We start from the raw sequence: 52,741 nt of genomic DNA on the forward strand, positions 1-52,741 counted from the left end.
ACTCGGTATTGAAAAGCCTTTGTCCAATACTTGTCGAACGGCTTCTTGCTTAAATTCATCGGGGTATTTTTTATTCATAACACTTTTTACCTTACTTCGCTTTCTAAGTAAAAAATGTCTACAAATTTAGGGGAAGATCAGTGCTTCATTATTAGGAGTAGGTGACCAAACGTTCAGATATTGGCGAGAAAATTTATTTCCATTTAAAAACAAAAAGCGATTTACATCGCCAGAATTATTCACATTCCGGCTTTTTCTTTTCTTTATCAGGAGGAAAGGCGTTACAGTCTGCAACCTTAAGAAATTACAAATCAAAAATATGTTTTTACATATTGCGAATAACACTTGTGCCGAATTACAACAGCAAATAATTTATATTGACTTTACAGACAACACTTTCTCGTTCCAATATACCCCGGACCCTAAAGTTGATATCTACTCATTAGACATCTACTACTTACACCTCAGACACGTGGTTGAGGAGCATTTCTTGTCATATGAATGTTATGGTACAAAGCGAAAACAATGAACTGTTTTTTTTCGGTTGGCATTTGTGGTAACTACAATTTAGGTGGTAAATCATTAAAATTTATTATCGTAAGCGTTATCTGTCTTGCTATGGTAATAGACTCTGAGGTTCACATTCTAGGATGGTTGCTAATTGATATAGTATATCTACAGTAATATTCGCCTCACCCCGCTCGATTCTTCCCATATAACTTCTATCAATCTTAGCGTTTAGGGCCAATTTCTCCTGTGATAGACCTTTTAATCTTCTTGCTTGTCTTATTTTTTGACCGATCCTAGCCGATAGATTTTTCATTTTGGCTCATAATTTATAAAACCAACAATATCCCTAGTTGCGGCACAACTATCCACGGACTATAATCCGCATTTAGAAATATCCTTTTGATTATCTCATTAGGGAAAATAAAAGGAATCTGCATGCCAAAGAAAGTTTATGAACCGAATTTGAAAATCATCTCCGCTCTTGCTGAACAAAGCGGTAAAACTTTCACTGTTGTTAAGGTCAGAGATATATTGAGAAAAGATTCGGATGCAAACATATGTCCCAATGATCTCAGAAGGTGGGTAAATGGCCAATTTCAAACTTTGCTAAAACACGGTTATATCAGAAGGTCGCAATCAACAACTAAACCAATACAATATTTAAATACTGAAAAAATAGAGACATTTGAAAGCCAAAAAAAACAAATCAAAGAAGAGGGACCTAAAGAATATTATGGCTCATCTACTTTGAATATTCTGGCAGAAAGAATGAAGTTGTGTAAATTAGAAATGCTGTCTTATCACGGTGAAACTAAAGAGTATGAAGAGTTAAGTTTGCAGTTTCCTAAACTCAGAGAAAAACTGCAGACAAAGTTTAATATTGCACATGAAAATTATGTTGAGTTAAAAGGGCGTGTAAAGGCGCTTGAAGCATTGTTGGAGGATTTAGTCGAATGACTTTAAGGGTTTGGCAACAACGATGTTTAGAGGAAGTTTTTGTAAAGTTTAGTTCCGGTCAGCGACACTTTTTGTGCTTAGCGACGCCAGGCGCCGGTAAAACACGAATGGCTGCTGAAGTTGCCAAGAATCTTTTAGAACAAAACAAGGTAGATTTTGTTTTCTGCTTTTCGCCGTCAATAAGCACAGCCAAAGGCATGAGAGATACTCTAGAAGCCACCCTAGGTATTTCTATGTCTGGCTTAATTGGGTCTAAAGGAGTTTGTGTGACGTATCAATCCCTTAATCATAAAGATGAATATTTTTGGGATATGTTTCGGCAGCATAAGGTATTCGCAATTTTTGATGAGATCCATCATTGTGGTGGAAATGAAATTGAAAATGCCAACGTATGGGCAATGCACATTTTGAGAAATATACATTCTAATGCTTCCTACACATTGGCTCTGACTGGCACACCATGGCGCTCTGATAGTCGCCCAGTAACATTGTCGAGATATGACCAAGTTGAAGGTAATTTATATTGTGATTTTGAATATGGACTAGCTGAAGCAATAAAAGACGGTGTATGTAGAATTCCAAAAATAACTGCAGTGGACAATAATAATATAAGTGTTGCGAAGAGCATCGGCAATAAAACTAAATACACTAGCATAAAAGATATGTTGGAAAATGGTTCAGTTTCTTACCAATCTATCGTAGAAAATGAAACAGTAATTGACTTCTGTATATCGGAAGCAAATAAACAACTAACAAAAGTTAGAAAGTACAATCCCTCAGCCGCAGGACTTGTTGTTGCGTCATCTGTGGCGCACGCAGAACTAATAGCCGAAAAGCTTAAATGCATTTCTGAAAACTCAGTCAGCATCGTTTCTTATAAAAATCCTTTTAGTGAAGAGCTGATTAATACATTTCAGCGTAGTCAAGAAAAATGGTTAGTATCTGTCGGGATGGTTAGTGAAGGCACCGATATACCGCGTTTGCAAGTTTGCTGTCACCTAACTAGGATCAAAACTGAGCTTCACTTCAGACAAATACTAGGAAGAATAATACGAATGACTCAAAATGATCTGACACACGAAGCCTATCTCTATTCTCCAGCACAACCGCAGTTAATCGAGTATGCACAACGACTTCACCGTGATATTCCTGAAGAAGTAAGACCAATCAAAACACTGGTTTCGACAGATAGCGTCAAATTGACGAAAAAAATAGAAGGTACTTTAGATGAAAAAAATATAAAGACAACTGAGAGTAATGGAAATACTGTAATAAAAGCGCCTTCGAATGTTACTTCACCCAATAGATTACAAACATCATTGTTAGACAATTATATCAATGGACTACTTTTTGAAGGTAAATTTTCCTCTAGATATATCGAGGCTTGCTTTTTATCAAAGGAGTCATCAATTAAACAGCACTAATTTTGTTTAGCATTCTTTTGCAAGCTGAATGTCAATTAAACCGGAGCAAGACTAGTTCTTGTGGATTTTGAAAATGTGATGGTAAATGTTATTTCGTTTTCTGAAGACGTTGCCAAAATATCACCACCATTAATTCTAATTACTGATTTAGCAATTGTTAATCCAAGTCCGGCTCCCTGCCCATCTCTTTTGCGAGAGGGGTCAGCTCTGTAAAATCGGTCAAATAACCTAGCTAAATGTTTTTTAGAAATCGTTTCACCTTGGTTAATAACCGATATCGATACCCGTTCTGAGGTTTCTTTGGTTTCAATTACAATGTCGTTATCAACTGGCGAATATCTGACTGCATTGGATATTAGGTTACTTAACGCTTGTCGAAGCATAGTTCTATCACAATTAACTGTAACGGTTGGGCCAGCTAACTGTAAGCTTATATTTTTTTCATCAGCAAGGAGTTCGAAGTATTCTAGCAAGTCTTTAATTTCACTATTAACATCAATGTTTTCTTTGTTTGGTTTTATTAAGCCATGCTCAGTTTGCGCAAGTAGTAACATGTCGCTGACCATTTTCGTCATACGGTCGAATTCTTCAAGATTAGAGTAGAGCATTTCTGTATATTGTTCGTTACTTCTAGGTCTGCTTAACATCACCTGAGTTTGTGTGGTCAAATTAGTAATGGGCGTGCGCAGTTCATGGGCTATGTCGGCTGAGAAAAAAGATAAGCGAACAAAACCATCTTCGAGTTTTTGCAGCATAACATTGAACGAATCAACTAAAGTGAGTAGCTCCATTGGCACCTCTTCTGAACTGATCCTTGCGTCTAGATGGTCAGCTGATATTGTTTCTATTTTTCGGCTTAGTTTTCGCAGTGGAGAATGGCCTCTATATATGGCGAACCTAGCGGCTAAAATAGTGATCACGGCAGCACACAAGGTAATTAACCACAGCGTTTTCTTAAATTCATCCATATACGTCATATGGAATTCCATGTTAGACGCAACTATTACACTGAAATTGGTTTCGACATTATCTATTAAAATGGTTGCATTTAGTTTTGTCGCTCGGAACATATGCTGAGAATCTTTAAATAGCAGCAGATGCTCTGGTTTAACAGATGTATATGTCCGCGCATATTCTGGGTAGAAGCTAAAATCGACTTCTTTGCTGGTATAAAGTACGTCTCCCATTGCGCTCTCCACATGATAATAAACTCCATGATGCCCTGATACTGCATCTTCAAGTGTGTCTGCTGGAGATGTTTTTTGTAAGCCTGACTCCGCGAGTTGCTTATTAACAGCAACAAATACTTCGTTAAGTTCTCCAGCATCTTGTTCAGTAAAATGTTGCTCTATTGAACGCACCACAATCTCATGCATAATTGTTAAGCATACCACCACCGCAAAACCGACTAGTATCGTAGAGCGAAATGCAAGTGAGTTTGGGACGCGAAACACCTTATTCATTATCAGCCGCTGAAATTTTGTAGCCCATACCACGGATGGTTTGGATAAGTTTCACTGGAAAGTCATCATCGATTTTGGCGCGCAACCGGCGAATAGCAACATCAATAACATTGGTATCACTATCGAAATTGATATCCCATACTTGTGAAGCAATGAGAGAACGGGGTAATACTTCACCTTGTCGTCTAACCATAAGCTCTAACAATGTAAACTCTTTAGTGGTTAGGTTGATGGTTTTGCCCGCCCTTGTGGCAATACGAGAGGGAATATCTAGCTGTAAGTCGGCAATTGCGAGTATATTTGTGGGGGCTGCTATCGTGCGCCTTACTAAAGAGCGCACTCTTGCAAGGAGTTCAGCAAACGCAAAGGGTTTGACCAAATAGTCGTCCGCGCCTAATTCTAATCCCTTTACTTTATCCTTAACACTGTCTCTTGCGGTTAAAAACAGTACTGGCGTATGGTTACCGGCCTCCCTCAATGAACTCATTATCTTCCAACCATCTATATCAGGTAACATCACGTCCAGTATCACGAGTTCAAAGTTTCCCGTCATTGCTTTGTGATGACCATCAAGTCCATTTCTGACTAACTCAACAACAAACCCCGCCTCTGACAAGCCTTGTTTAATATAGTCGCCGGTTTTCACTTCGTCTTCTACCACTAGTATTTTCATGCTTGCTCCATTTGTATCCGCTATTTCTGTGCAACTCTTTGGAAAATATCGAGCGAATGCACAACTGACCGTAAACATCGGCTCATGCCGATAGTATAAAGGACTAATTTGTTGAATAAACATCAGATGACAGAAATGTAATCTATGTGTAATCGTCTTGTCAGGTTGAGTTGATATTATCTTGCAGTCGTTTGAATAACACGCTTTTTATTTGAAAAGTCGTCGTTTGTATTATGTGTCCTTACGCTATATTGAAGGTGTAGATTGCTTACTCGTTTCGTTCACATCAGTGTTGTTATCATATTGCTACTATCGCAAGGGGTAGAGGCGTTCGCTGTGTCTTCTGAAATGCCATGTATGCAGGAACATAATATGATGTCTGAAATGTCTATGAGTGGTTCTCATTTTGACAACATGGCAGTGGATGAAAATAGTGAAGACTGCTGTCCAAAGGACTGTTGTTGCCCGATGGGCTTACTCATCGTCGCCGTGCTAGTAGACAGCAGATTAAACGGTTTGCCTGACTATACCGCGATACCGTTTAAATCAATTGAGCCCTCAATTAAAAAAGCGTTTCTCCATCCGATACAGCGCCCTCCAAAAACTCCTCTCTACATATCATAACTTGCAGTCGCGACAAATATCGCGAGCTGCATTCGCTTATCGTTAAGATAAATAACCAAATCCAAATTATTAAACAAACTTTTTCTTTTTTTGAGAGGAAAGATATATGAAATTTTCAATACTATTGCCCGTAAAGGCATCATTAATCGCTGCTGTTCTTCTAACAACGGCCTGTTCAGATGCCGCTAACAACAAGGCGACTGAACAAGGTGAATACATTTCCAAACCTGCCGCCATCGAGCTAACGGTTTACAAAAGCAGAACCTGTAACTGCTGCCAAAAATGGATTAATCATGCCGAAGACCATGGCTTTGATGTGAGTGCAAGAAACATTACGTTTATGTCGGACATAAAAGAGGACAGAGGGATAGCCCCAAATTATCGGTCTTGTCATACGGCAGAGTCAAATGATGGTTATGTGTTTGAAGGGCATGTACCGGCAAAGTACATCAAACAGTTCTTAGCCGACGTGCCAAAAGATAGCATAGGACTATCTGTCCCCGCCATGCCAGTCGGAACGCCAGGGATGGAGGTTGACGACCGCTTTATGCCATACCAAATATTGCTATTAAAAGAAGACGGAAGCTCATCGGTATATGCAGAAATTGCCAGTTATGAGGAGCAATTTTAATGAAATATCGTATCGCTTTTTTATCAACATTAATCATGCTGATGCTAAGTCATAACGTCTTTGCAAATAAAGCTGACATTCTAACACTAGAGGAAGCAATTACAGCAGCAATTAAGCAAGATCCATGGTTGAAGGGAAGTCAATATCGAGAAGACGCGTTACTCTCGAATAGTGTGTCTGCCTCTTCGGTTCCTGATCCTGTGGTATCGATTGGACTGGCGAACCTGCCAACAGATGGTTTTGCTTTTGATCAAGAACCAATGACACAACTGAAAGCAGGCGTATCGCAGATGTTTCCCCGCGGTGATAGTTTGGATATTAAGCGCAAACAACTTGAAGAACTCGCGAAGCAACACCCAATCATGCGCAAAGATCGAATCGCGAAAACAACATTGGCGGTTTCTCTTAAGTGGCTTGAGATTTATCGGGCTCAACAGACAATATCACTCATTGAACAAGACCGTGCTTTATTTGAACAGCTCGGCGACGTCGCCCAAGCGAGTTACTCGTCAGCGGTCGGCAAAGTAAGGCAACAAGATATCGTTCGCGCTCAGCTCGAGCTAACAAGGCTTGATGACCGACTGACTAAATTGCATTCCCAAAAAGAGCAAGCACTTGCTGAATTGCTTGAATGGTTATCAGATGATACGGCTTGGACATCTAATCAAATGCGATATAGGCAAATGGTTTCTCTACCTGCTGCAACGCCATCAATTAAACCTTTGTATGTAGATGCTGAACAAGCGCTAAACAGTCACGATGCGCAAAGCTTAGCCAATTTATTGGTGGCGCACCCTTATGTTTTGGCGATTGAGCAAAAAATAAGAGCCAGTAAAACAGGTATTGATTTAGCAAAGCAGCAATACAAGCCACAATGGGGTGTAAACGCAAGTTATGCATATAGAGCCGACGATCAGTTAGAACGTAGCCGAGCTGATTTTATCTCGGTGGGTATCTCATTTGACGTGCCCTTATTTACCAGCAACAAACAAGATCAGGACGTCTCCGCAGCGATTAGTCAAACTGAGGCGATAAAGACAGAAAAGAGATTAGCCATTAGATCGCTGCTATCTCAACTGCAATCTGCATATGCTGCTCACTTAAGGCTTTTGCAGCGCGAAACACTTTATCAAACGGATATTTTGGTTCAAATGAGCGAGCAAGCTGAGGCTTCTTTAACGGCATATACTAATGATGATGGTGATTTTGCTGAAGTAGTAAGAGCAAGAATAGCCGATCTGAATGCCAGAATTGACGCATTGAACATTGATATTGACTTACTCAAGTCGCGATCACAACTCAACTATTTTTTTAGCGATGGTCAAGACGTTACTCATCGCATTGGAGACAACTCATGAAAAATACAAGTACACTGGCCATTGGACTCATCGCTGGAGCGGTGCTAACTGCATTGACTTATACGTTTATCTTGCCCCATTCAGGCGATAGCGCAGCAAATGCCGACAATGCCGATAGCAACGCCCCCTTATATTGGGTCGCCCCTATGGATCCGAACTATAGAAGAGACGCACCCGGTAAATCACCAATGGGAATGGATCTTGTGCCGGTATATGATGATGGGGGCATGGATGAGAGTCCTGGCACCGTCACAATACATCCAAATGTAGAAAATAACCTAGGTGTGCGAACGGCATCTGTGCAAAGAAAAAGCTTACATGTGCCAATTAGAACGGTAGGTTATGTGCAATACAATGAAGACACGCTTGTGCATATTCACCCACGTGTTGAAGGTTGGATAGACGAATTATATGTCAAAGCAGCTGGCGAATACGTTAAAAAAGGTGAGCCTTTATACGCACTCTATTCACCTGAGTTAGTGAATGCGCAGGAGGAATTTCTGCTTGCTCGAAACCGCAATAACGTCAATCTACTGCAGGCAGCTACCTCTCGGCTTGAAGCGCTTCAAATGCCAGCTCAAGCGGTTAACCAACTCAAGCAAACCGGTAAAGTTCAACAAACCATCACGTTTACCGCCCCTCAAACAGGCTTTGTCGATAATCTGAATATCAGACAAGGCTTTTATGTTAAACCTGGTGTGACGATATTATCTATTGGCGCGTTAGATGAAGTATGGGTGGATGCCGAGGTATTTGAACGTCAGTCGAACCAGATAGAGAAAGGCTTAGCGGTCACCATGACGCTTGAGTATTTGCCAGAAAAAGTGTGGCAGGGTGAAGTTGATTATGTTTACCCAACATTAGACAAAGACACAAGAACGCTTAAAGCGAGATTACGTTTTGACAATCCCGAGTATTTCTTGAAACCCAATATGTTTGCACAAGTCACCATCCATTCCGATCTGGATGATGAAAACCTTTTGGTTCCCACTGAAGCGGTTATTCGCACTGGAAAGCAAGACAGAGTGGTAATTGCTTTAGGTGAGGGGCGCTTTAAATCTATCGAAGTCAAGGTTGGTAATATCGTCAATGAATACACGGAGATTTTAAGCGGTCTGAGAGACGATGATGTTGTCGTCACTTCTGCTCAATTCTTATTAGATTCTGAAAGCAGCATTTCTTCTGATTTTAAACGAATGGAAGAGGCCGAATCCATGCCATCTAAGGTATGGACTACCGCAACTGTCAACAGTGTGATGGCAGAGCATAATATGGTGAATCTTGATCATGCGGCAATTGACGAATGGGATTGGCCTGAAATGACAATGGATTTTTTTGTTGACCAAGATTTGGACATTACCAAGTTAATGCCTGGCATGTCATTGCATTTACAAATTACAAAGACAGATTCAGGTGATTACTTAATTACACAAATCCATATTGTGGATGAAGACGGCAACATGATGCACATGGAAGGTATGGACGATATGGATGATATGGATGATACAGAGTCTATGGAAAATATGGAGAGTATGGATCATTCTGGTCACTCGATGGGCACAGACAATGCAGATAAAGAGATGGATCATTCAGGTCACGGAGGACAGTACTAATGATTGCAGCCATTATTAGGTGGTCTGTCACCAATCGATTTTTTGTATTGCTTATCACCATAATCATTGTTGGTGGAGGCTTGGTCGCTGTAAAAAACACACCAGTAGATGCACTACCTGATTTGTCAGATGTGCAAGTGATTATTAAAACAAGTTACCCTGGGCAGGCACCTCAAGTTGTTGAGGATCAAGTAACTTATCCTCTTACTACCGCGATGCTATCGGTGCCTGGTGCCAGAACCGTGAGAGGTTACTCATTTTTTGGTGACTCTTATGTCTACATCATTTTTGATGACGATACGGATTTGTATTGGGCGAGAAGCCGCGTACTCGAATACTTATCCCAAGTTGCTCCCAATTTACCTGAAAATGCTAGGCCTCAACTAGGACCAGACGCAACGGGTGTGGGTTGGGTGTATCTTTATGCCTTAGTCGATAGAACGGGCCAACACGATATTAGTCAGTTGCGCAGTTTACAAGACTGGTTTTTAAAATTCGAGTTACAGACAGTTTCTGGCGTATCAGAAGTATCTTCGATAGGCGGGATGGTTAAGCAGTATCAGGTCAGAGTGGATCCTGAGAAGCTAAGAGCCTATGGCATACCCCTTTCTCATATTCAGATGGCCATTAAGCGCGGTAATCAAGAGGTTGGCGCATCGGTTATTGAGATGGCTGAAGCAGAATATATGGTTCGTGCTACCGGGTACATCGAAAATAAACGAGACATAGAGCTTATTCCCTTGGGCGTAAACAACAATGGCACGCCATTGTTGGTCAAAGATATTGCTGACGTGCAATTAGGACCACAAATGCGCCGTGGCATTGCTGAGTTAAATGGAGAAGGTGAAACTGTTGGTGGAATAGTTGTGATGCGTTATGGCGAAAATGCGCAAAAAACCATTGACGGGGTAAAAGCTAAGCTTGAGGAACTGAAAAAAGGTTTGCCAGACGGTGTTGAAGTGGTGACAGTTTATGATAGGTCTGCATTGATTGAACGCGCAGTCAATAATCTTGGTTTCAAGCTATTGGAAGAGTTTGCTGTGGTTGCCGTCGTATGTATCGCCTTCTTATTTCATGTTCGTTCATCGCTAGTAGCAATTGTGAGTCTACCGGTTGGTATTCTCGTGGCGTTCATCGTCATGTATTTTCAAGGGATCAATGCCAACATCATGTCGCTAGGGGGGATTGCCATTGCTATTGGCGCGATGATTGACGGTGCCATAGTTATGATTGAGAACATGCACAAACACATGGAGCGAACGCCACTTACTAAAGAAAACCGATGGCAAATTGTCGTTGACTCGGCTGTGGAGGTTGGCCCGGCGTTATTTTTTAGCCTTCTTATTATTACAGTCAGCTTTGTCCCAGTGTTTACGCTAGAAGCGCAAGAAGGGCGGATGTTTTCCCCTTTAGCGTATACAAAAACCTATGCAATGGCGGCCTCCGCTGCACTTGCCATAACATTAGTACCCGTATTAATGGGGTATTTTATAAGAGGAAAAGTACTACCTGAGCATAAGAACCCTGTCAACAAGGGCTTGTCTTGGCTGTACATTCCATCGTTAAAAACCGTGCTGCGTTTTCCAAAGCTGACGCTTGTTGGCGCATTGGTTGTGCTAGTCATTGGTTTTTGGCCGGTCAATAAAATTGGCAGCGAATTTATTCCGCCGCTTGACGAAGGTGATTTAATGTATATGCCCACCACATATGCTGGCATATCCATCGGTAAAGCAAGGGAGTTGCTACAACAAACTAATAAGCTTATTTATACCGTGCCCGAGGTAGAAACGGTGTTCGGTAAAGTGGGACGTGCGGAAACTGCCACCGATCCCGCGCCCTTGACGATGATAGAAACGTTCATACAATTAAAGCCCCACGATGAATGGCGTGAGGGGCTAACTACTGAAGATTTGATAAAAGAGCTTGATAACCTGATTGACTTCCCAGGGCTCACAAATGCTTGGGTCATGCCCATTAAAACCAGGATTGATATGTTGGCTACCGGGATCAAAACACCGGTAGGTATCAAGATAGGAGGACCAGAGCTTGGCGAAATACAGAGCATTGGCCAACAAATCGAAACAATTCTTGCACAAGTAGATGGGACGGCCTCTGTTTATTCGGAACGAGTGGCAGGCGGGCGCTATGTAAAGGTTGACATACAGCGCGATAAAGCTGCGCGCTATGGCCTTAACATTGCTGATATTCAGTCAGTTGTATCCAGTGCCATTGGCGGTATGAATGTCACGCAAAGTGTTGAAGGGCTTGAGAGATATCCGGTCAACGTGCGCTATCCTCAATCATATCGCTCATCCCCACAAGCACTATCTTTATTGCCGATTGTAACACCGCAAGGAAAGCGTATTGCGCTTGCAGATGTAGCAGATGTGTACATAGAGGATGGCCCTCCCGGCATAAAAAGTGAAAATGCACGCCTAAATGGCTGGGTGTTTGTGGATATTGATGGCGTGGATATTGGCAGTTATGTGGTGTCAGCTCAGCAAGCCGTGAGTGAGCAGTTAGTATTGCCTGCTGGTTACTCCATAACTTGGTCTGGTCAATATGAGTATATGCAACGTGCCAAAGAAAAACTCACCTACGTTGTGCCACTGACGCTGGCCATTATTATCATTCTGTTGTACCTCAACTTTAGAAACATTACTGAAGTGGCCATTATCATGGGCACTTTGCCTTTGGCGATGGTTGGTAGCATTTGGTTAATGTATCTAGAGGGGTTCAACTTTTCGGTAGCCGTAGGGGTCGGTTTTATAGCACTCGCTGGCGTTGCAGTTGAAATAGGTGTGATCATGTTGGTCTACCTGAACCAGGAATACAACGCGCTAATTACGCGCTGCAAAGAACAAAATGTAATACCGAGCGATGCACAGTTAACAGAAGCTATATTGCACGGCGCAGGACTGCGCGTTAGGCCTGTCATGATGACGGCTTTAGCCATCATTCTTGGTTTGCTACCTATTTTATATGGAACAGGAACAGGGGCAGAGGTCATGAGTCGAATTGCCGCGCCAATGGTAGGCGGAATGATGAGTGCAGTGCTACTCACGCTACTTGTTTTACCCGCCATTTATCTGTTGTGGAAAAAAAGGCAAATACACCAATTAGCTAAAAACATTTAACCCGTAACTTTACAAAAGAGAGATTAATACATGAAAAAATTTATCGCAACGCTTCTTATCACAATGAGCAGTCTGTCAGTATTAGCGCACACTGGCATCACGTCCTCAGTGCCCAAAGACAATGCCATGTTAATGAAAAGCCCAGAGACCATTGCTGTCACATTTGGTGACGAAGTTCGTTTGGTTAACTTGTCTATATTGGACAGCAAAAATGAAAAGGTTGAATTTGAATTCGCCCCCTCAATGGAAGCGAGCAAAACATACAGCTATGACTTGCCCCAACTAATGCCTAGCACTTACAAAGCGTCATGGACAATTATGGGAGTAGACGGTCATAAGATGAAAGGAGACTTTTCATTTATGGTCCATGCTGCTGGCAACATGAAAGAGATGAAACATAAAAAGATGGATCACAACGACCATAACAATCATTAAAAAGGAATTCCTATGACATCAGGAATTTGGATAGGACTGCTAGTACTCAACAAGTTTCTGGTGTACTTGGGGATAAGCGCGGCATTTAGCATTATTTGCGTGTATCTCTATATCCCGGCGGCTTCGCTTGAGAGTGTTGACAAAGCTGCAATGCGTTGGCGACAGGCTATATGCAAAGTCGCAATGGTATTGGTCATTATTGGTTTCATCGCTAATGTTGTCGATTTTTTTGTACAAACAGGCAACCTTGCAGAAAATGGTGTAAAAGGCATGTTCGACCCCATCATGCTCAACATGATGTGGGCTAGCTCTGTTGGTACATTGACGATGACTAGAGGAATCGCGTTCGGTCTATCTTTTGCACTTTTGACTCTGATATTAATTCGTCCATTGTTTCTGACGAGCAAGTTAAACCAATGGATATTTGGCACACTAACATTGCTCGTCATTATTGGCTTGAGCACCTCATTTACGTTATCTGGACACACTAATGCACTCATATTTGGCAGCGTCTCGCTTATCACTCTGCATGTAGCTATGTCGTTTGCATGGTTAGGTGCGCTAATACCATTAGTGCGCGCGACTTACATATTTGAGGGGGAAGCATTGCATGTTGTCATGGAACGTTTTGGTCGATTTGCAGTTTGGGGCGTCGCTATTTTAGTGGCTGCCGCTGTATCTATGCTCATTCAGTTTGTACCTACATTAGAAAGCCTGTATTCAAGCCGCTACGGACAAGTTTTTATACTCAAAATAGCCTTGGTCATATTGCTCCTCATGTTTGCCGTGGCTCATAAGTTCGTATTGGTGCCACGCATATTGAGTCGAGAAGATGGCGCCGTCGCATTGCGGCTTTCCATCATGATTGAAACGTTTGTGGGTTTTTTAATTTTACTCGTTACTAGCGTGGTCACAACAGCGATGGGACCGCCAATGCTAGCGAGTTAACTTGTTTAATTAAACAATATCTATCGAAGAGGAAACAAAAATGAAAAACACAATTCATAAGGGCCTTTTGGCATTTGTCGCAATTGTTGCGTTGAGTCCGTTCGCTTTTTCGCATGACGGTGATACTCATAATGAAGCTAAAGCATCTATGTTTACTGGGACTGAAACAACAGCTGCAAAAACTGTACTTGCCTTTCACAAAGCACTTGAAACCGGTGATGTTGAGACTGCTCGAAACCTGCTCGTTTATAACGTGCTGATTTTTGAAGGGCAAGGTGTTGAACGAAGCGCGAAAGAATATGCAAGCCATCATATGTTGTCAGACATTAAATACTTACAAGCCATGCAAATTGACCTAATTGAACACCATGTCCATGAGTACGATGGCATAGCAACCTCTTTTTCAAGAAGCCATTTGACTGGCACATTTAAGGGAAAAAGCATTGATAGAACAAGTAATGAAACTATCACGCTTATTAAACGAGATAGTCAATGGAAAATTTCACACATTCATTGGTCAAATTAAGCGTGCATTACACTCCCTTTTTAACGCAATTAAATTTATATAGCATTGTTTCTATTACATAATTGTAATCAAACGGTAATGCAATAGCCGTTTTTTATTGATGTAGATCATGTTGAGATATCAGCTAAAAAGTAAGCTTACTATATGGGTTGTGAGCCTGTTCACAATTCAATCGCAATGTTAGTTGTCAGTATATTAACAAGGAAAAAACTATGAGAAATTTCACTAAGTTACTCACGGTATTAACCGTATCTTTATTTTTGCTAGGCGGGTGTGCTAGCCAGTTGTATCACGATTACATCATGAGTGGACAAGTCGTCACAGCCAAAGGAAGGGAACTTGTTGTGTGTGTCGCAGATACTAACAATTTGAAACAAAACAAAGTGTATGACGTGTATCGAGCTGTATACGATGACAATGTGATCACCGAAGGTGAGTCAGGCTACTCCAGAGAATACGTGGGTAAAGTGCGTTTGGGGAATACTAAGGATGAACACTTTGCTAACGCAACGATTGTGAGCGGTCAAGTCATGCCAAATGACATTGTAGAGTTCAACGCTAAATAAGTGCGTAGAGGCAATATATCTAATGGAAAACGGCATGCTCTTAAACAGTGTTGCGATTATATCGACGTTGATTGTTGGTTGGGGCTTATTTAACAACCGCGTCAGGTTGTCGCCACAGTGGCGAGCAACTGTGACACCTCTTGCCTCCATCATTGGCAGTGGCTTTTTAATTGTTGCACCGCTGCTTCATTCTGTTATGGGGAAGTGGGCATTACTGGGGATCGTGTTGTTATCTGCTCTTGCATATTGTTTAGGTGGTGTCATTCGGTTTAACATCGCTCACGCTGAGCCGCATTTGGAAGACTATCCTAATGGAGGCATTGCTAAATTAGAATATATTGGACAGTGGTTTTTAGGGGCGGCGTATGCTATTTCAGTCGCCTTTTATATTAGTCTATTCGCATCATTTGTGTTTGAAAGAATAAGCGTTACTGATGATACCGTGATAAAGGTAGCCACCAGTCTAGCCTTACTATTTATAATGTTTATTGCGTGGCTAAGAGGAGCTAAAGGGCTTGAAGTAATAGAGCTCTATGCGGTCACAATCAAGTTAGCGATTATAGTGGGAGTACTTGTTGCATTGCTGACATTTGACATGTCAAGTGGCGCGACATGGTTTCAGCATGAAGCGCTCAATGCTATCGGTCCTGTTGAAACCTTAAGTATCTTGGCGGGTATGTTGATGGTCACTCAAGGTTTTGAAACGGCAAGATTTATGGGCGCTGAATATTCGGCTTACCAGCGCATAATGGCAGTAAAATATGCTCAAGGCATTGCGACCGTCATTTACCTAGTGTTTATTGGATTAACTTGCCCCTTATTCAATGTATATCCCATCGTTGAATTAAGTGAAACAACCATTAGTCAGACGCTTGGCCAAGCGATATGGATCCTACCGTTTTTACTTCTTATTGCAGCAACCACCAGTCAAATTAGTGCCGCTTTAGCAGACACAATTGGCGGCGGTGGCTTACTCAGAGAGTTGATAAAAGCTCGTCTTTCAACAAACGTCTATTACATGTTAATCATTGGCATCGCTATTGTACTTGTTTGGACCAGCAATGTGTTTGAGATCATAAACTTAGCAAGCAAAGGCTTTGCGCTCTATTATTTATCGCAAACGGTGCTTGCGACCTGTCTGTTGTCAGGACGAAAGCATAAAACACGGCGTGATTGGTTAACGTTAGCGGGGACAATTATATTGTCTGCGCTATTGGTGTTGGTCATTGTTTGGTCTATGCCGGCACCTCATAGCTAAAATATCACTTGACCTGTGAGCTACTCACAGGTCTATGCTTTTTTAGCGAGTGAGGAACAGGTTTATTGTCAACCGGAGTATTTGAATAATGAGTATGCAAGTAAAGCAATTAGCAGACGCATTTGGGATTAACAAGGATACGATTAGGTATTACACCCGAATAAATTTGTTACGACCATCTAGGTCAAATGAAAATGGCTACAGGTTTTATCCTCTAGAGCAACAAAATCGTCTTAGATTCATATTGAGTGCTCGCGATTTAGGTTTTTCTATCGAGGATATCAAACAGATATTTTCCGAATCCGATAAAGGCAAAACGCCGTGCCCAACAGTCAGGGTGTTGATTGAGAAAAGACTGGCCGAAACTGAACAACGGTTTATTGAAATGGCTAAGTTACGAGACAAAATGCGCAACGCTGTAGATACATGGGATCAAAAACCAGACAAAGAGCCATGTGATAACGTGATTTGCCATTTAATTGAAGATGTCGATTTATCAAATATTGAAAACAAACAGGCACAATAATGACTTTTATTAATGGGGAAACGCTATGAGTGATGAACAAACGAATAAAGACAACGAAGTCACGAAGTCGTGTTGTCATAAGCGAAATGATGCGTCCAAAGAACCTCAAGCAGATAGCAATACACGGTCGTCAAGCAACATCGATAGTGCTCAAGAAGCAACCACATATCATTTAATGATTGAAGGAGCGAGTTGCGCGAGTTGTGTCAGTAAAATTGAAAAGGCGCTGCGCGCGGTTTATGGCGTGACAAAAGCAGAAATGAATTTTGCACAACGAACAGTGAGTGTTACGGGTAAGGTGAAGGACGCAGCGCTTGTTACGGCGATTGAAATAGCTGGTTATCAAGCAAAAGTAGATACCAGCGACTCAGAACAAGAAGCCCTTGATGAAAAAGACAAGGCTGATTGGGCTTATTACAAAAAGCTCATGCGAGATATGACAATCGCGCTTTTATTAGGTGTACCGCTCATGATTTATGGGCTAGTGATAGGGGAAATGACGGTCAACACAACTAGTGAACGCCTAGTCTGGTTTGGCATTGGACTGGCAACGTTAGCCGTCATGTATTTTTCTGGCAAGCATTTTTATGTGGGGGCCTACAACTCGCTAAAAAATCATTCAGCGAATATGGATACTCTCATCGCTTTAGGCACCGGCACGGCATGGCTATATTCCATGGTCGTGGTGGCCGTTCCAGAATTATTACCAACAATGGCGCGTCACGTTTATTTTGAAGCAACAGCAATGATAATAGGATTAATCAACCTTGGTTTAGCATTAGAAATTAAAGCGAGGGGCAAAACATCTGAAGCAATTAAACGGTTGATTGGTCTTCAAGCAAAAACGGCACGTGCGATTCGAGGGGGCAATGATGTCGATATACCGATTGAAGATGTGATGCTACAAGATTTAATTCGGGTTCGACCCGGTGAAAAAATTTCTGTCGACGGTGAAGTGGTGGAAGGTCACACCGCAATAGATGAGTCAATGTTAACTGGTGAGCCTATGCCAGTAGAAAAACAAGAAGGCGATAAGGTTGTTGCGGGTACCATTAATAAATCAGGTTCAATCGTATTTAAAGCCAATCGTGTTGGCAAAGACACTGCCTTAGCGCAAATTATCAAAATGGTAAAAAAAGCACAAAACTCTAAACCACCGATAGGTCGTTTAGCGGATGCTATTTCTGCCTATTTTGTTCCCGTTATTATGATTATTGCAGTGCTTAGTGCGCTAGCGTGGCTGAATTTCGGTCCATCACCTGCTTTGGTTTTTGCCATCGTATCGGCGACTACGGTATTGATAATCGCCTGTCCTTGTGCACTGGGTCTAGCAACGCCAATGTCGGTAATGGTAGGCGTGGGAAAAGCTGCCGAAGCCGGTGTATTAATTAGAAATGGTGAGGCGCTGCAAACAGCTTCGAAGATCACGACGATGATTTTAGATAAAACGGGCACCATCACAGAGGGAGAACCAAAGGTCACCGACGTGTTACTAACAAAAAATTACTCACGTAAAGAAGTCTTGATGCTAGCTGCAAGTATTGAGGCGGGCTCTGAACACCCTTTGGCGATGGCAATTGTCGACAGTGCCAAGGCACAAGGAATTGATGCCAAGAAAGTAGATGGCTTTCATTCAATTCCTGGTAAAGGTGTGCAGGCTTCATATGAAGGGAAAGCCCTATTATTTGGCAATGAAAAGCTCATGAAAGATAAAGGTGTTGTTATTGAGCAATATATAGAAAAAGCGCAAGAGTTTGCGCAAGAAGCCAAAACACCAATGTACTTTGCCATAAACAATACCTTGGCCGCGATCATATCGGTTGCAGATCCAATAAAGAGCGATTCCATTACCGCGATTGCGCGACTAAAGAAAAATGGCATTCGGATTATCATGCTCACCGGAGATAATCGTTTGACCGCGTCAGCGATAGCAAAAAAGGTCGGTATCAAGGAATTCGTGGCTGAAGTTATGCCAGAAGATAAAGCGAATAAAGTCGCAGAGCTGCAGGAAGAGGGTGAAATTGTGGGCATGACTGGCGACGGAATTAATGATGCGCCTGCCTTAGCCCACGCCAATGTCGGTTTTGCTATTGGTACTGGCACCGATGTGGCAATAGAAAGTGCCGACATAACGCTCATGCGCGGCTCACTGCATGGCTTAGCAGATGCTATCGCGGTAAGCAAAGCCACGCTAGCAAATATAAAACAGAACCTATTCGGGGCTTTCATCTACAACGTCGCAGGTGTGCCAATTGCCGCAGGCGTGTTGTTCCCATTCTTTGGTGTGTTATTGAATCCCGTTTTTGCAGGTGCGGCTATGGCCTTTTCATCACTGACCGTTGTTACCAATGCAAACCGTCTACGCCTATTTAAAGCTAAAAATCATTAGAAGGAGAAAATTATGTTGTGGGTAAATATTGCAGGTATGGGAGTTATCGCCCTGATCATATGGTGGTTTTGGCTTTACAAATCATCATCAGTCGAAATGAGTGATGGAGTGATAGAAGTATTGGTGAAGGATGGGGCGTATCAACCGGCTGTTATTAAGTTACCCGCCAATCAAGCATCAATGATTACATTTTTTAGAACTGATTCTTCACCATGCTCTGAATCATTGCATATACCTGATTTGGGGGTTGCCGCAACACTGAGGTTGAATAAAAAAGTAGATATATCACTCCCAGCGATGCAACCAGGTCGACATGCTTTTCATTGTCAGATGAAAATGTATACGGGTGAACTGATCGTAGAGTGAGGTTTTGATGCTATATCGGCCCAATAAACAAATAGATTACAGAGCGCATAAGTAATAAATGAAACTTAAAGGAGACATTTTATGGACGGCGTTTTTTCATTCGTAATATTCGCGGGGCTTTTTTATCTCATGATGAGGTATGGTTGCGGCGCGCATATGGCCCACGGTCACCACAAAGAACAAACACCTGAACAACCTGAAGCCATCATTGATCCTGTGTGCAACAAGATAGTGGAAATAGATAAAGGTTACGGGAAACTGCACGACGGTGAGTTATATCGCTTTTGTTCAAAAGAATGTCTAGATAAGTTTGATGTAGACCCAGTTAAATACTTGACGAAAACGGACGCCACTGGAGCGCGAAAATGACCCACAAACTATCATTAAGTGCATTTGGGCACGCAACTAGCTTATTCATAAGTATCAGCTTCACACTATGTGTTGTATTCGACCTTATTTTTCCAGAGCACGCTATGTATGAAGTGTGGTTAAAGTTATTACCGGGGTTTGAATGGATAAGTTGGCAGAGTTTTTTCTTGGGACTCCTTGAAAGCTATATGTATGGCTGGTTTATCGCGCTAATTTGGGTACCACTTTATAATTTTTTTGGAAGCAAAGCGAAATAGCATCTTTTCGTGACTTGGTTGTTTACTATATAGAGACGAGTTTATGAACGAACCGGTAGCACACTCAGGTGTATGGCTCCTAGCGCTTATTATGATAGTAGTGGCGTCTTGGTATCTTTATAAATATATGGCTCCTTCATCGTGGCACGAGTGGGCTGGTGCGGGAGTTGTGCAAGCGTTTATCATCGCCTTGTATGCGGAAATGTATGGCTTTCCTTTGACAATATATCTATTGGCACGCTTTGGAGGCCTCGACAGAGCCGAGCTTAATGCAAATTTATGGTCGTCTCTTTTGGGGATAGGAGAGACGGGCATGATGATAGCAATGGTCTTGGGATACATTTTATTATTTTTGGGTATAGGACTTTTCTTTCAAGGTTGGCGACAAGTTTATAAAGCGCGACAAGAGAACAGATTAGTGACAGATGGCTTATATGCATTAGCGAGGCATCCTCAATACACCGGTTTGTTTATTGCGCTATTTGGCGAGGGGATTGTGCATTGGCCCACTGTATTTTCAGTCGGTCTTTTTCCAGTGATTATCTTTATTTACTATCGTTTGTCTTTACGTGAAGAAAAAAAAGTGATTGCTGAATTTGAGGAGGAATATTGGGCCTACAAAGCACGAGTGCCAATGTTTATTCCGCGCATAGCGCAGTGGAAGTCTTTTGTTAAGCAAGCCAAAATGTAGCCGTTTATTTTTAGTTTCCTCAAAAAAGAAGAAATTATCCTATTTTAGGATGACTTAGAGCAAAGAGTAGGGTGGCTTTGGTGAACTTAGCCTTAGCCATCTATACTGGACGCTAACATGACGTGTATTTGATGGTGAGATTAGCTTATTTACAAGTAATCAGTTTGATACAAACTAATGAGTTTAATTTAACAGTAATATTTTTTAACATAAAAATACCTTTGGAGGTTTTAATTATGAGTAATTTAGAACACAGAGTAGGCGTAAGCGAAGCTAACTTAGTGCTTCGTCACTTAAAGTTAACGAATACTGATGATGCTAAAATAGTAGACATCATCAGTGACATCGATGCGACGTTTGGTGTTGACGCAGTCAGTTTCGAATCGAAAAAGCAAACACTACACGTTGGTTACGATGCTACTCATTGCGAGCTAGACGGGATAGAAAATATTATTAAAGCCCATGGCGCAGATATATCGCATGATTGGTGGTCAAACTTTAAGGAAGGGTACTACCAATTTGTGGATGAAAACATCCGTGACAATGCAAAACACAAACCTTGGAGTTGTCACAAACTGCCGCCAGGGAGCCGGAAGTAAAGATAAACTTGTTCGTTTATCGATTTTTGAACGTTCAGAGGCCTTTCGCATTATTGAAAAAAAGAGGTAGTGGTGCTGTTAGCTTTTCAAAGTACTGGGGATATATGTGCTTGAAGTGATCCAACAAAACGAAGATTCGGGTCATAGCGTTTCTTCATTGCTATCAATTTTTCGGTGTGCTGACCAAAATATTCGATTACGGCAGACTCTTCCCCCATATTATAGTTTTGGTACGCGTAACCATTAAAGAAGGGGGTGAGTCGCTTGTAGGTATCTTTAACCCAGGCAGCTACAAGTTCCTTACCTTGATTTTGCTTAGTAAGTCCGGTAATGCTACAGATGAAGGACGCATTTCTGTGAATAAATGCTGTTTCATTAGCACCTTTGTCCTGTATTGCGCCGCAAAGAGGGTCTAGCATTATCCCACCAGAATCATCAGGACATTCCTTATAACACGCTAGTAGTATGTCTATAAACTTATCCGTTAATTCACCCTGAATAATTCCATGTTGCCAATATAAACCCAAGCCACTTTCGTAGTTGTTTGATTGACATTCGATATACTGTTTCCGCTCAATTGATACTGTCGCACCTTCCCGCCATGAAGATACTGTCTTTAAACGATGTGACCTTGATTCACTAAACCCCATGATAGAAATATTAGCTTTGTGAGGCACAGAGTGGGCAATATAGGCATATAAAAACTGTGACTTTGGTCCCTCTAAAACTGCGTGACTATAGGCTTTTAAGATATTTTTGGCCTCACTAATTGGCCACTCTATGGTTCCTCCTTCAACAAACTCAGGAGCAGGGTGCAGTGCAAATTCTATACTGACTACGACACCAAATTGACCGCCGCCACAGCCACGCAGTGCCCAATAAAGGTCTGGATGTTGATGAGGCGTCACTTTTAATAACTTTCCATCAGCCATGATGACATCGAATCGTGTGACATTGTCGCAACTTAGTCCGTGTTTGCGCGAGAGGAAGCCAATTCCGCCGCCTAGTGTTGCACCAATAACACCTACATCAGGGCAAGTACCTAGCGGTACTACTTTGTTTATGCGAGATAAAAAGTGGTCTAAATGTTTATTCTTAACACCCGCACCAACACTCACATGCCCCCCATCGGCGCTGAGTGATATTTCTTGGAAGTTTGCCATATCAAGAACGACGCCACCACCAACTATAGAGGCTCCTTTAATTCCGTGTCCGCCACCCTTTATTGATATCAGCAAAGAGAGTTTATTAGCAAATTTGATCACTTCTATAATGTCATGTATCGACTGCGGTGTAGCAATCATCATAGGGTATTTAGAAACAGCCTTATTGAAAACTCGCCTGCGTTTCTCATATTCCGCACTGCCGAAGGTATTGACTTCGCCTCTCATTTTTCGTTGCAAAAACAGAGTCCTGTCAGCTTGCACGATAGGCGGCTCTCTAGTTTTACTCATATGAGTGAAATGGCTTAGTTCATTGATGTCTTTTAACAAATTCCATGATCTTGTTCCAAATGATGTTCGGCTGACAGACATTAACAATTCTTTTAAATATTTAGCCACGAGTGCAGTTGGGATAAGCTTATTTTGATCGTGCATTTCGCGCAAAAAATCCGATAAAGGTAACACATCACTTGACGCTTGGCGTATTTCAGCCTGCATTGGGGTATCTACGTTTCCAGGAGCAACGCTTGTAAATACTGCGATATCTGCAGTGATTTCTTGCCGAAAGCAGTCTGTTAGGGTATTGATGGCAGCTTTACTAATGCAATATGCGGACGCCCCGGTCACTGGAGCGATAGGGTGGTCGCTTGTCAAAAAAAGTACTCGGCTATGCTTAAATTTTTTAAGACACAATTGAGTAATTAGCAAGGGCATTTCAAGGTTGACCTTATGATTATTACGCCAATCATCTAAATTTAATGAGGACAGTTTACCAATGGGTGAAACTACTCCCGCACAATGCACCAAATAATCGATTTGCTGATAGTTTCCAAGAAAACGCTTAATAGAAGCAAATGCTGCATTGTGATTAAAGTCGACTTGTCTAATGAGCAACCTGTCTTTATACCTGTTTTTAAGGGGTAGTAGATTGTCTTTGTTTCTGCAAAATGCGATGACCAATAATTGTGAGTATTCAAATAGCAATTCATTAGTTAACGCCAAACCAATTCCAGACCCTGCACCAGTGATCACTGCGATTTTTTTCATTATTTTGCCCTGACTACCTATTTTCTACACGAAATATATCAGCTCATTTCTTCGTCAAAGAAAAAAAGATATTTGCTAGATTTAGGGTAAAAAGCATAAGTAAACTTAATGTTGATTGAAATAAGTAACTGGTTTAATTACGAAAATGTAATCGAACTGTAATCTAATCGTTGTGAATGCTTGATCTAAATCAACTATATTTAATGCGCAATAAATAAGATGACCGCTATGTAAAAGCAAAATGAAATTAGTGTTTTGATGTGAAGGCGAATTTACTATTTTGTTTTTTATAACTTTCACTAACATTAGAAAACGCCTAGAACCAAGTTCTTGACGAATTTTCGCTAACATAAGGTAATTAGCTATGCGAACCAAAGAAAAAATAAGACTCGCAACGGCTCTTTTTGGTGCTCTTACTGTGCAGTCTTCTCTTTATGCAAATGAATCCAATGATCGTTTTGTCCTTGTTGGTTACGGCGATGTAAAGTACGAAAACACCGATGTCGCAAATACAAGTGCTTTCTCTGCACGTTTTGTTCCGATATTTTTATTTAGTTTAAATGACAAGATGCACGTGGAAGCTGAACTTGAAGTTGGCTTAAATGAAGATGGGGAAACAGAAACTGAGCTTGAATATGCAGATATCCATTACTTCTTAAACGACAACACGACCATTACAGCAGGCAAATTTTTACTGCCGTTTGGACAATTTAGTGCCAACTGGCATCCCAGTTGGATCAATCGCAGCATCTGGACGCCTGGCATATATGGTGCCCACGGCTCTAGCCAAGCAATGGATCCCATGTTGCCTATTTTAAGTGATGTCGGTGTGGCAGCACAGCAAGTTTACCAAGTAGGATCCGCAAAGGTGTTTTTCGATGTCTTTATGACAAATGGACCTCGTTCAGAAGCAGAACATGACGAAGAAGAAGTAGTGGAAGACGACCATAATATTGCGTTTGCTCGCTTGTTTTCGCCTACGACCACACTCGATCCAGATGTGGATGAGGATGAACATGGCGAAGCCTTCCCTGAAGTCGAGTTTGAGGCGACGAGTTCAGACAACAATAGTAATAAGGCGTTTGGCGGCCGAATCGCCGTAGCTTTTCTCCCGTCAATTGAAATAGGCACGTCTTACTATCAGGGCGCTTATGATGAAGGTGGACAGCTGGATATTAGGGCTAATGGTATCGACATCAATTTGATCAGTACACACGCAATTTTGCGAGGCGAGTACATTCGCACTGAAACCGACGCGTTTGTAGAGCGAGATCATGAGGATGTAATTGATTCGTTTTCTCGCAATGGTTGGTTTTTACAAGGAACATTTTTTGTAGGCCATCTATTCGAAGAGCTAGGGAGTACCGAAATTGTTATTGAACATGCGCAAACCAAAAAAGTAGAAGAAGCCGAGCGATGGATGGTCGGTATTAATTACTGGTTGGATCCGCGTTCAGTCATCAAAGTGGGTTACGAAGATACAGACGTTGCTGATGGCCCTGACGACAAACGTTTCGCCGTGCAATTTAGTTATGGCTTCTAGGAGGACTAATTATGAAACATCAATCTACCATTAACATATTTGTGTTGTTTACTTCTTTATTCGCATCGCTTCACGTGCACAGTAGTGAACCACTGTCAGGCGCCGAATTGATAAATAATAATTGTGCGCGATGCCATAACAGCCGTCCAATACAAGAGTTTTCCATGAGTGAATGGAAAGTCATTATGCCTCATATGCGAGAAAAGGCCCACTTAACCGGAACAGAAGTCCAAGCCATTCTCAAATTTATGGAAATTGCTTCCACACCTGTGCAAGCACCGAAAGTTCTTGAGAGTGTCAATAATACCGTTGAGCCTAGAGAAGTTCTGACTCGCTATGGTTGCCAAGGGTGTCATCAGGTGCAAGGCACAGGAGGCACCCTTGGCCCGTCACTCGATAATATTATCAGCGAAAAAGGAATAGCATTTTTTGAGCGTAAAGTTAAAGAGCCTCAATTTAATAACTCTGCTTCAGCGATGCCGAAAATGCCCATAACCGATGAAGAAATCGCAGCATTGGTAGTGTTTTTGTCGCCTCAATAACGTATCGCCGTCAAAAAAATACAGATTCAGTATAAGCAAAATTCATTATTAAACATAAGCTGCTCAATTGAGTATCACTAAAGGAAATAAAATCATGAAAACAATAACTTCATTATTATTCGCCAGCGTTTTAGTCATTTCACCTATTTCTGCTGTCTATGCACACCAAAACGCGGACAAGCATGAAATGCCGATGATGAAAGACCAAATGATGAAAAAAATGCAAAGTCATATGGAAGATATGCGAGCAATGTTAGCCGCGGTTAAAAAAGAAACAGATCCTAACAAACGAGAAGCAATGTTGCATGAGCATGCTAAAAAAATGGAAGGCATGATGGGCATGATGAAATCGGGTGACAGCAAGGGTATGAACAACATGAAAGGCATGAAACATAAACATGATGATATGTCGGCTGAGGATAAAATGGCGATGATGGAAAAGCGCATGAGTATGATGATGGACATGATGGAGCAGATGATGGGGCACGCAGCGGAAAAAAGTAAACCAAAGCATCAGCATAAAAAAAATTAGTCGTTTTATAGCAGGATAGGTGCAACGCGCCTATCCAAAACACCATCATCGTTGGATAATATTATGAATAGATTCATTAAGTTTTTTGCAATTGCTGTCTTAGCAATAGGCTTAGTTAGTGGTTGTACTAGTCAGGTTTACCATGACTATGTAATGAGCGGCCAAGTAGTCTCTGTTTCCGACCGACAAGCAGTTATTTGTGTGTCTGATACAGATGGATTGAAAGAGCATCAAGTCTTTAACGTGTTTCGAACAGTGTATGACCCGGCCGCGATAGCGGAAGGTGAAAGTGCATATTCTCGGGAATATATTGGAAAAATAAGACTGGGAAAATCTAAGAATCAACATTTTGCTGAAGCAACTGTGTTAGATGGTGAGATTGTTCGTTATGACATGGTTGAATTTGATCGTGATTTTTAATCCTCACGTCATTCTTTGGCTGTCACACGCTGAGCTTAGAATAAATTCTAAGGAATACAAGTGGGGTGCTAAACTCGCAACGATTGCATTTAGCGCCTTCTTTGCCTTATCTTGCTCGGCTGCGACTCAAGTCACGGAGTCGATGGAAGAAGCTGGAAAACCTGAGCAAGCATTGCATAAACAAATAGAACAAACAGCTCCTAAGTCAACCAGCGACGACTTTGCAGATATTCAAAAAGCCTTGCGAGCATTAGACAATTCTCTCGCGCCCACAACACAAAAAAACATAAGCAGGGAGGCATACAGTCAGCCATCTTCAACTTCTGGTGAACCTAGTAATACAATTAAAACAGCAATGGGCATGGGAAAAAATAGCATGACAATGATGTCTAAATCCAATCAGTCTTGCATGGGAATGATGTGCAAAATGAAGATGAAAAATAGCTCAATGATGGGTGTGCATCAAAAAATACCACCAGTGGTAACGGATACAAATACGTTAATTACATTACCTGGCAAAAGCGACGCATTACATTTGTATCATCTTGGAGAAGACTCGTTTTTTATGAACTTCAAAGACGCTCTGTTTCTATCAGATGAGCAATTAAATCAATTAGTAAATATTCAGGACAAATGGCAAACCTTTCAAGTAAGCCAGACTGAAAAGCGAAGCAGATTAGAGTCAAGCTTATGGACGCTTACCTCCAAAGGATTACCGAATTTTAGTAATATTAAAAGTACAATCTCTGCAATTGAAATTATAAACAGTGAGCTTCGTATCCAATTCATCGTGTTGGTCGGTGAGGCTGTGTCAGTTTTAACACCGTCGCAACTATCTCAAATTGAAGCCCTTTGGCACAAACAAAAAGGGCTTTCGCAATGAGATTTTCGTTGTTGCCTATATTTACCCTGAAATGTCGGTTTGTACTTTTAATCATGTTTACCTTGACGGTAATAGGTTTTTCTTCTCAGCCAATGGCGCTTCAACAAGCTGAGAACGAAGAACATGCTGGACATCATCCAAGCAAAGATGAAAAACCAACTAATGAGATCCCAAGCATTCAGCCAGGTATTGACGCTTCCAGTATGATGGGTCCTGGTATGGGCAAAGGAATGGACAAAATGATGGAGAAAATGGGAGCGCCCAAACCCAAAGATCTCTATCCCTCTTTAATGAGAATGCAGTCAGCTACGCCTGAGCAAACGATACTTCTCTTGAGTAAAGCGACTGAGCGAATGCGATTAGGCAACGAACAACTTTCTAATGGGTTTATGTGGTTGGCAGAGGCCTCACAGGCAGAAGATTATGCCCAAATGCAAATCGCGCTTGAAACGGTAAAAGAGGGAATTTCCCATTTTGATAGTGGTCTTGCGACTAAACGTGCGCTGCTAGATGGACAGGAGCCAAGACGCGTAGCCTTAACGTGGTTCAAAACTCAGATGGATATACTGCCCAGCATACCTGAAGACAAACAGACTATTATTTTGGGAATGACGCCCTTTCACACTTCTATTATGGTGATTTTATTGCTCTTTGCTGTTGTCATGATATACGTATATGGATTTAAAATGCGTAGAGCATCCGCGTTGCTTGCGCAACTCAAAAATAATGAAAACAATACTAAGGCTTCAGGCACAAGTCAAAAAAACAACACTGGCTTACCCACAAATACTGATACGCCAATAGTTGATGTAGAAACAGCGACACCCGTCCCAACTAATAATGGTGTAAACAGTGACTTATCAGCCTCAATACCTGTAAATTCTGCTGACTCAGGGATGCGACGAAATGTGTTTAGCGGTGAGATGAAAGTCACAGCGATATTCATTGAAACCCATGATGTTAAAACATTTCGCTTTGCTCATCCGAACAATGACCTCATTCCTTTCAGTTACGAGCCGGGTCAATTTGTCACTTTTTCGCTGCAAATTGATGGCGTCGATAAGTTAGTTAAACGTTCTTATACAATAGCTTCATCACCCACACAAACACATTATTTTGAAGTCACCATAAAACGTGAAGAGCATGGTGTGGTATCTCGTTTTTTGCATGACAATGTAAAAGTGGGGGATTCGCTTAAGGTCAAAGCGCCAGGTGGAAAATTCTTTTTTAATGGGAAAGGCGAAAACAGTGTCATGCTCATATCAGGCGGTGTCGGGATCACCCCTATGATGAGCGCAGTAAGATATTTAACCACGACTTGTTGGGACGGTGATATATATTTTCTGTTTTGCACACGTACTACAAAGGACTTTATTTTTGAACAGGAGTTAAGGTATTTACAGGCTCGTTATTCAAATTTGAAAGTACTTGTGAGTATGACGCAGGCAAAGGGGACATCATGGATGGGTCCACAGGGGCGTTTGACCTCTGGATTAATTCAAGATTTTGTGCCTGAAATTGAAGCAAAAACTGCCCATATCTGCGGACCGCCAGCCATGATGGAGGCCATGAAGGGGATCCTTTCTGGTTTGGGCGTGCCTGAGAGCCAAATAAAAACGGAGGCTTTTGGGCCTGCAACTCCTAAAAGTCTTAATAAACCTAACGTTACTCAGCCTGTGCTAGAAAAAGTGAGTAAAAAGCAAATCACCTTTAGTCTTTCTGGTAAACAAGCTCCGGTTAATGCAGATGAAACAATCTTAGATGTTGCTGATTCACTCGATATTGATATTGATAACTCTTGCCGTGCCGGCTCATGTGGAAGCTGCAAAGTAAAGCTCACCAAAGGAGCCGTAGAAATGGACGTTGATGACGGGTTAGAGCCGCAAGATAAAAAAGAAGGATATATACTAGCATGTCAGGCTATCCCAACGTCAGATGTTGAGGTAGAAGCTTAAATGAATACACATGAGCGAAATTTAGTCGGTAGCTTAGTCGCACTCATGATTTTACTTTGGCTAGGCTTTTTGTGGCATCGCTCTTCACAGTTTCCGGGTAGTCTAAGCGGTTTTGTTGTCGGAGCACTAGCCAGCATATTGATGCTGATCCCACTTGTATATATGTTCATAAAGCGAACAAAGTCCCTAAAAAAGAGCATCACAAAATTCATTCCTATGGCAACTCTGCTCAAAATCCATATTTACGCGGGTGTGCTAGGACCAATATTGGCGTTGATACATAGCGCGCACAGATTTGCTAGTCCCGTCGGTATAATACTTGTGTTGTTTATGATGGTAGTGGTTCTGAGCGGTTTTGTAGGCCGATATGTACTTGGTTTAATATCAACGAAAATGAAAGAAAAAAAGCGTCAATTAAACGAGTTTCAACACGCATTAAATGACTCAAAAAACAACTTGAGAGATGGCGTTAGTAATGCTCAGTATGAAGCGTTTACTAAACGCACTTCAGATATCCTTCCGTCCTTTAGTCTAAGCTTGCTCGGCGCTAGACAAGGTAAATCATTGCTAAAAGAAAAAGAGTTGCTGAAGATAGTGGATGCCATCTCAGACATCGAATATAGCATTATGATCCATAACACAGCAAAAACTTGGTTTTCTCGCTGGTTGAAGTTTCACATCTTTATTTCAATGACGCTATATTGTGTTCTGTTTATACATATAGCAAGTGAGGTTTATTTCGGGCTTAGGTGGCTATAATGAAATGGTTTGTCGGTGTATTAGCAATCATAGTCTTAGCGTTTGGCCTGAGTCATTTTTGGCACGAGCCTGAAGATTTATCCAAATTAGATTGGGAGCAGGCAATAAGCCCTGGCTCACTTAGTCAATCTCATTCCTTTATTGATAACGATTGTTTAAGTTGTCATACCCCAATTAAAGGGGTAGAGAGAGATAAATGTGTTGCTTGTCATGCGAATGATACGCATATTGTTGCGCGTCAACCAACCGCCTTCCATGCTGATATACAGGAGTGCACCAGTTGCCATATTGAGCATGAAGGTCTTAATGCCAATATTTCTAAGATGGATCATGGTGCGTTGGTTGATATTGGCTTTGACATGCTTCCAAATCTTGATATGCCTTTTGACGAGGACGCCACAACCATTGAACTTGTTACTTATTTGCTCGCGAATAAACAAAGACCTGAACCGCTCTTTGTTCACCCTGAAGTAACCAACAAAGAGGCTTTACTCAATTGTTCACAATGTCACAGCAATGACGATAAACATTTTGGTTTGTTTGGAAACGACTGTGTGCAATGTCATAGCACAAATACATGGTCATTACCTAAATATACGCATCCTTCTAGTCAGTCACGTGATTGCAACCAATGCCATGAAGCACCGCCGAGCCATTACATGCAACATTTTAAAATGATTTCAGCAAAAGTAGCCGGCGAGCCTAAAGCAAAAGTAGAGGCATGTTACGCTTGTCATCAATCGACGTCTTGGAATGATATTAAACGTGCTGGGTGGTATAAGCATCATTAGCGTATCCCTGAGCTCGCCCATGGTCTATATTACAATGCGGAAAAGTAATTCTACATGCTTGTAAAAAGGTCACTTAGAAAGGCCATTATTCACCATTTTGGTGTAATTTTTGCAGCTAAAAATATACGAGCTTATTCTTAAAACTATCAACATCGATAGAAACAATTAAGGAAATGCAATATGGCAAACTTAGATACCTCATCAAATTTCAATATCTTGAACCAACAAAGTAAAAATCGTAAACGATTCAACTTAAAGACGTCAACCCACCCGACCCAGTTCAATCATCTTTCGATGAAGTGATGGAAGCTCAGCAAGAACGAGAAAGAATGATTAACGTTGCGCAAGGAGAATATATTACGGCAATGCTGAGAGCCCGCAATACAAGTCATTCGGCTCACGAAAAAACGGCTCAAAGAAGCCCACTACAATTTAATATTTAAGGTGAAATAATATTTATGGTCAACCAAAAGTGAAAGTTCAAATTGGTGCAGTTAGTGTAATGTTATCTTGGGCAAGTTGTTATCCATTAATTTTTTAACATTAGACTATGCACCGGTTATGCTTACCGCTTTTTATCGTTCTATCATAGCGGGCTTATTTCTGGTATTAATTGCCTTTTTTTTTAAAAGACCACTCCCTAAAAACAGGCGACAATGGCTTTTTATTACTGCTATATGTATTTCGGCTACCAATATAGGCTTTTGGGGTATGTTCTAAGCTGCTAGCTTAATTTATCCTGGTTTGGCTACCGTGCTGACTAACACGCAACCTTTGATTGCAGGAATTCTTGGTTGGTTCATTCTAAAAGAGCATATGGACAAAAGCGTCGCCTTAGCTATGGCAATTGGCTTTGCGGGGATTGCGATGATCGGCAGTGAGTCCCTATGGAGTGATAATGGACAGCCTGTTTATGATGTTATTTATATTTTGATAGCAGCGAGTGGTATCGCAGTAAGTAACATATTACTTAAATTAATCGCAAATAAAGTGGATATTTATTATGCCATGGGCTTTCAACTGTTGATTGGTGCCATACCTTTAGGAATTTTTAGTTTTTATCAGGCATACATGACCAATACAAGGGTGATTGACCCGATAGTCGAATCGATAGTGTATCACAGTATTGTCACTTTGCTTGCGATACCCGGCACAGCGCTTCCATTTCTCATCTGGTTTTGGCTAATGGACAAAGCACCTTTGTATCATCTTAATATGTATAGTTTTTTAACGCCGGTATTTGGGCTGTATCTGGGGTGGTTTTATTTTGATGAGACCTTAACTTTTTGGCAATGGACAGGTATTGTCATTATCGCTTTGTCTGTTGGCTATATTTCGTTTAATTCAAACACTAAGCGTGCACTAAATTGACACTTGCATTATTACCCGTCGCGATATGGCCCTATAGATTCCGTAAAAGATTTGGTAGCACAGCAGTCCAATTGGAATGCTCGACATGCTCAAGACATCGAGCCATCATCCACGGCTTTGGGGTAATTCAGCTTGTCAAAAAGCAATCAATCGTACAATAGGCTCATGGCAAGAATGTCAGTAAATTTCATTATTCCCCGTAATCGCTCATGCTAATAATGACGGCAATGTAATGAAAATGTAATCCACATGCAATGAACTCAGGGATAAAACCACTTATTTTACGCTCTCATTGTAAATCTAGCTTCACTATCAAATTTAAGGAATTAACCTTGGAAATTGCGAATAATATTTCAAAAAGCATCGACATAAAGACTGAATCGACTAAAAAAATAGACCCAAAAGCAGAAGACGGTGAGAACTGCGGCAAACAGCAGTTTGAAGAGGTTTTAAGCAAACTACAAGACATCAAAACCGATAAGACTTGATGTAAGCAAGAAGAAAAACCTTTGTGGTTAGTTTTGTTAACAGCACAAAATATCACTCGCGATCCGTAAGTAAAAATGACGTTGTTTTCAATATTTAGTTTTTAAGCAAAACATTGTTCGTTAGCACAGAGCTATTCTGTCGCAGTCGCTAGGGAAGTTACATGCTAATAGTCAGTGAGCCCAAAGATTTTATTTTATATCGATACGGCTTTACACCCAGATTTAATAACGACTTTCATCGTGTTTATTTTGATTGGCGGGAAGCATCATGAAAATTGTGTATTTTGGGAATAACTTGTTCTCGTCATGCTTAAAATATTTACTTGATGAAGGCCATCAAATACTGCGTGTTTATAAGAACCAACCTGAACATGGTGCTTCAACCATAACAAGCTTATGTTCTCATCATCAAATTCCCTTGGCTGAGGCTAAACCTACTCTAGATGACTTGAACAAGCTTATTTTACTTGGGGCCGAGATGTTCATTGTTGCAGAATATTTGCACATATTGCCATCTACTGACGTTAAATATGCAATCAATCTTCATCCTACCTTGCTGCCAAAAGGAAGAGGACCAACGCCTCTGCCTTACTTAATAAACCACCCAACAATATCGGGGCTCACGCTTCATAAGATATCGGATGTTGTTGATGCCGGCGACATCATAATGCAATTGAAGGTGCCAGTATCGACTGACGAATCTATAACGACCTTGATGGTTAAAATGCACATCGAGTCGCTAAACCTAATTAAAACGTTTTTCACTAATGTTGATAAATATTACGATTCAGCTACGCCTCAAGTCGATCATTCTTACTGGCCGCGCAGTGATATATTTGAAAGAGCGGTAGATTGGAATTTACCTACCAGTCGCATCAAATTATTGTCTCGTCGCTTTGGTTTTTTTGGGGTAGTCGTAAAACTAGACAATGTCTTATTTAATGTAAGTCATATTGAGGCTGAAGAATATGATCATTCTTATTTACCAGGAAACGTCATTTTGGAAGATATAAGCTTATTAGTCGTAAGCTGTTTAGATGGTATTGTGTGTTTGCATAAAGCATCAATATCTGAATTGAAATAGTGGTTTCAATGTTGTTTATTATAAGTTTATGAACCGGCAATTTAGGCGCCCCTCTTGACGCTTACAAGCGTAAAATGCTGACTGTAAAGCAGGCAAGGCTGCGAAACGATCTAATGTTGAACATTGTTCGTGTTGAGTCAGCGTTTCTGCATTGAGAACCCTCGTCCATTTTTAAAATGATTTATATCAGACCAATTGTGGTCTATTAGTCAGAGAAATCGTCACCTTTAAAAAATAAAAGTTGTATCCATGGATTAAAATTATTGTGGGAGGGTAAAAAATAGCGACAGATCTTGACTTGCGCCATCTAATGAATGGTTTTGACAATTAACCGTAAAGGTTTTTTTTGGGCATAGCCGAGTTAAAAATCCGTTCTTACATGACAAAACTTAACCGCACCTTGTTTTTTAGTTTTCAAGGTGTCGAACTGTATTTTTGTTCCTCCCAGTGCTTGGCGCGTTTCAAAGCACACCCTCATCTATCTATTGATGTCCACAACACGAGTTTTTGCATTAATAAGAATTTCATTATCAGAAATTATTGAGATTATGACAGGGCCCACTGGTATGCCAAAAATATTTGGAGAGTTTGAGCGACCTAACAATTGCCAAGCACCCTAATGCTTGGATACTACTACGCTAGTGATCCGCACTTTTAGTTCGGAATATTCACAATCTTTAACTTACTGAGGTTTGAACTGCATCACCTAAGACAATTAGAATACTAAAAAATGTAACTGCCTTTACGAGTTTGGTCATCAACAAGGACTTCATCTTTGTAAAATCAACCTAAACGGATTCGATGCACTTAAGAAAAAGACAACAAGTGAATATCATACCGTTTTAAGATAAACGCCAGCACGTAAAGACAAAAAATCGACACTATTGAGCCAGCAAAAAGCGCCATCCAAAAACCTACTCGGTCTATCAAGAGAGGAAAAATCAAAAACAAAGGGAGCGAAGGTAGCACATACCAAAATGTGTATCGCATGTGACTAGCAATCTTTGCATTGGGTTGATTTTCTAAATAGAGCCAAATTATTGCTAAGATCGTGACAGTTGGCAATGCGACAAACAATGCACCTAGTTTATCATTGCGCTTAGCGACTTCAGATACCGCTACAATTATTCCCGCTGTAACAAGATACTTTGTAATCAACCAACCCATATATTGACCTTTGAGATTAAAACCGATTGCCTATCGGTTTTTGTTCTGGCAGTATATACGCTTCATGAAAAATAGGAAAGGCACTTTATGTTCCTCGGTGAATTGGAAAAACAGGTGTTGCAATATTTGTGGACATCGCCTGGTGTTGACGTTAAACGCGTGCATGCTGAACTATCAAAAAAACGTGATAGTTCTCTTAATACAGTGCAGAGCGCGTTGGAGCGCCTGTTTAAAAAGGGACTATTGAGGCGCGAAAAGCAAGGGCACGCCTACTTGTATTTTGCACAGATTGAAAGAGGTGATTTAATTGCTAAGTTGATTGATAGTGTCGCCAGTGATTTTGTCAGTAAGGGTGAAAGCAGCATGGTCGCAGCTTTTTCATCCGTATCCAGTGAAATGGACGAAGCACAATTGGACCAATTAGAGAAATTAATCGAGCTTCAACGAAAGCAATTAAAAAAAGGAATAACCAGTGCTGATAAGTGATGCTGCGGTCATCATGAACCTTATTACGATTGCATTGCTTGGATTTTTGGTGAGTGCACTTTTGTTGTCTGTAGTGTGGCAAATAGTAGGCAAATCTGTTGATGCTTACTCCGTTCAATCACAAAAAATGTTAATTTTGATATGGGTGTCAGGCCCATGGATTTTGGGTTTAATGACGATGCTTTTTTTTAGTCCACTTTTCGAGAACACAGCTATTTATAGGTGGGTTGATAGCGTAGCTCATTGGCATCACTTGTACGTTTTTCAGTTAGACAGTTGGCATGGAATCACCATTATTCTGTTTTCGTTGTTCAGCCTGGCACTAATAGTGATTAGAGGAGCAGGGCTATATAGACAAGGTAATGCGCTGTTAACGTTGAACCATTTTTCAAACAATGTGCATGGCTCAAAGAGCTATCCAGGCGTCCAAATCATTGATAGCAATATCCCTACTGCGTTTACATCAGGCTTCTTCAGCCCCCTTTGCTATGTATCAAAAGGGCTGATAGACAATCTTACCGAAAACGAATTTAATATTGTTGTTAAGCATGAACTTGCCCACGCCCGCAATAAAGATCCGTTGTCAAAACTCTTGATTGCTTTTCTTTCAGCCTATTACCCAAAGAAATTGGCACAACGTTTTAATGCAAAGTATGCTCTGATAACTGAATTTATTGCAGACCAATCAACTGCAACGGTGCACGAAGCCGAGGATGTAGCAGCAACATTGGTAAAGGTTGCTCGGATACAGAAAACTTTTCCACAACGTCAATCAAACACTACTCTTAGTTATTTCGGATCACATGATATAACTCACCGAGTACAGCAGCTATTAACACCCACAAAAAAATCGATGCCCGTCATAGTGCCCATCGCATTTATGTCGGTAATGCTATGTTTGACCATCTTCGCTGTGGATGCAACTCACCATTTAGTTGAATCTATCTTTACTCATTCATAAGGACTCCCCATGCAACGCTCGCTCACTATTTTCACGACATTAAAACCGATTGTAGGTCGGTTTTTGAATCTGGATGTTAGGTCGTTTGGACTATGTATTATTGCTGGACTAACCATGTTCCCACTTTTCGTTAATGCACAAGAGGTACAAGCAAAAGAAGCGTTGAATTTGTCTCAAGCGATCAGCTTTGCTTTAGCAGAGCACCCTGAAATGAGTGTGTTTGGACATCAGCGCAAGGCGCTTGATGCAAAAGTAAAACAGGCAGCTGTGTTACCAAGGCCTACAATCGACTTTACCATTGAGGATGCAATGGGTACAGGTACTCACAGTAATTTTGGTGCAGCACAAAGTACCTTGAGTATTGCATGGGTGCTTGAACAACGTGCAATTGAGAAACGTGTAGATGCGGCAACGAATGCCGTTACGCAAATCGATTTTGACATTGAGATAAAGGCACTTGATATCTCTGCATATACGGCAAAGCTGTTTATTGAATCCTTGATATTAGAGCAGCGCTTACAACTTGCGGAACTGGCAGAACAACAGGCTGATAGTGCGTTATCTGCGATAAGACGTAGGGTTGAAGCAGGAAAAAGCTTATCGATTGAACAATTGCAATCAAAAGCAGAGTTAGTGCGTCGAAGTCTGGAGGTAGAAGACTTGGAGCATGAGCTTGAGGCGAGTCGTTATCAGTTGGTGGCGCAGTGGGGCGGTGAGGTTAGTGATTATGTGCCTCAAGGTGAATTGCTTAATATCCCTGTCGTCAAAGATTTACCCTCGCAATTAGCAAAACTACAAGCTCATCCTGCACTTTTAGCGTTTGCTAACAAGCGACGTATTGCCCAATCACAGATTGAGCTAGCACGCATTGAAGCGCGCCCCAAGTGGCAAGTGTCAGCAGGCATAAGACGCTACGAAGCTACCGATGATTTCGGATTAGTCGCAGGTATATCTATTCCGTTTGGCAATGACTCACGAAGCTTAGGCGAAGTACAAGTTATTCAAGCTCAGCAAGCCGAATATCAAAGCCAAGCTGATGTTTTGGCCAGAAAGCTCAACACGCAGCTGTTTGTGTTGCTGCAAAACATGAAACACAGCAAGCATGTTATTGATACGCTCACCGAGCAAGTGATCCCATTGCTCGAAAAAGCAACTGAGGAGGCCAGTAAGGCATACGATATTGGTCGCCTCGGTTATTTAGAGTGGACGTCAATTCGACAAGAGTTACTCAGTACACAAGCACAGTTACTGGATGCCTATCAGGCGATACATCTTCAACATATCGAAATTCAGCGCCTTACCGGCACAAGCCTTTCTAATTAAGTGAGAAACGAATGAATAACCGACTCTTTATTTTTTTATTTTTATGTCAGCTTGGAGCAGCAAGTGCATTAGTGCCTAGCAGCGCTCTAGCTGAATCTACTGAAACAACTGTAGAGGTCGAGCCTGAGAAAGGCCCACATCGCGGAAGAATGCTGCGAGATGGCGACTTTGCCGTTGAACTTTCCATCTTTGAAACAGGCGTTCCACCAGAGTTTAGGCTATGGGTAACTAATGAAGAAAAACCCGTGCCTCCTGAGCAAGTGGAATTAAACATCAAATTAATTCGCTTAGGAGAGCAAATAGACGACATTAACTTTAAAGCGGAAGGTGACTATTTGCGCGGAGATACCGTTATTTATGAACCTCATTCTTTTGTGGTTTCTGTGGCCGCTCGTTATCGGGGAAAAACCTATACGTGGGAATATGACAATTTTGAAGGCCGCACGTTGATTGAAGAAAAAGTAGCAGAAGCGATGGAGATTGATACGGAATTTGTCGGTGCAGCAACATTACATAAAACCATCAAAGTGTATGGCAAGCTTGTATTACCAGCTAATGCTAAGCGTCAAATCCAAGCGCGTTTTGAAGGGGAAATCAAACAAGTGCATGTTGCTCTTGGAGATGTTGTCAAAAAGGGACAATTGTTAATTACTATCGAAAGTAACGAGAGCTTACAATCTAATCAAATTAAAGCGCCAATCGCAGGGGTAATAACCGAGCAAAAAGCGAATACCGGCGAACAGTCGGGTCAGCGAGTGCTGCTTGAAATCACTCAGTCTAATAAATTGCTTGCAGAGCTTGCTGTATTTCCAATGGATGTGGCTTCCATAAGACAATCACCACCCGTTACAGTTATGGTTAATGGTCACAATGCGACAATTGACACTGCTATCAGTGGTAATCGTCTAGGAATGAGAGATGATCAAGCTCGCCTATTTCTTGCAGACGTAGACAACTCTAGCGGGCAATTAACAGAAGGTATGTTCATTTCCGCGCTAATAGAAATCGAAACTTTTGAGGTTCCCTTAGCCGTTAAGCGAGTTGGCCTTCAGACTTTCAGAGACTTTACGGTAGTTTACGCCAAAGTAGGGGAGCAATACGAAGTCAGAATGTTGGAGCTAGGTCGTGAGGCTGGTGAATGGGTTGAGGTACTTAGCGGCATTGATGCCGGCACTGAATACGTCACCAACAATAGTTACATCATCAAAGCCGATATTGAAAAATCCGGCGCATCACACGACCACTAGGAGCGCCATATGTTAGATTTTATACTACGCTTTTCCATTAAGCGCAGCATGCTTGTTATGGTGCTGGTACTGGCAGTGTCAGCCCTTGGCTTATGGAATTTCACCAAATTACCGATTGATGCTGTTCCTGACATTACCAACGTGCAGGTAATGATCAATACTGATGCGCCAGGCTATACGCCGCTGGAAGTTGAGCAGCGTATTTCATATCCGCTGGAAACCGCACTAGCAGGCTTGCCAAATTTAGAAGGCACTCGGTCAGTTTCTCGATACGGATTATCACAAGTAGTGGCCGTATTCAGTGACAGCACGGATGTGTACTTTGCGCGTCAACTGGTAAATGAAAGACTCTCTGGTGCCAAATCAGAGCTACCCGTTGGCCTTGAGCCACAATTGGGTCCTATTGCCACCGGACTTGGCGAAATATTTATGTTTACTGTTGATGCTAAGCCTGGTGCGACAGATAAAGATGGAAACTTGATAACGCCCATGGAGCTGCGCTCAGTACACGATTGGGTTATTCGCCCTCAGTTAATGCGTGTGCCGGGGGTGGTTGAGGTCAACCCGATTGGTGGTTTTGAGCGGGAGTTGGTTGTCGCCTTCGAGCCTGATAAACTGCTGACATACGGCGTTACGCAAGCTGATTTAGTTAACGCTATTGAAAACAATAATATAAACCAAGGCGCCGGCTTTATCGAAAAAAACGGTGCACAATGGTTGATTCGGATCCCAGGACAAATTGAAAACCTTGAAGCGCTTGCTAATACCGTAGTGAAAACTACAGACGGTGCGAGTGTGCGCATCAGTGATGTTGCAAGCGTGGTTGAAGGTCATGGACTTCGCACAGGTGCGGCAACGCAAGATGGCCGCGAAGTAGTGATGAGCACGGTGTTTATGTTGATTGGCGAGAACAGCCGAACAGTCGCATTTGCGGTTGGTGAGAAGCTCAAAGAAATCAATATGTCACTCCCAGAAGGTATCGTAGCCACGGCTGTTTACGATCGGACAAAGCTTGTTGACCAAACGCTTAACACCGTTAAGACCAACTTAGTCGAGGGTGCTTTGCTTGTCATCGTCATTTTGTTTTTATTGCTAGGAAACTTTAGAGCTGCGCTTTTAACTGCCTTGGTGATCCCCTTTGCTATGTTAATGACCATCACCGGCATGGTACAAACTAAGGTTAGTGCAAATTTAATGAGTTTAGGCGCACTCGATTTTGGTCTGCTTGTGGATGGCGCAATCATTATTGTTGAGAACTGCTTGCGTAGGTTAAGTCAAGCCAGTCCAAGTGGTCAACAATTAGCTTTAAAGCACCGATTGGAAATTGTCTTTACTGCAACGAAAGAAGTAATACGCCCTGCATTATTTGGCGTTTTTATTATCACCGCTGTATATCTACCTATTTTCGCGCTTGAAGGTGTGGAAGGTAAGATGTTTCACCCAATGGCACTGACTGTCGTTATCGCGTTGTTATGTGCCATGGTGTTATCCATTACATTTGTACCTGCTGCAACTGCTTTGTTGTTTAAAAAACCGGTCAAAGAAAGACGTAATTTCATCATGATGGGAGCTACTTTTCTTTACCGGCCTTCTCTTCAGTGGGTTATGAAGGCGAGATGGTTTGTTGTGCTTTTTGCCGTCGCGCTAGTGAGCATAATGGGTTACCAAGCCACCAAACTAGGCAGTGAATTTGTGCCCAATTTGGATGAAGGGGATATTGCAATGCACGCACTTCGCATTCCCGGTACATCTTTAAGCCAAGCAGTTGCCCTGCAAGAAAGTTTAGAAGCGCGCATTATGGAAATGCCTGAAGTTGAAAGAGTGTTCGCAAAAATAGGTACCGCCGATGTTGCTACAGACGCCGTTCCGCCCAGTGTTGCCGATAATTTCATTATTATGAAACCACGCGAGCAGTGGCCAAATCCAAAGAAAACAAAAGCGCAAATTGTTGAAGATCTGGCAGCATTGGTGGAACCCATTCCAGGTAATCGCTATGAATTCTTACAACCCATACAAATGCGCTTTAATGAGTTGTTGTCGGGGGTGAGAGCAGAATTAGCAATCAAAGTGTTCGGTGATGATTTTGAGATATTGGATTCGGTAGGCAATGATATCCAAAGTGCTATTGGCAGCGTAGAGGGTATTGCCGATATTCAGATGGAGCAAACTACAGGATTGCCTATGCTTACTATTGTTCCAAAGCTGGAAAAATTGGCACAATACGGTATTTCAAAAGCGTTGATTCAAGAACAGTTAGCAACGTCATTGGGCGGACGAGTAGCGGGTAAATTTTACGAAGGCGATGCTAGAGCAGATATTGTGGTCCGTTTGCAAGAGACTATGCGCAGCGACGTTGATGCCCTGTATCGCTTACCTATTCACTTACCCGATGGGCATTACGTACCTTTACAAGAATTAGCAAATATTGAAATGGTGTTAGGTGCAAATCAGGTTAACAGGGAGAATGGTAAACGCCGTGTTGTAGTAACAGCAAACGTTCGCGGTAGAGACCTAGGCAGTTTTGTTGCAGATATAAAAACGCAAATTCAGAGTAATGTAGACATTCCAGCAGGCTATTGGCTTGAGTATGGTGGCACGTATCAAAAATTACAATCGGCCTCACAGCGTCTATCTATAGTGGTTCCGGTTACATTAGTATTGATCCTTGGCTTACTAATATTGGCGCTGGGCTCATTTAAAGATGCCATGATCATATTCACAGGCGTACCTCTTGCACTGACCGGCGGTATAGCGGCGTTAATGCTTAGAGATATTCCATTCTCAATATCAGCCGCAGTCGGTTTTATTGCACTGTCAGGGATAGCGATACTCAATGGCTTGGTCATGGTTTCGTTTATTCGCGATCTGAGAAAACAAAATATGTCCTTAGAGCAGGCGATATTTGATGGTGCAATCACGCGTTTACGACCAGTTATTACGACTGCGCTCGTTGCGTCATTAGGATTTGTGCCCATGGCGCTAAATACGGGAATGGGCTCAGAAGTTCAGCGTCCATTAGCCTCGGTTGTTATCGGAGGCATCATATCCTCAACGCTATTGACATTATTTGTCATTCCCGCCCTTTATCGAATATTACATAAAGACAACATACCAACCGAGGAAAAGGAGCCATCTCATGCGAACTAGTATCAGGTATATCTTCGCGCTGTTTTTAGGGCTGCTGTTGTTGAGTATGTCACTAGGCGCTTTAGCGCATGGCGTTGATGACGATACCCGTTTGTTCTTGGAACAAAATACCGGGACGCAATTTTTCCCGTTTATTTATATCGGTGCCAAACACATGTTCACGGGCTATGACCACATATTATTTTTAGTCGGCGTCATATTTTTCCTATACCGAAGCCGCGATGTACTGCTGTATGTCAGTATGTTTACGATAGGCCACAGCATTACCTTACTTTGGGGAGTGCTGGGTGATATACAAGTTAATCCCTATTTAATCGATGCCATTATTGGATTCTCGGTGGTGTACAAAGGCTTCGATAATTTGGGTGGGTTTAAACGTTTATTTGGCAAGCAGCCGAGCACTAAATTGGCGGTGCTTATATTTGGCTTGTTCCATGGCTTTGGTTTAGCAACCAAATTGCAAGAATTTGAACTGCCTTCTGAGGGCCTAGTTGCCAATATGATTGCCTTTAATATTGGTGTCGAATTAGGACAATTCATGGCATTGGCTTTCATTGTTATCGCAATTAACTTCTGGCGAAAGCTCCCTTCATTCGAGCGCTTTTCAACGGTTACAAACACGATGTTAATGAGCGCTGGATTGATGCTGATGGGGCTTCAATTAACCGGTTATTATTTATACTAATTTGAACGAGAGATTGAAATGACACAACATGTAGTAAGTACAAAAACATTAGTAAAGTCGACTATTTTCGCCACCATCATCGCAGCTGTGGTGTTTGTGTGTTTTATTCTGCCAGCAGAATACAACATCGATCCGACACATATCGGTCATAGACTAGGTTTAACCGCTCTAGCGCATCATGACGATGAATTAACAGACACAGGATCAAGCTCTGTCGCTACTGAACAGGGGCAGGAGGTGATTGAAGTAATCGTCCCTGCTGGGAAAGGCATTGAATACAAATTCCAGATGAGCCGGTACGATAAAATGACCTATGAATGGCTAACGGATGGCGAGCCACTCTATTTTGATTTGCACGGAGAGCCAGAAGGAGATACCACAGGTTATTTTGAAAGCTATGCAATAGCCACGTTAGCTGAAATGAAAGGCAGTTTTACGGCTCCTTTTGATGGCTCACATGGTTGGTATTGGAAGAATACGAGCGACCAGCCCGTTGCTATCCAATTAATTGCTGAAGGGCAATACACCGTTATTGGATTAAAACAGTAGATAATATATAGGACCGCAACATGAAAATTATTCTTCGTACATTAGCGCTTATTATATTTTTTGGACAAAGCGCAGCATTCGCTCACGAAGGGCACAATGACATTACACCGGAAACTGCGATAAATATTGCCATGAAGTCCGTGCAACAACTCACCTTTAAGGATTTTGGATATGAGGTAGGAAAGCTCGACAAAAGTTGGAAATCCTTATCAAAAGACGATGTTAAAATCAGCGACGTGTTGGACACAGGTTTTATTATCAGTGCTACTAATTCAACCACACAAAAAGTCATTTATTTTGAAATTGCGAAGAACGGCAAAGTTCTAGGAGTCAACGATGGCAATTAATGCATAAGCGCAATTGAGTAACTAACGATAAAGCAGTCGTTTAAACCTAGTTCAGACATGATCTGGCTAGTACCGAATCTACTTATGATTGGCGCAAGTGCTTAAGTCTTGTCTTTAGTAATCTAGGATTATTAAGTAACAAGAGTGGGCATCGACGTTATAAAGCGATGCCCTTTTATTTTTCAACTACTTTCTTTTTTCAACGATGATAAGTTGTGCAACCACTCTCGAATTTTCAGGTATTGATTCAAATGTAACGCTGAAAATAGCTTTGTTCGAATGTCTAGTTTTATGATGTCTACCGTTCTCAACTCTTCTTTTATATGCCGTATCCTTTTGATATAGCACCTCCCCATTATTCGCTATGACAGAAATCCTGACATTCCCATTCAGCTTTTTTGTGTGGGTGAGTGATTGTATTTCACCCCATACGTGCCAGATTTCTGCACGTTGATAAACATTCACATAGCGAATTGTTATTGTTTCATTTGGTAAGTTTACTATTTCAGTTTGTCTGGGGGAAGGGGAGGTGCTGCACGCCAAAACAGGCATCGTTAGGACTATTAAGAGTGCCCATCTTGTCAATGTATATGATTTTTTCATAATTTACTTTCCTTTCAAAAGATGAAGTAATTATTATTAAAAAGCCTCGCGCCTTGTCGACCCGAGGCTTCCTGACTACTTCATTTTTTTAGCATGCGCCATTCGGTACAGCACCGGTAGCACGATAAGGGTGAGTAAAGTCGATGAGACAATCCCGCCAATAACGACAGTAGCGAGCGGTCTTTGCACTTCAGCACCCGTTCCGACATTCAGCGCCATAGGAATAAAGCCTAAGCTAGCGACAAGCGCCGTCATCAACACAGGGCGAAGCCTAGTAATTGCTCCTTCTACAATCGATACAATTAAATCACCGTTCTCCTCTAATTGTTGCTTGATGAACGATAACATTACCAATCCATTGAGTACCGCAATTCCAGACAACGCGATAAAGCCCACGCCAGCGGATATGGAAAGCGGCATATCCCGAAACCACAGCGCAAACACCCCGCCTGTCAGCGCCAGTGGCACACCTGTGAATATAATTAATGCATCGCGAAACGAGCCAAATACCACGACCAACAATACCAAGATTACAAACAAGGTGGCGGGCACCACCAATGATAAGCGTTGACTGGCACTTTCTAATTGCTCAAAAGTGCCGCCGTAGTCCAACCAATAACCTGCCGGTAAATCTACTTGCTGCGCTATTTGCAGCTTGGCGTCATTCACGAAACTACCGAGGTCACGCTCTCGCACGTTCGCTGTCACCACCACTCTGCGTTTTCCATTCTCACGACTAATTTGATTGGGAACAGAAGAAAAGCCTAAGTCAGCGACTTCAGACAAAGGCACAAAGTCCCCATCCGGTGTTGCAATTGGGATATTACCAATTGCATCTAAGTTACTCCGCGTGGCTTCATCAAAGCGCACCAGAAGCTCAAATCGTCGGTCACCCTCAAAGATTAGTCCCGCTGTATTACCGCCAATCGCTGACGATAGCCACTCTTGTAAATCTCTTATATCCAATCCATAGCGTGCCAATGCTATAGGTTTGGGATTGATAGTGAAAAGCGGAATATCGTCTACTTGTTCAATTCGCGCGTCAGCCACTCCTTCTATGGATTGCAGCACCTTGAGAATATCGTTTGCAGAACTGACGAGTGTATTTAAGTCATCGCCAAATATCTTTATCCCTAAATCAGAGCGCACGCCACTGATCAGCTCATTGAAGCGCATTTGGATTGGTTGCGTGAATTCGTAGTTATTGCCTGCAACACCTTGTAATTCGTGCTCAAGTGTTTCAACAAAGTCAGACTTCGATTGAGTTGGATCGGGCCATTCATCTCGCGGGTGTAACATCACAAAAGTATCAGTCACATTTGGTGGCATCGCGTCTGTAGCGACCTCTGCGGTGCCCGTTTTCGCGAACACGGTTTTCACTTGAGGATACGTCATTAGCTTTGCTTCAAGCGTTTTTTGCATCGCTACCGCTTGCTCAATACCTGTGCCAGGGATACGCATGGCATGCAGTGCAATATCGCCCTCATCAAGCTGAGGAATAAACTCCGTGCCTAATCTGGTCGCCAGTAAAACACTGACCACCACTAAAGACGCGGCACCTACTACCACAAACCACTTCAGTTTTAGGGCGACGTGTAAAACGGGTCGATAAAGAGACTTACCCGCCACGATAATAGGACTTTCTTTCTCACTCACTTTTCCATTCATGAACATGGCAACCGCTGCTGGCACAATCGTGATTGAGAAGAGCATCGCCGCTAATAGCGCCATGATGACTGTGGCCGCCATCGGGTGGAACATTTTACCTTCAACCCCCGTCAGGGAGAATAAGGGGATATATACCACGGTGATAATGAGCACACCAAACAAGCTGGGGCGTATTACCTCATTAGTGGCTTGGAAGACGAGTTCAAGACGGTCTTTCAATGGCAGCACCGTGCCAGTGCGTTTTTGCGACTCAGATAAGCGTCGTATACAGTTTTCAACAATAATGACGGCACCATCCACTATCAGGCCGAAATCCAGTGCTCCCAAACTCATCAAATTGGCAGACACACCATAATTGACCATACCTGTGATGGTGGCAAGCATGGCAAGTGGAATGACGGCAGCGGTTATTAAGGCTGCTCTTATATTACCCAGCAGCACAAATAGCACCACAATGACTAATAGTGCACCCTCTACGAGGTTTTTTTGTACGGTACTGATTGCTTTGTCGACAAGTTGGGTTCGGTCGTATACCGGGTCAATGATAATACCATCAGGTAGGCTAGATTGTATTTCAGCGACTTTTTGCGATACCGCTTGTGCGACTGCGCGAGAATTACCACCAACAATCATCATGGCAGTACCCAGAACAGTCTCTCGTCCCTCTTGCGTTGCTGCCCCTGTTCTTAGCTCTTTTCCAATCGCCACACTACCAATATCTTTAACCATGACAGGTATAGTATTCACCCGTTTAACCACCACGTTTTCGATATCGTCAATAGTTTGCAGTTGCCCCTGTGAGCGTATCAGTATTTGTTGCCCATTACGCTCGACAAATCCTGCTCCTTGATTGGCATTGTTGCGCTCTAAAGCTTGGTGGATATCTGGCAAACTTACACCAAAGTTAAGCATCTTAAGCGGCTCTGGATTAACGTGATATTGCTTTACATACCCGCCAATGGCATTAACCTCTGTCACTCCTTTTACGAGCGCAAGTTGTGGTTTGACAATCCAGTCATGTACTTCTCGCAGTGCCATGGAGTTGTAGGGTTCACCGTTTGCTTGGAGCGCATCAACTTGTGCGCGGATGGTATACATGAATATCTCACCTAAGCCTGTGGCGATAGGTCCCATTTCAGGCTCTAAGCCTTGCGGTAACTGACTCTTAATCGCCCCCAGTTTGGTGTTGATAAGATTACGCGCAAAATACAAGTCCGTCCCTTCATCAAATACCACCGTGACTTGTGACAGGCCATAGCGTGACAATGAGCGTGTATAGGAAAGGTTAGGTAAGCCTGCAAGCGCAGTCTCAACCACAAACGTAATGCGCTGCTCAGTTTCAAGGGGTGAATAACCTTTTGCTTGGGTGTTAATTTGCACCTGTACGTTGGTAATATCAGGAACGGCATCAATCGGCAATTTGTTGTAGCTATAAAAACCTGCCGCCATAACGAGGAAGGTCATCATTAGCACGAGTCCACGTCGTTGTATGGACAGTTTTAGTATTGATTCAATCATCTAGTTACCTCACATATAAAAGCGTGAGTAGAAAGTGCTGTTAGGCAATGGTGTATAGATAGATTAATGATCATGTCCAGCCTCCGATTTTTCCAAATCAGCTTTGAACAAAAAGCTATTGCTGACGACTACTGTATCCGACAATGACAGGCCGCTTAGGACTTCGACGTTATTGCTATCTTGCTTACCCAATGTGACGGGGGCTGGGTGATATTCATCGCACTCTTTCACAAAAACGACAGTTTTACCTTCGTATTCTTGTAGCGCAGCTTTAGGCACAAGCATATCGACATCAATCGTATTGATTGCGATATCACCTCTCAAAGCAGCACCAACCGGCCAATGCCCAGAGGTGTTGTCCAGTTTTGCATAGGCAAGCACATAGGGTTGCTCTTCAGGAGACGGTAGGATGTGGCTAATGACACTTTCTACCTTGGCACCTGACAAGCTAAGCGTGACCGCTTGCTGCTCTGCGATTACACGTAATTGATTGGGAAAAATCTTTAGCTGTGCCCATACACCATCGTAATTGGCAATAGAAAATAACACCTGCCCGTTGGATAGCTCACCTTCATTCGCGTGTCTGGCAATCACCGTACCTGAAAACGGCGTGGTAACAGAGTAGCTCTTTAAGCTCTCATTAGATTCAATAATGGCAAGTGTCGCGCCTTTTTTTACTTTGCTGCCCAAATTGGCATTAACTTGTGTAATGATGCCATCGAATCTAGCGCGAATATGACTAAGTGAAGCGGGGTCGGTGATCACATTTCCATAAACGGTTTTCGTAATGTTTAAAGTCCCACCTGACACCACTTCGGTAGTAACACCGACTTCATTTGCAATAGCTTGTGTCATGACGACAAATTCATCGTTATGTGTTTTTTCATCTCCGTGGTCGTCTTCACCACTAAAGGCTACAAATGGTAGGAGTAACGCCACTATTATCATGGCTTGTTTCATTGGGGATAAGATAAAGTTAATCATTAATTGTCTATTCATTGCGTTTTACTCGGTGAAGAATGTAATAAAGAAGATGATGTCGATAAGGACATTGGCGTGGATGTTAGCGACTCGATGTCAGCTGCTCGCTGATGAGCTAGGCGTGCTGATTGAATGAGGGCTTGTTTAGCACTGAGTAGCTCTTGGCTCGTACTTACCCATTCAAGGAAGCTATAACGCCCATCAAGATAAGCCTGTTCTACTAGCGACGATGCCTCTTCAAGCGGCGGTATTATTGCACTTTGTAAGGTTTGTACATTGAGTAAAGCATTGTCCCGTGCCATCAATGCGGTATTAAGTTGGTGATAGAGCGTTAACTTTGCACCTTGCTGTTGTTGCTCCAACAGCCCCAACATTGCTTGTTGCTTTTCGAACTCGCCTAAATTTCGGTCGCCTGCAAATAATGGCATACTCACACCTGCCACAAAGGCCGTTTCATCAATACCGTTCATGCGACGAATACCCGCTGTCCAACTTAAATCAGCTTGATTAGCGGCTTGGCTTAGTCGCACTTGCGCTTCTTGCAGTCTCGTTTCTTGTGTATAAATATCGATATTGGGACTGTTAACCACTTGCTCAAATAAGACTGACAATGAAGGCGACGGTGATAAGGCAAACAAGTCACCTTCTACTTGATTAAAACGTGGGAATTGCTCCCCCCACATTATGGCTAAGCTTTTAATTAGGCCTTTCAATGTTTGCTCAGCGGTTAGTACATCGAGTCTGGCACGAGCCAGTGATGCACTTGCACGCTGCTGCTCAAAAGCTGGGGAGGCTCCGGCTTCGACGCGTTTCGTGACCGACTGATAGGTGTACATTGCTAAGGATTGGGCATCTTTATACGCATCAATCATGGCTTGTTGTGCTAATACATCAATGTAACGTCGCGTAACCTCAGCCAGAATATCCAAGGTGCGAATTTGCTTTTGTGCCTCAATCACCTGTGATTTGGCACTCGTAAATGAGGAGCGTGCACTTAACTTGTCGCCAAACTCGATGACGGATGACAGCGTGAGGGTGATTTCAGTGTCTTTTATCCCTGACACTTCCCCTGTTCCCAAAAAGTTTTCGAGCTCAATACCAGCCTGTAATTCTGGTTTAAGCGCAGCTGTTTTTAGCTCACCCTCTACTGCTTTTTGTTTAAAAGTGAATTCATGTAAGAAAGGTGCATTTGCTAAGGTGCGTTTTATGGCACTTTCTAAATTTATTTGTTTAACGTCACTGTTGTCTACTTGCGCTCGCGCAAGCGACCCGCCAACAGCGGCAACAGTGAATATTGCCCAAGCGCTAATGCGCATTGAGCATTTCAATGAGGAAAATATCATTGTTTACATCCTAATTTTTCAATAAGTATTACTCGCCATATGAATAGCGAACCAATGTGTTATAAAGTTAGGATGTAAATTTCGGGGGGCGCAATAAGCGGGTGACGGGCGCGTCTATTATTTTAGACAGATAGAAAAAGGCATGACCTTGGTTCAACGGATTATATCGCATACCAGTTGAGTCAGTCACCCATTGAGTGTGTGAGCCGTGGCAATGCCCACAGTGATGACAATCTGACGGGTTGTGGGCGTTATCAGAAGTGGATTGTACGCTTGATGCCTTTTCATCTGACAATGAGACATCGTCCTTTTCATGCTCGTGAATTTCGGATAAATGCGTGACATCAACGGTATGAAAATCCAATGAACTGGCGACAGCAGTGAGCGACTGAAATAAAATCAGCATGATCACGATGTAACTTGTCATCTTATGTTTAGCCATTTAGCTAAAGCACTCCCGTTACTAAACGCATGAATAATAGCACGCTAAACCATTTGCACAAACATATGCACATTATTAATGCTCATCCTGTTCATCGCGGCAAGCTTCATCTGCAAATTCAAATTCAATCGTGGTGTGTACAAAATCAAATTTTGCCAACTCTTTGCGCAGCAGCTCTTTCAAAGCAGTAATGTTTTGAATAGAGATATCCTGCTTTAATTCAACATGCGCAGTCATCACATTGTGCTCACCGTCTAACGACCAGATATGAAAATGATGGATGTCTTTCACTTCATCACTGTCTGACAGAGTATTACGCACCTCATCCATTTGTTTCTTATCGGGCGTTGCTTGCAAAAACAATAGTAATGTTTCTTTTAAATTACGTATTACATTAAATAAAATGAAGAGGGTGAAACCGATTGATAGTATTGGGTCGAGTATTGCCCACGGTTTGAACATCAATACAATCGAGACGATTAATACAGCCACCCAACCAAGCACGTCTTCCAATAAATGCCAGTTAAGGATCTTCTCATTTAGGGTGCTGCCGCCGCTTAGTTTATAGGCCGCAAAACCGTTGACGGTGATGCCGAAAATTGAAAGCAGCAACATGCCTTCTACTTGTGGCATCTCGGGATTTGATAAACGAGGAATAGCTTCAAACAATATCCACACCGAGCCGGTAATTAAGACCAGCCCGTTTATCAATGCACCCAGCAGCGAAAAGCGCTTATAGCCATAGGAAAAGGTATTATTGGCCTCTTTATCACCGAGTTTGTTTAAGCCCCAAGCAGTACCTATCGATAGACTATCACCTAAATCGTGCACGGCATCTGCCATGATAGCGGTGCTGTTTGTTAGCCAGCCGCCAATAAACTCGATAATCGTAAACACCACATTCAGGAAAAATGCCCAGCCTATTCGATTGGAAGCGCCGTCACTGTCATTTGCATGGTTATGACTGTGCATAATCAATTTGCTCCAATATTTTTTGATTTTCATCGCTTATGGGTAGCGTTTTAAACGGGCTAACGTTTGCCCCGCCAGTGTTGCCTGTTGGAATAAAGCCAATGGCTGTTTTCGTTAATGCACCGATTAAACGAACAACCTGTCCTATGGTTTCTTTAGGATCGCGTAGCTTAATGCAGTGTTTGAGCATGTGAAAATGTGCTAAACAATGCAGGTAAGTCGAGTGTTGACCGATGACGTGAGCATCTTCTAAGTGATGAAATGCCGAATCATACTGCTTATTGTGAAGTGCTTTGGAATAGTCCTTAAGTTTACCTTCAACAAAAGACTTTGCCGCTTGATAATAGCTCATGATACGCCCTCAGAATTTGCATTGTCAGTTAGTGTTTGATTAGCGGCTAATTCACTTTTCGCATCTTTTAATATCATCCATGCCCCGCGCAGCACAATGACTGAAACAACCATACCGATAATTAAGTCTGGTAGACGGCTGTCAAGCCATAGCACCAATGCGCCAGCGAAAATAACGCCCATATTCGCAATCACATCATTCGCTGAAAAAATCCAACTTGCTCGCATGTGCACCTCACCATCTTTATGGCTGCGGATAATAAACAAACAAATTACATTGGCGACCAAGGCCACCGCGCCCATTCCTATCATAAGATGAGAGACCGGCTCACTTCCCTTCACGGAGCGACGAATAATGTCGATTAGGATAATAGCGCCTAGCATTAATTGAAAATAACCACTCACTCTTGCCGCTTTGGCCTTGTGAATAATAGACTTTCCCACTGCATAAATACCAATCGCATATACAACGGCATCAGCCAGCATATCAAGCGAGTCAGCAATTAAAGCAGTGGAGTCAGCGAGCACGCCAACGCCAAGCTCAATTGCAAACATGACCGCATTAATCCCCAATAGCCAATACAAGACCTTTTTTTGGGATGCATCTTGGATTTCAACTTCGCAGCCGCAACCGCTCATGAAACAGTCCTCTTTCATACTTAATGAAACTAGTATAAAGTCTATACCCACTATAGAGTCAATTAACGAAAAGCGTTTTTTATGAAAATAGGCGAATTATCAAAAAAGAGCGGTTGTTCAATTCAAACCATCCGCTTTTATGAGCGAGAAAAACTCATTAGTCCTTGTCAGCGAACAGATAGTAATTACCGGCTTTATGATGCATCATCATTGAGCCGGTTGCGCTTCATACGTCAGTGCCGCTCACTTGACTTGACCTTGGCGGAAATTACACAGCTATTGGAAACTAAAGAGAGTCCTGAAACGAGCTGCGCAAGCATCAACAATTTGATACTCGACCACATGGTTGAGGTATCCCAGAAAATAGCTGAACTTAATGAGTTGAAGTCCACCCTTGCGGAAATGGTTGAGGCC

The 52,741-nt window shown here is 42.1% G+C and carries 52 protein-coding genes and 1 pseudogene; 40 read left to right on the plus strand and 13 right to left on the minus strand.

What is annotated here, in order from left to right; genetic code table 11:
• Positions 1-616: 616 nt before the first annotated feature.
• Positions 617-823, minus strand: a complete 207-nt coding sequence (locus tag ACKLNX_RS01590; RefSeq protein ID WP_411693867.1) for a helix-turn-helix domain-containing protein — start codon at positions 821-823, stop codon at positions 617-619.
• Between the two features lie 122 nt (positions 824-945).
• On the opposite strand from ACKLNX_RS01590, the gene ACKLNX_RS01595 reads away from it, so the two are divergent.
• Both ACKLNX_RS01595 and ACKLNX_RS01600 read left to right on the plus strand, forming a co-directional pair.
• On the plus strand, positions 946-1,467 hold the full coding sequence (locus ACKLNX_RS01595) for a hypothetical protein (RefSeq protein WP_412970981.1): 522 nt from the start codon (positions 946-948) through the stop codon (positions 1,465-1,467).
• Positions 1,464-2,891 (plus strand): DEAD/DEAH box helicase, encoded by a 1,428-nt coding sequence (locus ACKLNX_RS01600; protein ID WP_412970982.1) that lies wholly within the window; start codon positions 1,464-1,466, stop codon positions 2,889-2,891. Before ACKLNX_RS01595 ends, ACKLNX_RS01600 begins: the two co-directional genes overlap by 4 nt.
• Positions 2,892-2,926: 35 nt before the next feature.
• On the opposite strand, the gene ACKLNX_RS01605 is transcribed toward ACKLNX_RS01600, so the two are convergent.
• Both ACKLNX_RS01605 and ACKLNX_RS01610 read right to left on the minus strand, forming a co-directional pair.
• Positions 2,927-4,354, minus strand: coding sequence for a heavy metal sensor histidine kinase (locus tag ACKLNX_RS01605; RefSeq protein WP_311360268.1), 1,428 nt, complete (start codon positions 4,352-4,354; stop codon positions 2,927-2,929).
• Positions 4,347-5,027 carry a heavy metal response regulator transcription factor gene (locus tag ACKLNX_RS01610; protein ID WP_411693871.1) on the minus strand — a complete coding sequence of 227 codons (681 nt, stop codon included), beginning with the start codon at positions 5,025-5,027 and terminating at the stop codon, positions 4,347-4,349. Before ACKLNX_RS01610 ends, ACKLNX_RS01605 begins: the two co-directional genes overlap by 8 nt.
• A gap of 336 nt (positions 5,028-5,363) precedes the next feature.
• On the opposite strand from ACKLNX_RS01610, the gene ACKLNX_RS01615 reads away from it, so the two are divergent.
• From ACKLNX_RS01615 to ACKLNX_RS01695, 17 genes are all read left to right on the plus strand, one after another.
• Positions 5,364-5,651, plus strand: a complete 288-nt coding sequence (locus ACKLNX_RS01615) for a hypothetical protein (protein WP_412970983.1) — start codon at positions 5,364-5,366, stop codon at positions 5,649-5,651.
• Positions 5,652-5,757: 106 nt separating this feature from the next.
• On the plus strand, positions 5,758-6,282 hold the full coding sequence (locus ACKLNX_RS01620) for a DUF411 domain-containing protein (protein WP_311360271.1): 525 nt from the start codon (positions 5,758-5,760) through the stop codon (positions 6,280-6,282).
• Positions 6,282-7,640 (plus strand): TolC family protein, encoded by a 1,359-nt coding sequence (locus ACKLNX_RS01625; RefSeq protein WP_412970984.1) that lies wholly within the window; start codon positions 6,282-6,284, stop codon positions 7,638-7,640. Before ACKLNX_RS01620 ends, ACKLNX_RS01625 begins: the two co-directional genes overlap by 1 nt.
• On the plus strand, positions 7,637-9,253 hold the full coding sequence (locus ACKLNX_RS01630) for an efflux RND transporter periplasmic adaptor subunit (protein WP_412970985.1): 1,617 nt from the start codon (positions 7,637-7,639) through the stop codon (positions 9,251-9,253). The genes ACKLNX_RS01625 and ACKLNX_RS01630 overlap by 4 nt, the downstream gene beginning before the upstream one ends.
• Positions 9,253-12,390: an efflux RND transporter permease subunit gene (locus tag ACKLNX_RS01635; protein ID WP_412970986.1), complete on the plus strand. Its 3,138-nt coding sequence runs from the start codon at positions 9,253-9,255 to the stop codon at positions 12,388-12,390. Before ACKLNX_RS01630 ends, ACKLNX_RS01635 begins: the two co-directional genes overlap by 1 nt.
• Positions 12,391-12,420: 30 nt before the next feature.
• Entirely contained in the window at positions 12,421-12,825 is a 405-nt protein-coding gene (locus ACKLNX_RS01640) for a copper resistance protein CopC (protein WP_411693875.1), read from the plus strand.
• Between the two features lie 12 nt (positions 12,826-12,837).
• Positions 12,838-13,773 (plus strand): copper resistance D family protein, encoded by a 936-nt coding sequence (locus ACKLNX_RS01645; protein WP_412970987.1) that lies wholly within the window; start codon positions 12,838-12,840, stop codon positions 13,771-13,773.
• A gap of 40 nt (positions 13,774-13,813) precedes the next feature.
• Positions 13,814-14,299 (plus strand): YybH family protein, encoded by a 486-nt coding sequence (locus tag ACKLNX_RS01650; RefSeq protein WP_411693877.1) that lies wholly within the window; start codon positions 13,814-13,816, stop codon positions 14,297-14,299.
• A 212-nt stretch (positions 14,300-14,511) separates the two neighbouring features.
• A complete protein-coding gene (locus ACKLNX_RS01655; RefSeq protein ID WP_411693878.1) occupies positions 14,512-14,865 on the plus strand; it encodes a hypothetical protein in 354 nt (117 codons plus the stop codon).
• Between the two features lie 34 nt (positions 14,866-14,899).
• The gene (locus ACKLNX_RS01660) at positions 14,900-16,123 is read left to right on the plus strand and encodes a hypothetical protein (RefSeq protein WP_412970988.1); all 1,224 of its coding nucleotides are present in this window, start codon (positions 14,900-14,902) and stop codon (positions 16,121-16,123) included.
• Between the two features lie 94 nt (positions 16,124-16,217).
• Positions 16,218-16,649 (plus strand): MerR family transcriptional regulator, encoded by a 432-nt coding sequence (locus tag ACKLNX_RS01665; RefSeq protein ID WP_411693905.1) that lies wholly within the window; start codon positions 16,218-16,220, stop codon positions 16,647-16,649.
• 175 nt (positions 16,650-16,824) lie between these two features.
• A complete protein-coding gene (locus ACKLNX_RS01670) occupies positions 16,825-19,038 on the plus strand; it encodes a heavy metal translocating P-type ATPase (RefSeq protein ID WP_412971015.1) in 2,214 nt (737 codons plus the stop codon).
• A 12-nt stretch (positions 19,039-19,050) separates the two neighbouring features.
• The gene (locus tag ACKLNX_RS01675) at positions 19,051-19,404 is read left to right on the plus strand and encodes a cupredoxin domain-containing protein (RefSeq protein WP_412970989.1); all 354 of its coding nucleotides are present in this window, start codon (positions 19,051-19,053) and stop codon (positions 19,402-19,404) included.
• A gap of 81 nt (positions 19,405-19,485) precedes the next feature.
• On the plus strand, positions 19,486-19,773 hold the full coding sequence (locus ACKLNX_RS01680) for a YHS domain-containing protein (protein WP_412970990.1): 288 nt from the start codon (positions 19,486-19,488) through the stop codon (positions 19,771-19,773).
• Positions 19,770-20,030 carry a DUF5676 family membrane protein gene (locus ACKLNX_RS01685; protein WP_412970991.1) on the plus strand — a complete coding sequence of 87 codons (261 nt, stop codon included), beginning with the start codon at positions 19,770-19,772 and terminating at the stop codon, positions 20,028-20,030. Before ACKLNX_RS01680 ends, ACKLNX_RS01685 begins: the two co-directional genes overlap by 4 nt.
• 43 nt (positions 20,031-20,073) lie before the next feature.
• Entirely contained in the window at positions 20,074-20,721 is a 648-nt protein-coding gene (locus ACKLNX_RS01690; RefSeq protein WP_412970992.1) for a methyltransferase family protein, read from the plus strand.
• 236 nt (positions 20,722-20,957) lie between these two features.
• A complete protein-coding gene (locus tag ACKLNX_RS01695; RefSeq protein ID WP_412970993.1) occupies positions 20,958-21,320 on the plus strand; it encodes a cation transporter in 363 nt (120 codons plus the stop codon).
• A gap of 86 nt (positions 21,321-21,406) precedes the next feature.
• Here the strand turns inward: ACKLNX_RS01695 and ACKLNX_RS01700 are convergent, their stop codons facing one another.
• Positions 21,407-23,530: an SDR family NAD(P)-dependent oxidoreductase gene (locus ACKLNX_RS01700; protein ID WP_412970994.1), complete on the minus strand. Its 2,124-nt coding sequence runs from the start codon at positions 23,528-23,530 to the stop codon at positions 21,407-21,409.
• A 364-nt stretch (positions 23,531-23,894) separates the two neighbouring features.
• Between ACKLNX_RS01700 and ACKLNX_RS01705 the strand changes: the two genes are divergently transcribed.
• The 12 genes and pseudogenes from ACKLNX_RS01705 to ACKLNX_RS01760 all read left to right on the plus strand — a co-directional run bounded on the left by ACKLNX_RS01705 (position 23,895) and on the right by ACKLNX_RS01760 (position 33,898).
• A complete protein-coding gene (locus ACKLNX_RS01705; RefSeq protein ID WP_412970995.1) occupies positions 23,895-25,073 on the plus strand; it encodes a porin in 1,179 nt (392 codons plus the stop codon).
• 11 nt (positions 25,074-25,084) lie between these two features.
• Positions 25,085-25,615, plus strand: a complete 531-nt coding sequence (locus ACKLNX_RS01710; RefSeq protein WP_412970996.1) for a c-type cytochrome — start codon at positions 25,085-25,087, stop codon at positions 25,613-25,615.
• 94 nt (positions 25,616-25,709) lie between these two features.
• Positions 25,710-26,147 carry a hypothetical protein gene (locus ACKLNX_RS01715; protein WP_412970997.1) on the plus strand — a complete coding sequence of 146 codons (438 nt, stop codon included), beginning with the start codon at positions 25,710-25,712 and terminating at the stop codon, positions 26,145-26,147.
• Positions 26,148-26,210: 63 nt separating this feature from the next.
• Entirely contained in the window at positions 26,211-26,567 is a 357-nt protein-coding gene (locus tag ACKLNX_RS01720; protein ID WP_411694577.1) for a hypothetical protein, read from the plus strand.
• Positions 26,536-27,450 (plus strand): hypothetical protein, encoded by a 915-nt coding sequence (locus ACKLNX_RS01725; RefSeq protein ID WP_412970998.1) that lies wholly within the window; start codon positions 26,536-26,538, stop codon positions 27,448-27,450. The genes ACKLNX_RS01720 and ACKLNX_RS01725 overlap by 32 nt, the downstream gene beginning before the upstream one ends.
• A 92-nt stretch (positions 27,451-27,542) precedes the next feature.
• A complete protein-coding gene (locus ACKLNX_RS01730; protein ID WP_412970999.1) occupies positions 27,543-29,405 on the plus strand; it encodes a 2Fe-2S iron-sulfur cluster-binding protein in 1,863 nt (620 codons plus the stop codon).
• Positions 29,406-30,164, plus strand: a complete 759-nt coding sequence (locus tag ACKLNX_RS01735) for a hypothetical protein (protein ID WP_412971000.1) — start codon at positions 29,406-29,408, stop codon at positions 30,162-30,164. It begins immediately after the preceding gene.
• Complete coding sequence (locus ACKLNX_RS01740; protein ID WP_412971001.1) at positions 30,164-30,955, plus strand: hypothetical protein; 792 nt, start codon at positions 30,164-30,166, stop codon at positions 30,953-30,955. Before ACKLNX_RS01735 ends, ACKLNX_RS01740 begins: the two co-directional genes overlap by 1 nt.
• A gap of 519 nt (positions 30,956-31,474) precedes the next feature.
• A pseudogene (locus ACKLNX_RS01745) lies at positions 31,475-31,816 on the plus strand (EamA family transporter); the annotation flags it as partial.
• Between the two features lie 6 nt (positions 31,817-31,822).
• Entirely contained in the window at positions 31,823-32,326 is a 504-nt protein-coding gene (locus ACKLNX_RS01750) for a DMT family transporter (protein ID WP_412971016.1), read from the plus strand.
• A gap of 332 nt (positions 32,327-32,658) precedes the next feature.
• Positions 32,659-32,814 carry a hypothetical protein gene (locus tag ACKLNX_RS01755; protein WP_208805471.1) on the plus strand — a complete coding sequence of 52 codons (156 nt, stop codon included), beginning with the start codon at positions 32,659-32,661 and terminating at the stop codon, positions 32,812-32,814.
• A 268-nt stretch (positions 32,815-33,082) separates the two neighbouring features.
• Positions 33,083-33,898, plus strand: a complete 816-nt coding sequence (locus ACKLNX_RS01760) for a formyltransferase family protein (RefSeq protein WP_412971002.1) — start codon at positions 33,083-33,085, stop codon at positions 33,896-33,898.
• Positions 33,899-34,705: 807 nt separating this feature from the next.
• Here ACKLNX_RS01760 and ACKLNX_RS01765 read toward each other — a convergent pair.
• On the minus strand, positions 34,706-35,065 hold the full coding sequence (locus ACKLNX_RS01765) for a DUF3147 family protein (RefSeq protein WP_412971003.1): 360 nt from the start codon (positions 35,063-35,065) through the stop codon (positions 34,706-34,708).
• 87 nt (positions 35,066-35,152) lie between these two features.
• On the opposite strand from ACKLNX_RS01765, the gene ACKLNX_RS01770 reads away from it, so the two are divergent.
• Genes ACKLNX_RS01770 through ACKLNX_RS01805 form a run of 8 tightly spaced genes read left to right on the plus strand, consistent with a single transcriptional unit; the run spans position 35,153 to position 43,810 of the window.
• Positions 35,153-35,551, plus strand: coding sequence for a BlaI/MecI/CopY family transcriptional regulator (locus ACKLNX_RS01770; protein ID WP_412971004.1), 399 nt, complete (start codon positions 35,153-35,155; stop codon positions 35,549-35,551).
• The gene (locus ACKLNX_RS01775; protein WP_412971005.1) at positions 35,538-36,512 is read left to right on the plus strand and encodes a M56 family metallopeptidase; all 975 of its coding nucleotides are present in this window, start codon (positions 35,538-35,540) and stop codon (positions 36,510-36,512) included. Before ACKLNX_RS01770 ends, ACKLNX_RS01775 begins: the two co-directional genes overlap by 14 nt.
• A gap of 9 nt (positions 36,513-36,521) precedes the next feature.
• Entirely contained in the window at positions 36,522-37,835 is a 1,314-nt protein-coding gene (locus ACKLNX_RS01780) for a TolC family protein (protein WP_412971006.1), read from the plus strand.
• 11 nt (positions 37,836-37,846) lie between these two features.
• Positions 37,847-39,082 carry an HlyD family efflux transporter periplasmic adaptor subunit gene (locus ACKLNX_RS01785; RefSeq protein ID WP_412971007.1) on the plus strand — a complete coding sequence of 412 codons (1,236 nt, stop codon included), beginning with the start codon at positions 37,847-37,849 and terminating at the stop codon, positions 39,080-39,082.
• 9 nt (positions 39,083-39,091) lie between these two features.
• The gene (locus ACKLNX_RS01790; protein WP_412971008.1) at positions 39,092-42,229 is read left to right on the plus strand and encodes an efflux RND transporter permease subunit; all 3,138 of its coding nucleotides are present in this window, start codon (positions 39,092-39,094) and stop codon (positions 42,227-42,229) included.
• Positions 42,219-42,914, plus strand: a complete 696-nt coding sequence (locus ACKLNX_RS01795; protein ID WP_411694611.1) for a HupE/UreJ family protein — start codon at positions 42,219-42,221, stop codon at positions 42,912-42,914. The genes ACKLNX_RS01790 and ACKLNX_RS01795 overlap by 11 nt, the downstream gene beginning before the upstream one ends.
• An 18-nt stretch (positions 42,915-42,932) precedes the next feature.
• Positions 42,933-43,463 carry a hypothetical protein gene (locus ACKLNX_RS01800; protein ID WP_411694612.1) on the plus strand — a complete coding sequence of 177 codons (531 nt, stop codon included), beginning with the start codon at positions 42,933-42,935 and terminating at the stop codon, positions 43,461-43,463.
• Positions 43,464-43,483: 20 nt separating this feature from the next.
• Positions 43,484-43,810: a DUF6488 family protein gene (locus tag ACKLNX_RS01805; protein ID WP_412971009.1), complete on the plus strand. Its 327-nt coding sequence runs from the start codon at positions 43,484-43,486 to the stop codon at positions 43,808-43,810.
• A 186-nt stretch (positions 43,811-43,996) separates the two neighbouring features.
• Here the strand turns inward: ACKLNX_RS01805 and ACKLNX_RS01810 are convergent, their stop codons facing one another.
• From ACKLNX_RS01810 to ACKLNX_RS01845, 8 genes are all read right to left on the minus strand, one after another.
• The gene (locus tag ACKLNX_RS01810; protein WP_412971010.1) at positions 43,997-44,413 is read right to left on the minus strand and encodes a hypothetical protein; all 417 of its coding nucleotides are present in this window, start codon (positions 44,411-44,413) and stop codon (positions 43,997-43,999) included.
• Between the two features lie 75 nt (positions 44,414-44,488).
• The gene (locus ACKLNX_RS01815) at positions 44,489-47,599 is read right to left on the minus strand and encodes an efflux RND transporter permease subunit (protein ID WP_412971011.1); all 3,111 of its coding nucleotides are present in this window, start codon (positions 47,597-47,599) and stop codon (positions 44,489-44,491) included.
• Positions 47,600-47,662: 63 nt separating this feature from the next.
• The gene (locus tag ACKLNX_RS01820) at positions 47,663-48,598 is read right to left on the minus strand and encodes an efflux RND transporter periplasmic adaptor subunit (protein ID WP_412971012.1); all 936 of its coding nucleotides are present in this window, start codon (positions 48,596-48,598) and stop codon (positions 47,663-47,665) included.
• On the minus strand, positions 48,595-49,923 hold the full coding sequence (locus ACKLNX_RS01825; protein ID WP_411694617.1) for a TolC family protein: 1,329 nt from the start codon (positions 49,921-49,923) through the stop codon (positions 48,595-48,597). The genes ACKLNX_RS01820 and ACKLNX_RS01825 overlap by 4 nt, the downstream gene beginning before the upstream one ends.
• A gap of 67 nt (positions 49,924-49,990) precedes the next feature.
• Positions 49,991-50,365 (minus strand): hypothetical protein, encoded by a 375-nt coding sequence (locus ACKLNX_RS01830; RefSeq protein WP_411694618.1) that lies wholly within the window; start codon positions 50,363-50,365, stop codon positions 49,991-49,993.
• A gap of 75 nt (positions 50,366-50,440) precedes the next feature.
• Complete coding sequence (locus ACKLNX_RS01835; RefSeq protein WP_411694619.1) at positions 50,441-51,337, minus strand: cation diffusion facilitator family transporter; 897 nt, start codon at positions 51,335-51,337, stop codon at positions 50,441-50,443.
• A complete protein-coding gene (locus ACKLNX_RS01840) occupies positions 51,324-51,689 on the minus strand; it encodes a DUF3703 domain-containing protein (protein ID WP_412971013.1) in 366 nt (121 codons plus the stop codon). The genes ACKLNX_RS01835 and ACKLNX_RS01840 overlap by 14 nt, the downstream gene beginning before the upstream one ends.
• Positions 51,686-52,327, minus strand: coding sequence for a cation transporter (locus tag ACKLNX_RS01845; RefSeq protein WP_411694621.1), 642 nt, complete (start codon positions 52,325-52,327; stop codon positions 51,686-51,688). Before ACKLNX_RS01845 ends, ACKLNX_RS01840 begins: the two co-directional genes overlap by 4 nt.
• An 81-nt stretch (positions 52,328-52,408) precedes the next feature.
• Here ACKLNX_RS01845 and ACKLNX_RS01850 point away from each other — a divergent pair.
• On the plus strand, positions 52,409-52,741 hold a 333-nt coding region (locus ACKLNX_RS01850), incomplete at its 3' end, for a Cd(II)/Pb(II)-responsive transcriptional regulator (protein ID WP_412971014.1).

This window comes from Glaciecola sp. MF2-115 (assembly GCF_047250385.1).
GTDB lineage: Bacteria > Pseudomonadota > Gammaproteobacteria > Enterobacterales > Alteromonadaceae > Glaciecola.

Coding starts and splice junctions, on each gene's coding strand:
- ACKLNX_RS01590 (WP_411693867.1), bottom strand. CDS start 823: ATGAAAAATCTATCGGCTAGGATCGGTCAAAAAATAAGACAAGCAAGA.
- ACKLNX_RS01595 (WP_412970981.1), top strand. CDS start 946: ATGCCAAAGAAAGTTTATGAACCGAATTTGAAAATCATCTCCGCTCTT.
- ACKLNX_RS01600 (WP_412970982.1), top strand. CDS start 1,464: ATGACTTTAAGGGTTTGGCAACAACGATGTTTAGAGGAAGTTTTTGTA.
- ACKLNX_RS01605 (WP_311360268.1), bottom strand. CDS start 4,354: ATGAATAAGGTGTTTCGCGTCCCAAACTCACTTGCATTTCGCTCTACG.
- ACKLNX_RS01610 (WP_411693871.1), bottom strand. CDS start 5,027: ATGAAAATACTAGTGGTAGAAGACGAAGTGAAAACCGGCGACTATATT.
- ACKLNX_RS01620 (WP_311360271.1), top strand. CDS start 5,758: ATGAAATTTTCAATACTATTGCCCGTAAAGGCATCATTAATCGCTGCT.
- ACKLNX_RS01625 (WP_412970984.1), top strand. CDS start 6,282: ATGAAATATCGTATCGCTTTTTTATCAACATTAATCATGCTGATGCTA.
- ACKLNX_RS01630 (WP_412970985.1), top strand. CDS start 7,637: ATGAAAAATACAAGTACACTGGCCATTGGACTCATCGCTGGAGCGGTG.
- ACKLNX_RS01635 (WP_412970986.1), top strand. CDS start 9,253: ATGATTGCAGCCATTATTAGGTGGTCTGTCACCAATCGATTTTTTGTA.
- ACKLNX_RS01640 (WP_411693875.1), top strand. CDS start 12,421: ATGAAAAAATTTATCGCAACGCTTCTTATCACAATGAGCAGTCTGTCA.
- ACKLNX_RS01645 (WP_412970987.1), top strand. CDS start 12,838: ATGACATCAGGAATTTGGATAGGACTGCTAGTACTCAACAAGTTTCTG.
- ACKLNX_RS01650 (WP_411693877.1), top strand. CDS start 13,814: ATGAAAAACACAATTCATAAGGGCCTTTTGGCATTTGTCGCAATTGTT.
- ACKLNX_RS01655 (WP_411693878.1), top strand. CDS start 14,512: ATGAGAAATTTCACTAAGTTACTCACGGTATTAACCGTATCTTTATTT.
- ACKLNX_RS01660 (WP_412970988.1), top strand. CDS start 14,900: ATGCTCTTAAACAGTGTTGCGATTATATCGACGTTGATTGTTGGTTGG.
- ACKLNX_RS01665 (WP_411693905.1), top strand. CDS start 16,218: ATGCAAGTAAAGCAATTAGCAGACGCATTTGGGATTAACAAGGATACG.
- ACKLNX_RS01670 (WP_412971015.1), top strand. CDS start 16,825: ATGATTGAAGGAGCGAGTTGCGCGAGTTGTGTCAGTAAAATTGAAAAG.
- ACKLNX_RS01675 (WP_412970989.1), top strand. CDS start 19,051: ATGTTGTGGGTAAATATTGCAGGTATGGGAGTTATCGCCCTGATCATA.
- ACKLNX_RS01680 (WP_412970990.1), top strand. CDS start 19,486: ATGGACGGCGTTTTTTCATTCGTAATATTCGCGGGGCTTTTTTATCTC.
- ACKLNX_RS01685 (WP_412970991.1), top strand. CDS start 19,770: ATGACCCACAAACTATCATTAAGTGCATTTGGGCACGCAACTAGCTTA.
- ACKLNX_RS01690 (WP_412970992.1), top strand. CDS start 20,074: ATGAACGAACCGGTAGCACACTCAGGTGTATGGCTCCTAGCGCTTATT.
- ACKLNX_RS01695 (WP_412970993.1), top strand. CDS start 20,958: ATGAGTAATTTAGAACACAGAGTAGGCGTAAGCGAAGCTAACTTAGTG.
- ACKLNX_RS01700 (WP_412970994.1), bottom strand. CDS start 23,530: ATGAAAAAAATCGCAGTGATCACTGGTGCAGGGTCTGGAATTGGTTTG.
- ACKLNX_RS01705 (WP_412970995.1), top strand. CDS start 23,895: ATGCGAACCAAAGAAAAAATAAGACTCGCAACGGCTCTTTTTGGTGCT.
- ACKLNX_RS01710 (WP_412970996.1), top strand. CDS start 25,085: ATGAAACATCAATCTACCATTAACATATTTGTGTTGTTTACTTCTTTA.
- ACKLNX_RS01715 (WP_412970997.1), top strand. CDS start 25,710: ATGAAAACAATAACTTCATTATTATTCGCCAGCGTTTTAGTCATTTCA.
- ACKLNX_RS01720 (WP_411694577.1), top strand. CDS start 26,211: ATGAATAGATTCATTAAGTTTTTTGCAATTGCTGTCTTAGCAATAGGC.
- ACKLNX_RS01725 (WP_412970998.1), top strand. CDS start 26,536: ATGACATGGTTGAATTTGATCGTGATTTTTAATCCTCACGTCATTCTT.
- ACKLNX_RS01730 (WP_412970999.1), top strand. CDS start 27,543: ATGGCGCTTCAACAAGCTGAGAACGAAGAACATGCTGGACATCATCCA.
- ACKLNX_RS01735 (WP_412971000.1), top strand. CDS start 29,406: ATGAATACACATGAGCGAAATTTAGTCGGTAGCTTAGTCGCACTCATG.
- ACKLNX_RS01740 (WP_412971001.1), top strand. CDS start 30,164: ATGAAATGGTTTGTCGGTGTATTAGCAATCATAGTCTTAGCGTTTGGC.
- ACKLNX_RS01750 (WP_412971016.1), top strand. CDS start 31,823: ATGATCGGCAGTGAGTCCCTATGGAGTGATAATGGACAGCCTGTTTAT.
- ACKLNX_RS01760 (WP_412971002.1), top strand. CDS start 33,083: ATGAAAATTGTGTATTTTGGGAATAACTTGTTCTCGTCATGCTTAAAA.
- ACKLNX_RS01765 (WP_412971003.1), bottom strand. CDS start 35,065: ATGGGTTGGTTGATTACAAAGTATCTTGTTACAGCGGGAATAATTGTA.
- ACKLNX_RS01770 (WP_412971004.1), top strand. CDS start 35,153: ATGTTCCTCGGTGAATTGGAAAAACAGGTGTTGCAATATTTGTGGACA.
- ACKLNX_RS01780 (WP_412971006.1), top strand. CDS start 36,522: ATGCAACGCTCGCTCACTATTTTCACGACATTAAAACCGATTGTAGGT.
- ACKLNX_RS01785 (WP_412971007.1), top strand. CDS start 37,847: ATGAATAACCGACTCTTTATTTTTTTATTTTTATGTCAGCTTGGAGCA.
- ACKLNX_RS01790 (WP_412971008.1), top strand. CDS start 39,092: ATGTTAGATTTTATACTACGCTTTTCCATTAAGCGCAGCATGCTTGTT.
- ACKLNX_RS01795 (WP_411694611.1), top strand. CDS start 42,219: ATGCGAACTAGTATCAGGTATATCTTCGCGCTGTTTTTAGGGCTGCTG.
- ACKLNX_RS01800 (WP_411694612.1), top strand. CDS start 42,933: ATGACACAACATGTAGTAAGTACAAAAACATTAGTAAAGTCGACTATT.
- ACKLNX_RS01805 (WP_412971009.1), top strand. CDS start 43,484: ATGAAAATTATTCTTCGTACATTAGCGCTTATTATATTTTTTGGACAA.
- ACKLNX_RS01810 (WP_412971010.1), bottom strand. CDS start 44,413: ATGAAAAAATCATATACATTGACAAGATGGGCACTCTTAATAGTCCTA.
- ACKLNX_RS01815 (WP_412971011.1), bottom strand. CDS start 47,599: ATGATTGAATCAATACTAAAACTGTCCATACAACGACGTGGACTCGTG.
- ACKLNX_RS01820 (WP_412971012.1), bottom strand. CDS start 48,598: ATGAATAGACAATTAATGATTAACTTTATCTTATCCCCAATGAAACAA.
- ACKLNX_RS01825 (WP_411694617.1), bottom strand. CDS start 49,923: ATGATATTTTCCTCATTGAAATGCTCAATGCGCATTAGCGCTTGGGCA.
- ACKLNX_RS01830 (WP_411694618.1), bottom strand. CDS start 50,365: ATGGCTAAACATAAGATGACAAGTTACATCGTGATCATGCTGATTTTA.
- ACKLNX_RS01835 (WP_411694619.1), bottom strand. CDS start 51,337: ATGCACAGTCATAACCATGCAAATGACAGTGACGGCGCTTCCAATCGA.
- ACKLNX_RS01840 (WP_412971013.1), bottom strand. CDS start 51,689: ATGAGCTATTATCAAGCGGCAAAGTCTTTTGTTGAAGGTAAACTTAAG.
- ACKLNX_RS01845 (WP_411694621.1), bottom strand. CDS start 52,327: ATGAGCGGTTGCGGCTGCGAAGTTGAAATCCAAGATGCATCCCAAAAA.